This window comes from Mesonia phycicola, assembly GCF_900141885.1.
GTDB lineage: Bacteria > Bacteroidota > Bacteroidia > Flavobacteriales > Flavobacteriaceae > Mesonia > Mesonia phycicola.
In genome coordinates, this window is the sequence record NZ_FQYY01000003.1 from 230,686 (window position 1) to 288,356 (window position 57,671).

Genomic DNA, 57,671 nt, shown 5'->3' on the forward strand with positions numbered 1-57,671 from the left:
AAAGATTGGGATGGTGGTTATGCTATGGCCGGTTTAATTGGTCACGGTGACTCTTTTGTACTAAGAGACCCTGCAGGTATTAGACCTGTGTATTATTATATGGATGATGAAGTAGTAGTTACCGCTTCAGAAAGACCTGTAATACAAACCGCATTTAATGTAAATTTTGAAGATGTAAAAGAATTAGAGCCTGGTCACGCTTTAATTACCAAAAAGAACGGAGAAACTTCTGTAGAAAAAATTATAGAACCTTTAGAACGCAAAGCTTGTTCTTTTGAGCGTATTTATTTTTCTAGAGGTAGTGATGCAGAAATTTATAAAGAGCGTAAAAATCTAGGGCGTTTTATTATGCCTGAAGTTTTAAAGGCTATAGATTATGATACCATAAACTCTGTTTTCTCTTTTATACCAAATACAGCAGAAACTTCTTTTTACGGAATGGTTGAAGCTGCTCAAGATGAATTAAACCGTCAGAAAAACGAAGCTATTCTTAAAGAAAAAGATACGTTAACAGATGAGCGTTTAAAGCAAATTCTTTCTTACCGTTTACGTACCGAAAAAATTGCTATTAAAGATGCTAAATTAAGAACATTTATTACAGAAGACAGTAGTAGAGATGATTTAGTTGCTCACGTTTACGATGTAACTTATGGTGTTGTAAAGCCAGAAGATAACCTTGTTATTATAGACGATAGTATTGTGCGCGGTACTACTTTAAAAAAGAGTATTATTAAAATGATGGATCGTCTAGGGCCTAAGAAAATTATTGTAGTTTCTTCTGCTCCGCAAATTAGATATCCAGATTGTTACGGTATAGATATGGCTAGATTAGAAGATTTTGTAGCATTTAAAGCTGCACTTGCTCTTTTAAAAGAAACCAATCAATATGATATTATTGAAAAAGTATACAATAAATGTCTAGCGCAAGTTAACTTAGAAGATAATGAGGTAAAAAACTTTGTAAAAGAAGTTTATGAGCCTTTTACTTATGAAGAAATTTCTAATAAAATAGCAGAATTACTTTGTGACGAAACTATTGAAGCTGAGGTAGAAGTAATTTATCAAAAAGTAGATAAACTTCATGAAGCTTGCCCTAAAAACTTAGGAGACTGGTATTTTACTGGAGATTACCCAACCTTTGGAGGTAACAGAGTAGTTAACCGTGCTTTTATTAATTTCTTTGAAGGCAATAAAGAAAGAGCATATTAATAATATATTAACCCTTATTTGTAAAAATCATTAAAAATATCCTTATTTTTTTCATAAATACATGAAAATATAATATATTTATTATTCCATAAGTAAGTAGGTTAAGTTATGGTAAAATTTGGGGCAAAAAAAGGTGGTTTAAAAACCACCTTTTTTATTACTCAATATGTAAATTAAATACTATTTAGATTTTGCATATTTAGAAGCAACCTCTTCCCAATCTACTACATTAAAAAATGCATCAATATATTCTGGACGCTTATTTTGGTACTTTAAGTAATATGCGTGCTCCCAAACATCTAAACCTAAAATAGGGGTTCCTCCACAACCAATACCTGGCATTAATGGATTGTCTTGATTTGGAGTTGAGCAAATTTCTACTTTACCACCTTCGTGCACACAAAGCCAAGCCCAACCAGAACCAAATTGTCCTGCTGCAGCTTTAGAAAAAGCTTCTTTAAAAGCATCAAAAGATCCGTAAGCATCTTCAATTGCTTGTTCTAAATCTCCAGATGGTTTTCCGCCTCCGTTTGGTGATAAACTTTCCCAAAATAAGTTGTGATTAAAAAAACCACCTCCGTTATTTCTAACAGCAGCATTAGTTTTATCAAGATTCATTAATATATTTTCTATATTTTTTCCTTCTAAATCTGTTCCTTCAATTGCTGCGTTTAATTTACTAGTGTAACCTGCGTGATGCTTACCGTAGTGTATTTCCATAGTTTCTTTGTCAATACTTGGTTCAAGTGCATCAAAAGCATATTGTAATTTTGGTTGTTCAAAAGCCATAATTGTTATCTTTAGTTGTTAATGTTTCTATTAGCTATCAAAAATAATTATTAAGCGCTTGAATAAAAATAAAAATATGTTATAAATTACTTAAAGCTTTTGTTTTTGATAGAAAGTCATTATACCTTATCATTTTTCATTATATTTCTGCTATAAAAAGTTAGTTACATTGAGCAACACTTCTACGCCTTTCCAAGTTTATAATGCCTCTGCAGGATCTGGAAAAACATTTACTATTGTAAAAAAATATCTTTCTATTCTTTTAAAAGCAAAACGTAAAGATTATTACAAAAATATTCTTGCTATTACATTTACCAACAAAGCGGTTGGCGAGATGAAAACAAGAATTGTAGATAGTCTTAGAGATTTTGCAGAACAAGAAACTCCGCCAAACTCTCAACCTCTTTTAGAAGAAGTAAAAAAAGAAACCAACCTCTCTACAGAAGAAATTAAAGGTGGAGCAAGGCTAATTTTAAAAAGTATATTGCACAACTATGCTGCTTTTGATGTTTCTACCATTGACGGTTTTACCCACCGGGTTTTAAGAACGTTTGCTAAAGATTTGGGGCTACCTATGAATTTTGAAGTAGAACTTAACACTTTAGACATTTTAACAGAAGCGGTAGACAAACTAATTTCTAAAGCAGGGACAGATAAAAAACTTACCAAAGTACTTATAGACTTTGCCATCTCTAAAGCAGATGACGATAAAAGTTGGGATATAGCTAAAGATCTTTATGATATTGCAAAACTTTTGGTGAATGAAAATAACATTATACCGCTTAATGAATTACAACATAAAGAAATAGAAGATTTTCAGGCTTTTGATAAAGAGCTTCGAGCGAAAATTCAATCTTCAGAAGAGGTATTAAAACAAACTGCAGATACATTTTTTAATTTACTCCAACAAAACGGGTTAGAAGATAAAGATTACAACAGAGCTTCTATCCCTAAATACTTTCGTAAAATAGAAATTTTAAATTACGACGTAAAAAAGGATAGTAAAAAAGCTAAATGGGAATTAGAAATTGATTCTGCCTCTCATTACGCCAAAAAACAAACAGACGATAAAAAGTCTGCCATGGATGCTATACAACCACAAGTTGCCAATCTTTATTTTACTTCAGAAGAAACAATTAATAAAATTGCGTTTTATAACAGTATTCTTAAAAAACTAACTTCTTTATCTCTTTTAAACCTTATAAATAAAGAGGTAGAAGTAATTAAAACAGAAAAAAATCTACTACTAATTTCTGAATTTAACAGAAAAATAAGCGAAAGCATTAAAGAACAACCAGCTCCTTTTATTTATGAAAGATTAGGAGAGCGCTACCAAGATTTTTTTATTGATGAGTTTCAAGATACCTCTGAGTTGCAGTGGAATAATTTAATTCCGTTAATAGAAAATAATTTATCTACACAAGATTTTTCTGGCAACCATAAAGGGCAGTTATTTGTGGTAGGTGATGCCAAACAATCTATTTACAGATGGCGCGGTGGTAAATCAGAACAGTTTATAGATTTAAGCGAAACACACAATCCGTTTAACGTTGAGAAGCAAACCATTAATTTGCCTAAAAATTTTAGAAGTAAGCAAGAGATTGTAAACTTTAATAATGGCTTATTTAATTATTGTGCAGAAAAATTAACATGGGATAAGTACCAAACACTTTTTAAAAATGCATACCAAGAGCCTCACCATGAAAAAGGTGGCTTTGTAAATATTAGCTTTGTAGAAGCTATAAATAATGAAGAACGAGAAGAAGCATATCCAGAAAAAGTACTAGAAACCATAAAACACGTAACTAGTAACGGATATACTAAAAAAGACATCTGTATTTTAGTTAGAAAAAAAGCTCACGGGTACGCTGTGGCTAATTACCTAAATGAAAACGGAATACCTATTATCTCTACCGAAAGCCTGTTGGTTAAAAACTCTGAAGAGGTTAACTTTATTAATGCTATTTTCAGGTATTCTTTAAATCCTTCAGATAAAAACATAAAATTTGAAATATTAGACTATCTATTTAAAAATCAAATAGAGACACAACAATATTTCACAGAAATTCATCCTAGATTAACACTTATAGATAATGCTTTTTTTGAATCTCTACACGAGTACTACTATTTTTTTGACCTTAGTACTCTACAAAGATTACCACTATATGATGCAGCAGAATATATTATAAGAAGTTTTGCTTTAGACAAAAAAGCAGATGCATATTTACAGTTTTACTTAGATTTTCTATATGAATACACTCAAAAAAACACAGGAATTATAGCTGGTTTTATAGATTATTGGGAGCAAAAAAAAGACAATCTAAGTATTATAGCACCAGAGGGAGAAGATGCTGTACAAATCATGACCATACACACCTCAAAAGGTTTAGAGTTTCCTATAGTAATTTACCCTTATGTAAATGAGTCTTTAGAAGATACTCGTAATGATGATATTTGGGTACCGTTGCTAGAAGAGCCAAACCAGATACCTTATGCCTATTTAAGTGCTAGTAGCAATTTAGATAGTTATGGAGAAATCCCGTCTGCACTATACCAAAAACTACTAATAGAAAATGAATTTGATGCATTAAATATATTATATGTAGCTCTCACAAGACCAAAACAGCAACTATATATAATTTCTGAAGTAAACCCTAAAAAACCTGAAGAAGAAAAAAACGATTTTCCTGGCCTATTAAAAGGGTATTTAAAATCAATTAACAAATGGGAAAAAGAGATGTACTCTTATAACTTCGGAAATTTTGTAGTTAAAGAACAAAAAGAGGTGATAATTGAGGTAGAGCGCATGCAATTTACATCTTCTGCTCCTACAGATCATAACATTTCTCTAATTACCAAATCTGGATTAATGTGGGATTCTGAACAACAAGAAGCTATAGATATTGGTAATTTAATTCATAATTTATTAATGAATATTTATACCGAAAAAGATATTCAAAAAGCGTTAGACAAATCTATTAATAATGGAGAGTTAACCGCAGAAGATGCTGCAGAATATAAAGCCAAAGTAGAAGAAATAGTAAATCACTCCGCATTAAAACCCTATTTCTCATCAGCTTATCAAATCTATAACGAAAAAGAAATTATTACCCCAAACGGTTTTAAAAGAATTGATAGGCTTTGCTTAAAAGACAACACCGCAATAATTATAGATTACAAAACAGGAAGTGAGTCTACCTCCCACCATCAACAATTAAATGAATACGCCCAATACGTTACAGAAATAGGGTATCAAGTAAAACAAAAAATATTAGTGTATCTCTACCCATCAGTTACGGTTAAGATTCTCTAATTTTGCAAAAAATTGAATAAAACAATCACACTATGTATAGTTCTAGTTTACAAAAACACTTACAACAAGAAATAGAAGAAATTAAAGACAGTGGTCTTTTTAAAAAAGAAAGAATTATCACTACTCCGCAAGATGCTGTGATAAAAATAAATACAGGTCAAGAGGTAATTAATTTTTGTGCCAACAATTATTTAGGATTGTCTTCTCACCCAGAAGTAATACAAGCAGCAAAAGATACTTTAGACTCTCACGGGTTTGGTATGTCTAGCGTTAGGTTTATTTGTGGTACCCAAGACATTCATAAAGAATTAGAAGAAAAAATTGCATCTTATTACGGTACAGAAGACACTATTTTATACGCCGCTGCTTTTGATGCTAATGGAGGGGTTTTTGAACCACTTTTAACTAAAGAAGACGCAATTATCTCAGACTCTCTAAACCACGCTTCTATTATAGATGGAGTTAGACTTTGTAAAGCTGCCCGTTACCGTTACGAAAACAGTAACATGAAAGATTTAGAAAAGCAACTTATCGCTGCTAACGAAAACGGAGCAAGACACAAAATAATAGTAACAGATGGTGTTTTCTCTATGGACGGACTTTTAGCGCCTCTAGATAAAATCTGTGATTTAGCAGATAAATATGACGCTATGGTAATGATAGACGAGTGCCATGCTGCAGGATTTATTGGAGAAACAGGAAGAGGTACTTTAGAAGAAAAAGGCGTTTTAGGCAGAATAGATATTATCACAGGTACTTTAGGTAAAGCTCTTGGTGGTGCTATGGGAGGTTATACTACTGCTAAAAAAGAAGTAATAGAACTTTTAAGACAACGTTCTCGTCCATATTTATTCTCTAACTCACTAGCACCTGCTATTGTAGGAGCATCCATTAAAGTATTTGAGATGTTAGAAAGTGACACACAATTAAGAGATAAATTAGAGTGGAACACCAAGTACTTCAAAAAAGGAATGAAAGAAGCAGGTTTTGATATTGTAGATGGAGACTCTGCTATTGTACCAGTTATGTTGTATGACGCCAAACTATCACAAGAAATGGCAGATAAGCTTTTAGAAGAGGGTATTTATGTAATAGGTTTCTTTTATCCTGTTGTACCTAAAGAAAAAGCAAGAATTCGTGTTCAACTTTCTGCTGCACATGAGCAAGAACATCTAGATAAAGCTATAGCAGCATTTATTAAAATAGGACAAGAACTTGAGGTAATTTAAGCCTTCAACTACTGTCTGTCTGAAAGTTGTTAAGAAAATTTTATTATATTTATTTTTGGGAATACCCCATAACCACTTACATTTGCCTTAATTAACATTTAAAAATTAAACACTTTTTATATGAAACATCTTAGCAGATTTTTATTAGTTACTATGGTTGTTTTAGGTTGCAAAACAATGCAAGCTCAATCAAAAGACAACCCTTGGGCAATTGGTATTGGTGTCAATGCCGTTGACTTTTATCCAGTTGGAGAAGACGCTCCACAAGGAGGTATGTTTGAAAATTATTTTGGTGTAGATGAGCACTGGAACATTTTACCTTCTGTTTCTAAATTAACAGTAGGAAGATACATTGGAGCAGGTTTTTCTGGAGAAATTGCTGGTTCTATCAACAGAATTGACAAGTTTGGAGATATCTCTGCAGACGATTTAACTTACTATGGTTTAGATGCTGCTGCAACTTATAGCTTTAGAGATTTAATCAACGAAAGCGGTTGGTTTGATCCTTATTTATCTGTAGGTGGTGGTTATACTTGGTTAGATGATGAAGGTTTTGGTACTGGTAATGCTGGTCTTGGTTTCAACTTCTGGTTTACAGATAACATTGCTTTTACTGTTGAGTCTAAATACAAGTATGCATTTGACGAAGGTTATAACAAACACTTCCAACATTCTGCAGGTATTAAAATTGCATTTGGAGGAACTGATACTGATGGTGACGGAATCTACGATGACGAAGACGAATGTCCTGAAGTTGCTGGTTTAAAAGAATTTAACGGTTGTCCTGATTCTGATGGTGATGGTATTGCTGATAAAGATGATGCTTGTCCAGATGTAGCTGGTTCTGCTGAATTTAATGGTTGTGCTGATACTGATGGTGACGGTGTTGCAGATCCTCAAGATGAGTGTCCAAACGTTGCTGGTTTAAAAGCATTAAACGGATGTCCAGATGCTGATAACGATGGTGTTAAAGATAGCGAAGATAAATGTCCTCAAGAAGCTGGTCCTGCTGCTAACAACGGATGTCCTTACTTAGATGCTGATAACGATGGTGTTTTAGATAAAGATGACCAATGTCCTGAAGTTGCTGGAACTAAAGCTAACAACGGATGTCCTGAAGTAACTGTTGAAATTATCAACGAACTAAACGAATACTCTAAAACTATCTTATTTGATTTAGGAAAATCTTCAATCAGAAAAGAATCTTACGAAGCTTTAGATGCTATTTCTGAAATTATGAATGAGTACCCTTCTACTGTATTCCATATTGAAGGTCACACAGATAGTCAAGGTAGTGATGCATTCAACTTAAAACTTTCTCAAAGCAGAGCTGCTTCTGTAAGAAAATACTTAGTTGAAGAAGATGGTATCGATGCTAGTAGAGTAACTTCTGAAGGATACGGAGAGTCTCGTCCAATTGCAACTAACAAAACTGCTGCAGGAAGACAACAAAACAGACGTGTAGAAGTATCATTAGAAAAGAACAGAGAGAAATAAGAAATTTTTTCTTAGAAATAAATTTAAACGCCTCAGTTATCTGAGGCGTTTTTTTATTTTTAGACTATGAAAACCTTTATAGAAGAAACAGTAGAAAAACTACTAGAAAGAAAGAATTTTGATTTAACTAAAACCACCTTTATACTTCCTAGTAAAAGAGCAGGTAGTTATTTAAAAAACGTTTTAAAAAGCAATGTCAAAAAATCTATATTTTCTCCAGAAGTTTTAAGTACAGAAGAATTTATTGAAAAAATATCTTCTCTAAAACCTATAGATAATACACAGAGTCTTTTTAAGTTTTATAACACTTATAAAAAACTGACTCCCAAAAAAGATCAAGAAGAGTTTGATATTTTTTACGGATGGGCACAAACTTTAGTTTATGATTTTAATGAGATAGACCGTTATCTTATTGATGTAAATCATTTTTTCTCTTACCTCTCTAGAATACAAGATATAAATCACTGGGCATTAAGTAACCCACAGACAGATTTAATCAAAAATTATCTTGCTTTTTGGAACAATATTCCTAATTACTATAGAGATTTTAAAGAACAACTTATAGAAGATCAAGAAGCCTATCAGGGTTTAATGTATAGAGTTGCTTCAGAAAAAATTGAAGAATACATCCAAAAAAATAATCATCAGTTTATTTTAATAGGGTTTAACGCTCTTAATAATGCAGAACAACAAATATTTCAGTATATTTTAGAAAAAGGTAAAGGGGAAATATTTTGGGATACTGATGCTTACTTTTACAATGATAAGCAACATGAAGCTTCTTTATTTTTAAGAAACTACGCCGATAATTGGAGTTATTACAAACAACAAAATGGTTTTAAAAACCTACCCACATATTATACCGAAGACAAAAATGTACAAATTTATGGTATCCCAAAAAATATAGGACAAGCAAAACAAACCGCTCAAATTTTGAGTACAATACCAGTAGAGCAATTAAGTAAAACAGCTATTATATTAAATGATGAAGGTTTACTAAACCCACTACTTAACTCTTTACCACAAACCATAGAGAAAGTAAATATTACCATGGGGTTACCTTTAAAAGACACTCCACTTGCCGCCCTTTTTGAAATAATATTTGAGTTACAACAGCTTCCTACAGAGCAATACTACTACAAACCTATTATAGAAATACTAAATCACCCTTTTGTATTAAATAAATTAGGAGAAGTATCTAAAGAGCTTCAGCTGCAAATTCATCAAGAAAACTTGGTTTACCTTACTAAAGAGCAAATATTAAGCCTCTCTACTCAAGAAACTAAAAAACTGCTTTCTCCAATTTTAATAAAACACGAGCAACCCGTTGCTTTACTAAAAGCATTGGTTGTATTTACACAATCTTTAAGGTACCAAAACAGTACAGAAAAGCCTTTAGAAACAGAGTATTTATACCACTTTCATAAACTATTTATCAAAATTCTGAACTTGGTAGAAACTAATAGCCCAATTACAACGATAAAATCATTACATAGAATTTACAAAGATTCTTTAGCTACAGAATCTCTAGATTTTAGTGGTTCACCTTTTGACGGACTTCAATTAATGGGGATGTTAGAAACTAGGGTTTTAGATTTTGAAAATATAATTATTTCTTCTGTGAATGAAGGAGTTCTTCCTGCAGGAAAAAGTAGTAATTCTTTTATTCCATTTGATTTAAAAAAAGAATACGGTTTACCTACTTATAAAGAAAAAGATGCCATTTACACCTATCACTTTTATAGGTTATTACAACGTGCTAAAAATATTCATATACTATATAACACGGAGCCTAGCGGACTTAATAGCGGTGAAAAAAGTAGATTTATTACTCAATTAGAAATCGAGTCACCAAAAAACAATAGGCCAAACACGCAGTTTTTAAATCCATTTGTTCCACCAAGAAAAAGAGAGCTTAAAAAAATACAAAAATCTCCTGAGGTTATTGAGAAGCTAAAAAAATTAGCTCAACACGGTTTTTCTCCATCTGCGTTAACAAGCTACATTAGAAATCCGTTAGATTTTTATAAAAACTACGTACTTAATATAAAAGATACAGAAGAGGTTGAAGAAACGGTAGCAGCAAACACATTAGGTACTGTAGTACACGATACTTTAGAGAAGTTTTACAAACCTTTTGAAAATAAAGAGATTACCAAAAACGATCTCTTAATTATGAAAAAGAATATAGTATCTCAAGTACAATTAGAATTTAAAAATACTTACAAACAAGCACCTATAAATAAAGGAAAAAACCTTATTATTTATGAAATTGCTAAACGCTATATCAGTAATTTTCTAAACAAAGAGTTGGCAGAGTTAGAGCAACACACCATTAGCATAAAAGAAGTAGAAAATAAACTGAAATGCAAAATAGATATTTCAGAATTAGATTTTGATGTTTTTATAGGCGGTAAAGTAGACCGTGTAGATTATATAGATGAAAAACTTAGAATAATAGACTATAAAACAGGAAAAGTAGAAAAATCAGACCTAAAAATAAATGATTGGAACCTGTTAACCACAGACTATAAGTATGCCAAAGCTTTTCAAGTACTTTGTTATGCTAAAATGATTTTTACAAGCAATAATTTTACAGATGCAGAAGCTGGTATTATATCATTTAAAAACTTAAACGCAGGATTTTTACCTTTTATAAATGAAAAATCTAATAATATAAACAATGAAGTATTAGAGAAGTTTGAAAAAGAACTAATAAAATTAATTTTAGAGATTTTTAATCCTGAAATTCCATTTGAAGAAAAAGAAGTATAAAATGATAAGAGAAAAAAATTTTTTGCTAAAAGGCAAGCATCAAAAACCAATAGTTACAGATGTTTTCTTTAAACCTACACAAACCCCAAAACCAATAGTTATATTTTGCCATGGTTACAAAGGGTTTAAAGACTGGGGTGCTTGGGATTTAGTTGCAGAAAAATTTGCAGAGGAAGGCTTTTTCTTTATCAAATTTAATTTTTCTCATAACGGAGGCACACCAGAAAACCCAATAGATTTTACAGATCTAGAAGCTTTTGCTCAAGATAATTTCACTAAACAGTTAGATGACTTGCAAACTGTAATTGATTGGATTACTATTACCAAAGAATTTCATGCAAACGCAGATGTTAGAAACTTAAATTTAATAGGTCACAGTCGTGGTGGTGGCGTTACAGCCATAAAAGCTGCAGAAGAAAAATATGTGAAAAAATTAATTACCTGGAATAGCGTTTCAGATTTTGGTTCTAGATTTCCGCAAGATGAACAATTAAAAGAATGGAAAAAAAACAAGTTTATCTATGTAGAAAATGGTAGAACTAAGCAGCAAATGCCTCATCACATTCAGTTTTTTGAAGATTTTGAAGCAAATAAAGAACGCTTCTCTATACAAAAAGCCGTCAAAAAATTAACAATTCCATATTTAATAATTCATGCAGAAAACGATTCTACAGTAAACTTTTCTGAAGCTGAAAAATTAAACTCTATTAATAAAAAAAGCCGCTTAGTAACTATTGAAGATAGTGATCATGTTTTTAATACCAAACACCCTTGGCACGAAGCAAATTTATCTACAGATTTAAGTAAAGTAGTTTTTAAAACCATAGAATTTATAAAACCATAAATGGCTATATCACACATTATATTAGTTGGCTCATTGCTATTACTTATTAGTATTTTAGCAGGTAAAACCTCTTATCGCTTTGGCGTGCCTACCCTAATTTTATTTTTAGCAGTAGGGATGTTAGCTGGCTCTGAGGGCTTATTAAAAATAAATTTTGATAGTCCTATAATTGCTCAATTTATTGGGATTGTTGCTTTAAATGTAATTCTATTTTCTGGGGGACTAGACACTCGCTGGGATGCTGTTAAACCAATTATGTATAAAGGAGGTATTCTTGCCTCTTTAGGGGTTTTTATAACTGCAGGCTCTGTGGGTTTATTTACCTATTACTTATTAGATTTTACGTTAATTGAAGCTCTTTTATTAGGCGCCATAGTATCTTCTACAGATGCTGCTGCTGTATTCTCTATTCTGCGCTCTAACAACGTTAATTTAAAACATGGCATAAGACCTATGCTTGAGCTAGAAAGTGGAAGTAATGACCCTATGGCGTATTTCTTAACCACTTTGTTTACCGGTATAGTAGTAGCACAAGATTTTGATGCAGCTTCTTCTATATTGCAATTAATTATGCAAATAAGTATTGGTGCTATTGCTGGTTTTGTATTGGGTAAATTAAGCAAGTCTTTAATTAACAGAATAGAGTTAGATTTTGAAGGTTTATACCCTGTGTTAGGTATTGCTCTCAGTTTTATTATCTATTCACTTACAGAAGTTCTTTACGGTAATGGTTTTTTAGCGGTATATATCTCTTCTGTAATTTTAGGAAATAGCAAATTGATAAGAAAAAATTCTCTACGTCAATTTTTTGACGGGTTTGCGTGGTTAATGCAAATTATCTTGTTTTTAACGCTCGGGTTGCTAGTTTTCCCTTCTCATATAGTACCAAATATAATAACTGGTTTAGCAGTTGCTTTATTCTTAATTTTTGTAGCTAGGCCTTTAAGTGTTTTTATAAGCTTAATGTTTTTTAAAGTGCCTTTTAAAAGTAAAGTTTTTATCTCTTGGGTAGGTTTAAGAGGTGCTGTACCAATTGTTTTTGCCACTTTCCCTATTGTAGCTGGACTAGAAAAAGCAGAATTAATTTTTAATATAGTTTTTATAGTTACACTAGTTTCTATTATGCTACAAGGCACTACTATAGTAAAAATGGCTAAATGGCTAAGTGTTGAAGATACTAGCGTTAAAATGCTTAAAAAAGCACGTGCTTTTGAATTTTCTGATGAATCTAAAACCGAATCTGCTGAGGTTATTCTAAAAAAGAACAGCCCAGGAGTTGGACAAAAATTATATGAATTAAAACTACCTAAAAACACATTGGTAGTAATGATTATAAGAAACGACAATTATTTTGTACCAGAAGGTAGTACACAACTGGAAGCAAATGATACTTTACAGCTTATTTCTGCTAAAAAAGAAGATTTAGATTGGGTGGTAGAAAATATAGGCTAAATCTATATTGTAATTATTGTTCTATTGAGTTACAGAATTTGTTTACATTAACAACATTAATTCAGTTAACAAAAGGGAAAGCCACTTCTTGTAATTTATAATAGAACCTATAAAAAAGTCCGAAGGAGATTTTCCTTCGGACTTTTTTATGTACATAATAACTTTTTCTACATTTTATAAATCCAATGTGCTGGATTAAGTGCTTGAGTGTTTTTATAAATTAAAAAACTTAATGTAGGTCTTCCTGTAGCGGTACCCTTTCCTACTCTTCCTATCACCTGGTTTGTAGTGAGTTTATCCCCTACTTCTACATTAATTTCTGAAAGATTATTGTAAACGCTCAAATAGTCTCCGTGAATAACAAAAATTGCTTTATTCGCTCCTTTTATAGCCTGTATCTTAAAAACTTCTCCATTAAAAACAACTCTTACTGGCTCATCTTCATTAGTTTCTATTCTAACACCATCACTTTTTACTTGCACAGATTTAACTATAGGGTGAGGGTGTGTACCAAACTTCATAGAAACTACTCCAGATTTTACTGGCCAAGGTAATTTACCTTTATTAGCCGTAAAATTGGCTGCAAGTACTTTTGCTTCTGGTGTTAGCTTAAACTCACTTGTAGATGTAGAACCTTTCTTTTTATTTTCTGCAGCAATCGCTTCTTTAATTAACCTATCTATTTCTCTATCTATTCTAGAAACCTCTTGTTGTTTCTTTTTTAATTCTAACTCAAAATCACCACTTTTCTTTCTAATAGAAGCCACTAACTCCTGCTGTTGCTTTTTATCTTCTTGAAGCTTACTTTGTGTAATTCTGTTTTGTGCTAATAATTCTTCTTTTGCTTTACGTTGCTCTACTAAATCTTTATTAAGTTTTTGTAGTAATTGCGTTTGTTCTTGAATTTGTATGCCTTGTTTCTTTCTATATGCTGTGTATTGCTTCATATACTGCAAACGCTTATAGGCTTGTAGAAAATTTTCTGAAGAAAAAAGAAACATAATTCTGCTTTGGTTAGATTTACTTTTATATGATTTCTGAATCATTTTAGCATAATCTTCTTTAAGCTTCTCTAAATCTTTACGTAGCTTCTCTATTTTATTAATATTGGTATTTATCTCTTTAGTTAATAGATTAGCTTCTTGATTGGTTACTCTTATTAAACTTTCTGTTGCTCTAATGCGTTTATCTAAATCTTCTACTTGAGTTAAAACAGATTGTTGTTTTTGCTTATTATTAGCTAATAAACTGCTTATTTGACTTATTTCTTTTCTTAAGGCCAAACGTTGTTTTTCTAACTTTGCTCTTGTACTAGTTTGAGAAAACCCTACGGATGAAACCCCTATAACTAATAGAAAGCAAATAATATATTTTAGTGAAAGTGATTTCATTCAATTACAATTTCTTCGTATCCAGATGGAATTTCAAACGGAAAAGTTACTGGTTCATTAAACTCTAACGAACGATAATCTATATTTATTTTAGTGGTACCACTGGCTTGGTTAGCTATAATAGTTATATTCTTTGGCATACCATAACTTTCTTCACCAAAATAATCATCATAAGTAATTGTTACTCCTTGGTTTTCTTCTGGTCTATTTAGTTGTTGAGCTTTGGTTTTAAAACTTAATAAATCTATTAAAAAAGATTTTGCAATAGTTGCTTTTTCTATAGAAGATAATTGGTAACCTCTTTGTGTAGAAGAAATTTCGTAGTCTTTTGCTTTTAACTCATAAATGGGTTGACCTATTAACAAATTCTGTACTTTATTAAAATCTAAATCTGTACCTAACCATTTACTTAACAAGCTAAAATCACCATCAAAATAAGAGCCGTTTATTTTCTCATAAAACTGAACTCGATTTGGGGTAACCAATACTTTTGCTAACGAGATAATACCTGCTAGTTTGGCGCTTAGCCATATACTTTTATCTTTTTCTATTCTTATACTAACAGAGATAGACTGACTGTCATCACCATCATCATAACTACCTTTTAACCTACCTTGTAGTGTTTTAAAACTTGGGGTTGTGGCAAGGTTTTGCTTTATTACATTTACTTTAGTTTCATCTGCCTTTTTTTCTGCTGCCGTTTTTTTTGGTCCGCAAGAAATAATTAAAAGACTAATTAGTAAAAAGGTTAACTTATGTATGTGTTGCATTAATTACGGTATTTTTTTAAGTTGGTCTAACTTTTTTATAAATTTTTCTGCTTCAGAAGCATTGCCTAACCCTTGATAAGCAACAGAGAGTTGTTTGTAAAAATCTGATTCCATTTGCGGATTATCAATTAAAAAATCTAAGCCCATCAGTAGCATTTCTTCTGCTTCTTTATAATTTTCTAATGTATTTTCTGCAACTCCTGTCACCAAATAAATTAATGGTTGTGAAGGGTAAATTGCCATAAATTCTTCTGCTAAATCAATAGTTTTTTGTGGCTGCTTTTCATCTAAATACAAAAGCATTAAATCTTTAGCTGCTGCAAAATCTGTAGGTTTTTCTTTTAATACCGCTTCTAGATTTGCAATAGCTTTGGTATTATCTTTCCCTTTATAAAAATTAGCTAGCTCACTATTATTTTTACCTTTTTCTAGTTGTTTATCTAAGGTTTTTATTAATTGCTCTTCGTAAGCTGGGTTTTTATTTACTAACCGTACAAAATCACTAATTACTTCTTTTTTTAAGCTTGTATTTATATCACTCTCTAAAGCTATTTGTATAGAGTTAACCGCAGCCTCAGTATTATTTTTTGCTAAATATTTTTTATAAAGTGCGTAATGAGCTTCTTTAGAGTTAGGATATACTTTTAATAAATCTTCTGTTACCTGATACATTTTTTTACTCTCATGCTGATTAGCGTAAAAATAAATAAGCGCTAAGTAACTATCTATTTCTGTTGGTGCTTGTGTTAGCTTATTTTCTAAATATTCTTCTTCTAAAGATTTATCTGGATTTTCATTAAAAATTTTGGCTCTTAAAGCATCCCTATAATCACTTTGCCCATCTTCTGCATCTATATAATCTAACGCTTGTAATGCTTTATTGTAATTTTGTGTACGCACGTAAAGGTTAGCCAAATCTTCATAATAATCTATGTTATATTTACTCAATTTAGCAGCTATCTCTATTGCTTTGGGATAGTTTTGAGTAAGATAATACACATCGTAAAGCTCTGTGAGAATATCTTTATTTTCTTTTTTATTAGAAAGAGCTTTTAGCAAATATTTTTCTGCGTTAGTAAATTCTTCTAAAGATTTATAGTTTTTACCTAACTCAAACAAAACTGCACTATTACTTGGTTGTAAGTCTTGACATTTTTGCAAGGCTAATACTGCTTTATCATAATTTTCTATTCCTCGTTGTGCTAAAGCTTGGAAGAAATTTTCTTGAAAAACATCATTTACATTACCTAAATTATCTCTGTTTACTTCTTGTTTTGCAATAGCTAGCGAATCTGTATTATTATTTTGAGCTATGGAACCAGCAACTGTTCCGAAAAAAAATCCGAAGAAAAGAAATAGGCTATGTAAATTTTTATTTACCAAAAAACAGGATTAAATTTTATAATTTAAATCAAAAATTATTCTAACACAGAGTAATCTCCTATACTAATTTGTGAATATTCACCATCGTATTTTGCGTGATTACCAATCATAGAATTATCTAAATTAGCATTTTTTATGCTGGAATTGGTTTGAATTAACGAGTTTTTAATCTCACTATCTTCTACCACACAGTTGTCTCCTATAGATACATTTGGGCCAATAGTTGAATTTTTTACTACCACATTCTCTCCAATATAGCAAGGCTCTATAATTTCTGAATTTTCTAGACTTGCAGAAGTAGATACTAACTCTTCTCCGTCTGCCTTTAAGAAATTCAGCATTTTTCCATTCGTTTCTACGGTAACATTTTTATTTCCGCAGTCCATCCACTCATCTACCGTTCCTGTTTTAAATATTTTACCATCTGCCATCATCTTTTTAATACCATCATTAATTTGGTATTCCCCACCGTGCATTAAGTTTTCTTCTAAAACTTCTTGTAATTTACTTTTTAATACGGCAATATCTTTAAAATAATAAATACCTATCACTGCTTGGTCACTTACAAAGCTTTCTGGCTTTTCTACCAATTCAATAATTTCTTCTTTTTCATTTAAATTTACCACTCCGTAAGCTTCTGGATTAGCCACTTTTTTGGTCCAAATAACCGCATCTGCTTTTTCATCTAACTCAAAATCAGCTTTAATCAACGTATCTGCATAAGCGACAACTGCTGGACCAGAAAGAGAATCTTTTGCACTCATAATAGCGTGACCTGTACCTAAAGGTTGATCTTGTCTATAAATAGAAGCTTTTGCTCCTAAATTTTGTGCTAATTTTTCTAAACTATCTACCACATCTTGTCCAAAAAATGCTGGGTCACCAAGTATAAAAGCAACCTCTTCTATTGGTTGTTTTAACACTTTTGCTATATCTTTTACTAAACGATGAACAATTGGCTCTCCTGCAACAGGAATTAATGGTTTTGGAACTGTTAAGGTATGTGGACGAAGACGAGAACCTCTACCCGCCATTGGAACTATTATTTTCATTTGTTAGATTTAAAAATTAAAAATTGTGATGGATGTTGAATTTACACACCAGTACTACCAAAACCACCTTCTCCTCTAGCAGTTTCTTCTAATACTTCTACTTGTTCAAACTCTACGCGCTCGTGTTTTGCAATTACTAGTTGAGCTATACGCTCTCCATCTTTAATTACAAACGCTTCTTTAGAAAGATTGACTAAAATTACTCCTATTTCTCCTCTATAATCTGCATCAATAGTTCCTGGAGCATTTAAAACAGTAATTCCTTTTTTAGCTGCTAAACCACTTCTTGGGCGCACTTGTGCTTCATAACCAACCGGAATCTCCATAAATAGACCCGTTTTTACAATAATTCGATCTAATGGACTTAAGATAACTTGATCTTCTAAATTAGCACGTAAATCCATTCCTGCAGATGCTATAGTTTCATAACTTGGCAAGTCGTGATTAGATTTATTGATGATTTTTATAGTCATAGTATTAAGATTGTAATAATTGAATAATTTCTTTTTTCTCTTTTACATAGATTATTCCCAAAAATAGGAAAAGTAATAAGGTTCCTATTAATTTATGGTTATCAAATACATAAAATGAAGTAAATGCAAATGATGTAGAAAGTATTAAATACATTAATATTCTACTTAAATCATAAGGTACTGCGTAATATTTTCTGCTTAATAAATATGAAATAACCACCATAGAGCTGTAAGCAATTAATGTTGTATAAGCAGATGCCATAAAACCTATTATAGGAATTAATAAATAGTTGAGTATTATAGTTATTAACGCTCCTATTAAAGAGAGATACATACCAAATCTAGTTTTATCTATAAGCTTGTACCAAATAGATAAATTAAAATAAATTCCTAAAAACAAATTAGCAAGCAATACCACAGGAACAATACTTATAGCAACCCAGTAAGAGCTATTAGCTACTAACATTTGTTTAAACCAATCTAAATAAACAGTAACAAATAAAAGCATTAAACTACCTAAAATCACAAAATACTTCATTACAAAAGCATAGGTTGTTTTGGCATTTTTTTCTTTTGCATGGCTAAAAAAGAAAGGCTCTGCACCTAGCCTAAAACCTTGTATAAAAATAGTCATAAAAACCGCTATTTTATAACAAGCACTGTAGGCTCCATTTACATCTTTACCTAATAATTGAGGCAGTAACCATTTGTCAAAATTTTCATTAATCACATAAGCCATTCCTGCAACCATGATAGGCCAACCATAAGACAGTAATTTTTTTAAAATAGAAGTGCTAAATTCTAGTTTTGTTCTAAAAAAATAAGGCAATAACAAAATAAAAGTAAATGCACTAGCTGCTAAATTGGAAATAAAAACATACTGTACAGGCTCACTTTTAAACGATTCCATAAAATGAATATTGTACTTAGGGATAGCCCACAAAAAGAAATAATTAAGTAATACGTAAATAAAAACATTACTTAATTTAATTAGGGAAAACTTAAAAGGTTTGCCTGAAGCTCTTAAATAAGCAAAAGGGACTACTACTAAAGTATCTAGAGCTAAAACACCAAGTAGAAAATTGAAATAGACTAAGTTGAGCTTAAAAAAATCTGCAATTTCTTTATTAAATAACAAGACTAAGGTAAATATAACGAGAGTTGTAACCGTAAGGCTTATTAATGCAGTAGAAAATATTTTTGATTTATTTTTTTTATCGTGAGTGAAAAACCTAAAAAAAGAGGTTTCCATTCCATAAGTAAGTAAAACATTAAAAAAAGCAGCATAAATATAGAACGTAGTATTATCTGAATAGCTAGCATTTTCTAGCGTATCTGTATGCAATCTTATCAATAAAAAATACATTAATCTTGGTAGCACAGTAGCTAAACCATAGATAAATGTATCTTGAAAAAATCTTTTTAATGTACCCAAATTAATACTGTTTGATAATATTTAAATGTATTGAAATTTAAAGGATTTCTGTATTATATATAAAAAGAAAACCCCGAAATATTTCGAGGTTTTACGTTTTATAATTTTGATTATCTAGTTATTTAAAGCCTCTGCTCCTCCAACAATTTCTAAAATCTCGTTAGTAATTGATGCTTGACGAGCTTTGTTGTAAGATAATTTTAATGAATCTCTTAACTCTGTTGCGTTATCTGTAGCTTTATGCATTGCTGTCATACGTGCACCGTGCTCTGATGCAAAAGAATCTCTTAAAGCTTTGTATAACTGAATTTTCAAAGATTTAGGGATTAACTCTTCCACAATCTTATCTTTTTCTGGCTCAAAGATATAATCTAATGTTACTTCTTCTTCGCTTTTTTCTATAGGTACAATTGGTAAAAATTGCTCTTTGGTAACAATTTGCGTAGCTGCATTTCTAAAGCTATTGTAAACAATCATTACTTTATCATAACTACCCTCAACAAAAGATTTCATGATATCTTCAGCAATTACTGCAACATCATCAAATTCTAAATGATCAAAAATATCTACGTTATGTGTACGAACTGTAAATAATTTTTTTAGTATATCATTTGCTTTCTTACCAATAGTATATAATTCTACCTCTTTTCCTTTTAATTCTTCTTCATATAAAGATTTTACTCCTTTTATGATATTGGTATTAAAAGCACCGGCTAAACCACGATTAGAAGAAATAGCTACTACTAAAACTTTTTTTACCTCGCGTTGCTCTGAGTATTTACTTTCGCTCCCTTTCTCTAAACTAGCACTAAGGCTTTGTAAAAGCTCAGTTAATTTATCTGAGTAAGGACGCATGGCAGTAATAGCATCTTGGGCTTTGCTCAACTTTGCAGCAGAAACCATTTTCATGGCACTGGTAATCTGCATGGTTGAAGAAACCGAGGTAATTCTACTACGTAATTCTTTTAAATTAGCCATATTATGAGTAATAAGTTATAGTAAATGAGTATTAGAAAAGTTTCTAATACCCATTTCTAAAATCTACTTTTTATATTTTGCTGAAATTTCTGATGCTGCGTTTCTTAATACTTCTAAAACTTCATCAGTTAATTTTCCTGCTTTAAGTGTATCTAAAGTATCTCTATGCTTCGCTTTAAGATATTCTAAATAATCTACTTCAAATTCTTTTACTTTCTCTACAGGTACATCTTTTAACAAGTTTTTAGAACCTGCATAAACGATAGCAATCTGATCTTCTACTGGGTAAGGGTCGTTTTGAGCTTGCTTTAAGATCTCTACGTTACGTTTACCTTTTTCTATAGTACTTAAAGTAGAAGCATCTAAATCTGAACCAAACTTAGCGAAAGCTTCTAGCTCACGGTATTGTGCTTGATCTAATTTTAAAGTACCTGCTACTTTCTTCATTGATTTAATCTGAGCAGAACCTCCTACACGAGATACAGAAATACCTACGTTAATTGCCGGACGTACACCAGAGTTAAATAAATCTGAAGTTAAGAATATCTGACCATCTGTAATAGAAATTACATTGGTAGGAATATATGCAGAAACGTCACCTGCTTGTGTTTCAATAATTGGTAATGCTGTAAGAGAACCACCACCTTTTACTTTATCTTTTAAAGAGTCTGGTAAATCGTTCATTCCTTTAGCGATGTCATTATCATTGATCACCTTAGCTGCACGCTCTAATAATCTTGAGTGAAGGTAGAAAACATCTCCAGGGTACGCCTCACGTCCTGGTGGACGACGTAATAATAAAGATACCTCACGGTAAGCAACTGCTTGCTTAGATAAATCATCATAAATGATTAATGCAGGACGACCAGTATCTCTAAAGTACTCTCCAATAGCTGCACCTGCAAAAGGAGCGTATACTTGCATTGGAGCAGGATCTGATGCGTTTGCTGCAACAATAGTTGTGTAAGCTAAAGCACCTCTATCTTCTAAAGTTTTTGCAATACCTGCAACAGTAGAAGCTTTTTGACCAATAGCTACATAAATACAGTAAACTGGTTTACCTGCATCGTAAAATTCTTTTTGGTTAAGAATGGTATCAATACAAACCGTAGTTTTACCTGTTTGACGGTCACCAATTACTAACTCACGCTGACCTCTACCTACAGGAACAAGAGCATCAATAGATTTAATACCTGTTTGCATTGGTTCTGTAACTGGCTCACGATATATTACACCAGGAGCTTTACGCTCTAATGGCATTTGAAAAGTTTCTCCTGTGATAGCACCTTTACCATCAATAGGACTTCCTAAAGTATCTACCACACGACCAACAATACCTTCTCCTACGTTAATAGAAGCAATACGTTGTGTACGTTTTACAGTATCACCTTCTTTAATTAGTTTTGAAGACCCTAAAAGTACCACCCCAACATTATCTTCTTCAAGGTTAAGTACCATTCCTTCTAAACCTCCTTCAAACTCAACAAGTTCTCCGTATTGAGCGTTTGCAAGACCGTAAATGTTAGCGATACCATCACCAACAGTCAATACTGTTCCTACCTCGTCTAAAGAAGCTTGTGCTTCAAATCCTGATAGTTGTTCTTTTAATATTGCTGATACTTCAGCAGGGTTCACTTCTGCCATAATTAATTATTATGAATAGTATAAATAAGTATACTGTTTATATTTAATTTTAAACGTGTGCTTTATTTTTAAATCTAGTTTTTAAAGCGTTTAATTTGCCTTTAATACTAGCGTCGTATTGTTGATCTCCAACTCTTAATACAAAACCTCCTAAAATTTCTTTATCAATTTTGTTTTTTAAAGTCACTTTACTATCTGTTAAGCTTTTCACTTTAGAAAGAATTTTAGCTTCCATTTCTGGAGTTAAAGGCTCTACTGTAGTAACAACAGCTACTTTAATATTATTTCTTTCATCGTAAAGCTCTATAAACTTAGTTGTCACTAAATTTAAATCTGCTATTCTGTTATTGTTGACTAAAACTTGAAATAAATTTTTAACTGTTACAGATACGTCTTTAAAAATAGCTTGTAATGATGCTACTTTAGAATCTGGTTTTATTACCGGACTCTTTAGCACATTACGCAATTCTTGGCTATTCAACAAAGTTTGATGAATATCACGAATATCTTGATTTACAGTTTGCTCATTTTTTTGCTCTTCTGCTAAATCTAACAAAGCTTTTGCGTAACGTTGTGCTGCTCTACTACTTGCCATAATCTTAGTTTAACTTAACTTCATCAAGCATACTATCTACCAAACTCATTTGATCTTCTTTGTTGGCTAATTCTCTTTTCACTACTTTTTCTGCAATTTCTATAGATAAGTTAGCTACTTGTGCTTTAATTTCTGATAATGCCGCTTGTTTTTCTGCAGCAATAGCTTCTTGTGCTTTTGATATAATACTGTCTGCTTTTTGTTCTGCATCTACAGATGCATCAGCAATCATTTTATCTTTAATTTCACGAGCTTCTTTAAGCATTGCATCACGCTCTTCACGAGCTTCTTTGATTAAACGCTCGTTGGTAGATTTAAGATTTTTCATCTCAATCTTTGCATTTTCAGCAGACTCTAATGCTTCATTAATAGAAGTTTCTCTTTCTTCTATTAAATTAAGTATTGGTCTCCAGGCAAATTTTGCTAATAACAATACAAGAATAACAAACACTACCGTTTGCCAAACTATTAAACCAATTTCAGGAGTAATTAATTCCATAATATTATTAAATAATAATTTTTAATACTTTAATTAATAAACTTATTCGTGACCAACCGTCACGAATAAGTTTAAAGAATTTTTACTTTAAAACACCTAGTAAGGCAGCAACTACTCCAAAAAGTGCAACACCTTCAATAAGTGCAGCAGCAATAATCATAGCTGTTTGGATTTTACTAGCCGCTTCTGGTTGACGAGCGATAGCCTCCATTGCAGAAGCACCGATTTTACCAACACCGAAACCGGCTCCAACAACTGCTAAACCAGCTCCTAAAGCTGCTAAACCAACATATAATAACTCCATAGTAAAAAAATTAAAAATTAAAAATTAATGATCTTCGTGTTCTGCAACTGAAATCCCTATAAATAAGGCTGACAGCATAGTAAATATAAATGCTTGTAAAAATGCTACAAGTAATTCTAAAACTGATATAAATAACGCAAAAGGCACAGAAACACCTGCAACTCCAGCGCTTTCTAAAATAAATATTAAACCTAGTAAACTTAAAATAATAATGTGTCCCGCAGTGATGTTAGCAAAAAGACGAATCATTAATGCAATAGGCTTTACAAACAAACCTAAAAGCTCTACAATAGCTAATATAGGTTTTACAAAACCAGGTACACCTGGCATCCATAAAGTATGTTGCCAAAATTCTTTATTACCATTTACAAGCATCAAGACTAAAGTAATTAACCCTAAAGAAACTGTAATAGAAATATTACCAGTTACATTGGCTGCTCCAGGAAAAAGACCTAACAAGTTAGTAATCCATATAAAAAAGAACACCGTTAATAAAAATGGCATAAATTTTTTATATTTTTTTTCTCCAATCTGAGGTCTAGCAATATCATCTCTAACAAATAAAACTAAAGCTTCTAATGCATTATTAAGACCTTTTGGAGCTTTTTTCGTTTTCTTCAGCTTTTTTGATAGGCTCAAGAAAACGATTAACATTATAATTACAGTTAAAAACATTGCCGCAACGTTTTTAGTAACTGAAAGATCTAAAGGCTTTACTGCATTAATTGGATGATGATCTTCATCAAATTTAACCGCATGCTCCCCTTCATTTAACATATAAATATCTTCGTGCAAATTCACAAAGTGCTTCCCGTCTTTTTCAACAACGTGATGCCCCGTAATATCATGATGAAATTCTGAAGACATAAAAGAAACTACACCAGAATCTGTATAAAGAATAACAGGTAAAGGCAATGTTACCGCTGCCTCATCTGCCCCAAAGAAATGCCACCCGTGTGAATCTCCAATATGATGCATTATCATATCTGTTGGATTAAATTCTTTTTCAGCCTCTTCTAAAGACTTTTCTGAAGCGTAACTTGAAACACCACCTAGAAAAACTACTAGAGTAAGCAAAACAAGGTTTCTAAATAAATTACTGGCTCTCATAAATACCTTTTATACTTAAATTAAGGGCTTAAAATTCGCTGCAAAGATAATTTTTTAATTTTTATCTGAAAGCCTGTACACGTATTTTTTACAAAGAATAAAAAACTATAATTAATTAACTGATAAACAAAGGTTTAGTTTTGGTTTAAAAGTTTATTAACATACAGTGTTTCAAATGTTAGGTATATTAGGTAAGGAATAAGAATTATCATTAAGTTAGAAAACATATCTAATTTAGAATGAAGCATCATAGGAAGAAGAAATACAACCATAGCTACCATTTTTAAAAAACTACAGACTATAAATACAATTCCAGATTTAGACTTATCTATAGACGCAAAGAATAGCAAGAGACTACAAGTCATAAATGCTAATACAAAATGGAATAGGTAAATTTGCCAAACGGCATAAAACAAAGTTACGGTTGTAAAGTATAAAATAGCATATTGTATTGCCACCAACATAAGCGTTAAAATCACTAAGTATGTGGTAAGTTTTAAAAAACTAGCTTTCATTTATTAAAAAAATTACATGGATTTGACTTCTTTATAAACCACATAAAGCGCTATAAATACACCAATTAAAGAACCAACGATTGTTGCAAATGGTGAAATAGACTCAAATTTACTATCTAACCAAACGCCTCCAAACGTCATTAACACTATAGCTAAGACCATTTGAATGCCTAAGCCTGCAAACTTAACGTATGAATTAAGCGGTTCTTCCTTCTTTTCGTTTTGCTCCTTTTCTTTCTTCATTAAGAGATTTTACTTCACCTTTCATAGAACAAGTTGCATTAAATGTTGCCCCTGGATCTACTTCTAATTTTCCAATAATTACATCTCCCTCTATATGTGCAGATGATTTTAAACTTAAGGTATCTTTTACTACTAATTTGCCTGTAAATTTTCCTTCAAAATCAGCGTTTTCACACTCTACTTCACCATCAATATATCCTGTTTTACCTACAACTATTTTTCCTGCTGTTACTAAAGTACCTTCTAACTTCCCTTCTATTCTAAAACTACCTTTTCCTTCAATATTACCTGTAATTGTTGTGCCTTGAGCAATTCTATTTTGTTCTTTCATAGCATCTGAAGAGTTACTTTTACTTTTTTTATTATCTGAAAACATAATTGAATAATTTATTTTGAACGCTCCGAAAGATAAGCATTCAGGTTTTTATGTATTTGAATTATTTTATAGTTAGCTGTAGATATACCAAAATTGTTATTTGTTATGTTATATGCTTTTTCTTTTGAAAGCAATTCTCCCAAACCTTCTGCTCCTAAATTACTTTTTAAATTATGCACTATTACAAATAATTGATTTTCTGTATAAAAATCTAAAGATGTATAATGTTGAGAGTAGCCTAATTCTTGTAATGCTAAGTCTATTGATTTTTGAAGTTCTAAAGCTAATTCTTTTTCGTTAGTAGAGAATGGATAAACTAATTTAAAATCTTCTTCTTGAGCATCTTTAGTAAATGTGGTTATTTTTAATTTAGGTAGTGATGTTTTTACTATTTGTTCTGCTTTTTTACCTTCTTCACTTTGTGGGTAAGTTAACGCAACATAATTTAGTCCGCTTTCATAAGCTTTAAAGCCGCTATATCTTCCACTGGCAGTTGCTTTTAGTAATTCAAATTTTGGTACAATGTCTTCTCCTGTAAAAAGTTCTATATACTTTTCTGAATCTGCTATCACCTCTTTATATTGCTCTGCCTGAAACTTTCTGTATACAGAAGTATAGACTGCTTCTGGACTACTCTCATCATCTCTTAAAGAGCGCGGATTACGTAAAATACTAGCATAACGAGAATCTGCATGTTGAGACAAAATGTTTTGCTTCCATTTTTCTGCAGAAGCCGTATCTCCCATTATTTCGTATATCTTGTACAGATTATATTTAGAAGGAAGAATTAATCTTTCTTGCGGATTATTTTGAAGTAAAGTTTCTAGCTTATTTGCTGCTAACTCATATTCTTTAAACTTTTCTTTATAAATTACCCCTAATTGATAATAGGCAAAGTTTCTGTCTCTTTTTAAACTATCTATTACTTTCTCTTCAGAAGGGATAGTAGCTATATAAGTTTGCGGGTTAAAAGCGGGATCATTCTCTATAGCTGCAAGATAATCTTCTTCCTCTTCTTCTAATTCTTCTTCTTTTCCTTTAGCGCCAGAGCCGGCTTCATATCTCCAATTATCTTTTAACTCTCTATCTCCCCAGGTTTTATTAAACTTTTTTAACCCTCTGGTAACTTGATTTTCATTGTAAAAATAAAAAGTAGATTTACCACTACCTCCTGCTGTACTTTGGGTAGAGCCAAAAGGGTTAGATACTAATTGATCTTCTCCTTCTCTTTTTAAACGTTCTGCTTCTTCAATAGCTTTTTGCTTCATTTCTGAAGTTACTTTTTCAAAATAAGCTAAGCGTTCTTCACTAGACATTGCTACCAAACCTAGAATACTATCATTTTTATCTGCTATATCTTCATAAAGAATAACATCGTCTAAATTTTCTCTTTTCTTTTTAATAGCTCTGTACTCTCTGGTATTATCTGGCAGATTGATTAAAGTACTATCGTAATAAGCACCTGCTATTTTATACTCGGTATAATCAAAATTAATATCCCCTAAGGTTAGGTAATTTCTAGAACGTAAGTATTGATCTTGCAGATCTGTTCTTAAAGATTTATTATAATATTCTACAGAACCTTCTATGGAATCTGTAGCTTTATAAAACTGACCTATTTGGTAATATATTTTATCTAAAAAAGGTCTGTTTTCTCTATTTAGCTGCATTTCTTCTAATAACTCTCTAAAAGCTAATTGATCTTCTGTATCGTAATCAAAATTTTTAGCTTTTTCTATATATGCATTAATCATATATACTCTTGGAGTCTTCCTTTTTAAAGCAATAACCTCATCAAATACTTTATTAGCGCTATCTATCTCTCCTAATCTATCATAGATTTGACCTTTGATAAATAAAAATCTTCCTTTTTCTTCGTTAGAGTTTGTAAACTCAATGGCGTTATTTAACGGCGTAATAGCTTTTTCTTTCTCGTCTAAATTTAAATATGCTTGTGCTATTGCGGCAGAAGCACTAACTAAATCTTCGTCTTCAAACTCTACTTCTTCTTCAAATAATTTTCTTAAGTTTTGTAACGCCAGCTCATTATTACCCATACGCATATAGGTTTTTTCTCGCCATACTCTAGCGGTAATTAACCTATCACTCTCTGGGTAATCTGTAATTATATAATTAAATGCTTCTAAAGCTGGGAAGAAACGCTGATCAAAGTAACGGGCTTTTCCTAAAAGAAGAAAAGCTTCATCCATCTGCGGATTGTATTCTTCTCCCGCAATACGCATGTTATGTTTTTGAATAGCTTTTGTAGCTTTTTCTTCTGCTTTTTCGAAATTAGGATTTTTTGTTTGGCCTGGTTTATTGGTTTCTTCTTCTACCTGCATACGCTCTATAGGTAGAATTTCCCAATAATTATCTGTATAAGTTTGCGCTAATTCTTGCTGACCAAGATCTAGCGCTAGATTACCATTGTAGATAATATTGTAGTAAGCCCCCATAGCATGGAAGTTACGGTTAAGCCATTTATTTTTTTTTCTTGAGCAAGAAGCTACCAGTAGCAATGCTAATATTGCTAACAAGGTAGGTTTATTTATAGAAAAATTGTTTTTCTTCAAATTCATTAAGTATTAGCTATTTGGATAACTAAGTTTTACCACTTTTAGTATGATAGTGCGTAAAAATACGTTTCTTTATAAGAATTTAAAGAATATTAATTATTAATTTCTTTAATTAAGCTTTTGTTCAAACGAGAGTTTAAAATTTAAAACCACAAAATATCAAAAATTTGAATTAAACATACTATTTATTAAAATACGCTTCTAATTCTTCTAAAGTTGCTTGGCTAGTTTGTATGTCTTTTACTTTTTCTCCTTTATCTAAAACTACAATACGCTTACAAACTTCGGTTACGTGAATAAGATCGTGACTAGAAATAAGTACTGTTGTTTCTGTATTTTCATCTAAATCTTTAATGATTTTTTTTAATCGAATTTGTGTGGTTGGATCTAAATTGGCAAAAGGTTCATCTAGAATAACCATTTCTGGCTTCCCTATAAGTGCTGCTATTATTCCTGCTTTTTTCTGATTTCCTTTAGAAAGATTTCTTAGGTATTTTTTCTTCTGAAGTATTTCATCATTAAAAAAATCTGCGTATTGCTTTAAAAATTCATCTACATCGGCTTTGGTTTGCCCGCGTAAATCGCCAATAAAATAGAAATATTCTTCTGCAGTTAGGTAACCTATTAAAAAACTTTCATCTATAAAAGAAGAGGTAAATGGTTTCCACTCTTCACTTTCACTAACAATTATATTTTTATTTTTAATATATCCGCTTGAGGGCTGAATTAGATCTAGCAGTAAACTAAAAAAGGTAGTTTTTCCCGCTCCGTTATTACCCACCAATCCAAAACATTCTCCTGCTGGAATATCTAAATTTTCTATATTTAAAACGCTAACACCGTTATAACTTTTACTTAAATTACTTACACTAATCATAGTTGTTTATTTTTTTTCGCTAAAAGCTGCGATGGTTTTATATTTATTTTTTTGGTAAACTTTTTCTATTTTATTCAAGAAAAAATTAGTAAACACCAGTCCTAAAATTCCTGAAATTGCTAAAGCTATAATACCTGCTTCAAAATTTATAAACTTGTACGGAAGATAAAAAATAAGCATTGGTCCAAATATTTTTGGTAAAGCAATAAGTAATTGCGTAGGATTAAATCCTTGTGTATTGCTAAAAGCTTTTGCTTTCACATTTAATTCCATTGGCACACGGTTTAAAACGCCTCCATACAAGGTGATAAATGAGTTTAATCCCATATTAAACAAAGCTCCGGCAGCAATCATCCCATAAATATCCCATCCAAAATAAATATAAGGGGTACTCAAAATAAAAGAAATAACTACTGCTACCGCCATTAACAACCATTTAGATTTTAAATATTCTCTGTACGGAATGTTTTGACTCATTAACAGCTTATAATATTCGCTATCCCAAGACGGCACCAATTGCCCAAAAGACATCAAAAAACCACCTGTAATAAACATAGAAGCAAATGCTAAAAAGGCAGGCATATCTTGATAGGTTTCTTGCGTGTAAAAAATAAGTCCGTAGAAAAGAAATATAACTGACATAAACAATACTTGCTTTGGTCGTTTGTTTCTAATAATCATTCGTACATCATTTTTTAAAAACGGAGCTACCTTCCCAAAACGGTTTAACCAGGTTAACTCTTGCGTATGTACTTCTTTTGTTTCTTTAGAAATAGCGCCATCGAGGTAAAAATCTTTTCGAATAAATTTAAAATTGAAACGGTACAAGATGATCATTAATAGCAACGGAATTATTACAGCATAAGGCTTATTATAAATTGTATTGAAAAAATAACCTGCGGGCTCTGTAATAGAGTATACACCATAATACTCTAACAATATTGCTGCAATAAGCAAGGTTAAAATAAGGTAGAAAGCCTTGTTATTTTTATTCAGTAAAAAATTAAGGTAATTGATAGAGAGTGTAAAAAATATCATAGAAAAAAACCAAGCAATCACTTGAAGCGCAGCAAAATCGTTAATTATTAAAAGTACCGAAAATGGTAAAAAGAAAAATAGCGGTAAAAAATTAAAAAACGATATGGTTGTTTTACCCAAGAGAAAATGAATTACAGTACTCCGTTTTATTGGAATTACCATATAAGGTTTTATGTTTAAAACTGGTAATTGCTGCAAGAAATACCTAAAAGCAACATCTGCTAAAAACCAGTAAATTACAAAATTGTTTACCACTGTAATAGGGTCTTTATCTGGCATTACTTTTTGAATACCAAAAAACGCAGCAACACCCAAAACTAAAGCGGAAGCAATCATCCATAAAGCAGCTAGCCCTAAAAGAATTTTTATAGCAATTCCTTTTTGAAAATACGAAGAGCGCGAAAACTGCTTCCATTCTAAAGAGACAAATCGTTTAAACATATAGATTGGTTTTATTTATAGATGAGTATACAGGTAGATATAATTGTTACACTTTTTCTAATTTCATTTCTGGGTAAGCTTTTAACAAAATCTCTTCTTTTTTTGCTGGCAAAATTTTAAAGACAATATAATGTAAAATGAAGCTGAAGGTGATGAGTAACGCAAAAACAACTGCAAAATATTGGTATGGCAGCGTTTTTTCTGCCACCCAATACCATTGCCAAGGTGAAATAACAAAACCTCCAACACCTCTTCCCATATTCATAAACATTTTTTCTAAAAGATACGTTTTACCTCCTCTTTCTTTCTTCTTGTGTGCTGAAGCTTTATGAAATTTAATAAGTGAATAAAAAACATAGATTATTTCTAGCACAAGAATACTACCTACAATAACAAACCCTATTTCTTTTTGAAGCAGTAAAAAAGAAAACAACCAAACTAGAAAAGCTACGATAAATACCTTCGGAAGTTTTAAAAACTCCAACGCTTCTTTTTTTACCAGTTGAAAATAGCGCTTTTGCATGGCTTGTTCGCGCTCTGCTACCACATCTGTAAATCCAAAAATTCCGAATTTCTTGAATTCTTTTTGTAACAATGTTTCAAAATCTTGATCAGGATCTTCTTGCCAATGTTTTTCAATAGCAGAAGCTAAATGATCTACCAATTCGGTTTGCACGTCGTAATATTCAACATAATGTTGGCGCGTAAACTCGTATAAACGCTCTATTTGTTCAACTGAAAGATTTTTCATGAAAGTTGAAATTTATTCTTATACAACTTTACGTATTCTACTTGGGTATAAACAAAACTGATGTTAACCCAACTTATTAGTAAAATAAAAATAGAGTAATAAATAAAATTGGTATCTACTAATGTCGCAATCAGTCTAAATAATACATAGTTGATAAAGTAACATACAACAGCAGCAAGTTTCATGACAGATATTTGCTGATTTCTAAACCAAATTAAAGGAAACAAAGTGCTTAAAAAAATACTTGATCCCAAAATAAAAATAAAATACAGTTTTAAATCTTCAATTGAAATGGCTATTATACTATTTAAAACTAACCCCTTTATAATTAACAATGTAAAGCAGATTAAAACTGTATTCTCAAATAAATTTTTAATAAACTGTTTCAAAATTTTACTGCAAAGAGTAAATCGATACTTATTTATATTTTTCAGTAAAGATTTTTTATGCTGAATCATATACAGTTTAAATTCATCGTAAAAACTTGAAGTAGAATTCTCTTCTAGTCTATTTTCTATTTCAGAAGCTACGTGATCTATCATCTCAATTCTGACATCAATAAATTCAACTCCAGATTTTTTCAAATAAGTATCTATAAATTGTATCTCTTCTTTGGTTAATTGCTGTTTCATCCTAAACTTGGTTTTGGGTTCACAATACCTTGTATGGTTTCAATAAAACGTTCTAACTCTTCAATTCGGCTTACTTTTTCTTTGGTTCCGGCTTGTGTGAGTTTATAGTATTTTCTTAATCGGTTATCTACGCGTTGCATTTCTACCTCTAAAAATCCTTCGGCTTCTAACTTATGTAGTGCAGGGTAAAGTGCGCCTTCGGTAATATTTAATTCACCTTGCGTAAGCTCTTTTACTTTTTGGGTAATCTCATAACCATACATTTTGTTATTTTCTGCTAACAGCTTCAAAATAATGGTAGAAAGGCTTCCTTTATATAATTTAGAATTAGACATCTTTTCAATTTAAATTCAACTCAAACATACATAATTTTCTTATGCATAAAAAACTTAGGTATTATATTTTTCTTTAAATTGTTTATAAAAGCGAGTGACTTTGTATTTTTGCTGAAAATTTTTTTAAATGAAGAACTTTCATTCCTTAAGCATAAAAGAAATTATTAGAGAAACACCAAAAGCAGTAAGTATTGTTTTTGATGTTCCTAACGATTTAAAGCCTGTTTTTAAGTTTACGGCAGGTCAATATATTACCATAAAAAAAGAACTAAACGGAGAAGAGTTAAGACGTTCTTACTCTTTATGTTCTACCCCACAAAGTGAAGAATTAAAAGTTACTGTTAAAGAGGTTGAAGGAGGTAGATTTTCTGCCTTTGCCAATAACCAATTGCAAGTAGGAGAAAGTTTAGATGTTTTTCCGCCAGAGGGCAAGTTTGTATTTGAAGCCAACCCAAGTAAAACCCATCATACATATGCTGCTTTTGCTGCTGGTAGTGGTATTACCCCAATTATGTCTATTATAAAAACTGCTTTAACTAACGATGAGCACAGTAAATTTGTATTAGTTTACGGTAACAGAACTCCAGAAGAAACTATCTTTTTTAAAGAGCTTTTAGAGTTACAAGCTACTTATGCTAATCGTTTTTTTGTAGAGTTTGTGTATAGTCGTGCAAAAGACGAAAATTCTTTCTTCGGAAGAATTGAAAAAAGCACCGTAAACTTTGTAATGAAAAATAAGTTTAAAGGGCATCAATTTAACGACGTTTACTTATGCGGACCAGAAGAGATGATTAATTTAGTTTCTGAGGTTTTAGCTGAAAATAATTTTGCTAAAGAAAATATTCATTTTGAATTGTTTAGCTCTAGTGATGAAGGTGAAGTTGAAGCTAACCTAGACGGAAAAACGCAAATTACCGTAATTGTAGATGATGAAGAAAAAACCTTTATCATGGACCAAAAGAAGAATATTCTAGATGCAGTTTTAGACGAAGATTTAGACGCTCCGTATTCTTGCCAAGGTGGTATTTGTAGTTCTTGTATTGCCAGAATTACAGAAGGAAAAGCAGAGATGGCAAAAAATCAAATCTTGACAGACGATGAGATTGAAGAAGGTTTAACTCTAACTTGCCAAGCTTACGCCACTACTCCAACTATTAAAATAGATTTTGATGATGTGTAAAACTCATTATAATTACTAAATAAAAAACCCTCTTTCAATTTTTTAAAAGAGGGTTTTTTATTTACAAATATCGATTCATTCACTAAAGCAAAATTGAGCACACTGCTGCAATAGCTAAAAGAATAACTCTTAATATATTACGATTGCTAATATTTTTAAAATCTTTACGGTTAGATTCTTTATAAATTTTTCTGTTGTCATAAATAGAACTAACAACTATAGCGATAGCTGCTAACAAAATTATTACTTTTTCAATCATTTTATGGTAAGGATTTTTTTATACCGTTTGAATTATTGCGTGAAGTATTTGCTCTACAGAGATAGAATGCATCACCTCATCATAACCTTCTATTTGTTTATTCCCGTAAATAGAAGTTGGTAATAACGGATATTTTTTTAAATCTGGTAAAATTTGTTGTTCAGCTTTTTGCTGAAATGGTGCAAAACCAGCAAACGGATGCGTTGCTCCCCAAATAGTAATTACAGGTATATTAAACAAAGCTGCTAAATGTCCGTTACCGCTATCCATCGAAAGCATAAGGTCTAGATTAGAAACGGTTTGTAGCTCTTCTTTAAAGCTGAGTTTTCCAACCACACTAAAAACATTTTTATAACTAGCAGCTAACTTTTCTAGTTGTTGTTTTTCTTTTTTGCCGCCACCAAAAAGTAAAATATCGTATAGATTCGTTTCATCTAACGCTGCAATCACCTTTTCCATTTGGTCAAGCGGATACATTTTTGGCTCGTGCGCAGCAAAAGGCGCAATACCAATCCATTTTCTGGGTTGCTTAAGCTTTTCTTTAATTACCTGCGGAAGCGGATGTTTATTAATTACAACAGATTGGTTTAAATCTACCGGGAAATTTAACTCTGCAAAAACATCGGCGTAACGTTGGTGTGTACTTTTAAGTGGCTTAATGGTTTTTGGTTCAAGCCTGGTAAGCTCTTTCTTCTCTGCTCTACCTTTATTAATCACAGCAGATTTTATTCCGAAGAAAAAAAAGAAAAAACGCAAAATTTTAGTTCGCAGTACATTGTGCAAATCGGCAACGGCATCTATTTGAAGATTTTTTAACTCTTTTGCCAATTCAAATAAACCAAAAATGCCTTTATACTTTTGGTTTACATCTGCAGTAACAATATTAACGCCAGGTATTTCTTCAAAAATTGGTTGAAAAAAGGGTTTGGTAAGTACGGTAACTTTTAAATTGGGATAAGTTTTTACCAAACGTTGCAACACAGGCACCGTCATGGCAACATCACCCATTGCAGAAAACCGAATAACTAATAAATGAAAAGAAGCTTCTTCTTTACTGTCTTGCAAAGAAGAAGCGACTCTATTTTTTGAAATATCTCCCATTTTCAACTTAACTTTTTCAAAACAAAATGAGATTCTGTGTCAAACACAGAATGACGAAAATTATTTTTTCCCTCTTAATACCGGGTTTAGCTCATCATCATTATACATTTTCATCTGCTTATAGACTTTCATGTATTTGTCGCCATTTTCAATATCTTGCAATAACTGATTAATAGCGGTAGATAAATCTACACGTTGCTCTAACAACACCTCTAACTTTGCTTTACAAGCCATTTGGTGCTCTTGTGAGGCATCTTCTCGTGTTGCCTCTTCATTCATATGGTAAATTTTTAACGCAAGAATAGAAAGTCTATCTACACCCCAAGCAGGGCTTTCGGTATTAATAGTTGCTGTTTCTTTTGGCGTGACTTCTTTATATTTTTCAAGAAAATAGCTATCGATATATTCTACCATATCGGTACGATCTTGGTTAGAAGCATCGATTTGACGTTTTAATTTTAAAGCCGAAACAGGATCAATTTCTGGATCGCGAATAATATCTTCATAATGCCATTGTACCGTATCTATCCAGCATTTTCTGTAAAGTAAATGTTCTAAAAGATCCGTTTCTTTTGAGTATGGATTTTCAAACGGTTGATCTACCGTATTAACTACGTGGTATTTTTCTATTACTTCTTGAAATATTTTGTTCGCTTTATCTGAAAACATATTATTTATTTTTCTAAAATGTGTAAATATTCTATAGTTTGGTTGGCTTTATGGTTACGGTTTTCTGTTTTATCGGCCTTAAAACGTTGGTAGTTTTTGGTAGCCAAACTATACTTACCGTACTTACTCATAATTGCCTTTATTTGTTCTGGTGGCATTAAACCTTCATTATTGTAACTCAAAAAGATATAAGAAAATTTTGCCTGCTTAATTAAATCTTCAAACTCGGCAGCTACTTCTCTCTTTTTGCAATAGTTAGAGCGGTAATACTCGCGCAATCCGGTTTTACCCTTGGGTGCAAAGGTATCATATTTTGCGATAGTGGTAAGCAAATGATAATTTGCTCCGTATTGGCGCGCATTATATGGGGGGTCTAAATATAAAATATCTCCTTCTATTTGCTGAATAAGTTGATTGGCGTCTTCTTGAAAAACCTGATTTTGCTGACTCGTCTTTATAAATTCTGCCGGCTGAATAACCAATGGTTTTGCTGCAGAAGTTTTTATTTTCTTTAGAAATGCTCCGTAAACTGAAGCGGTATTGGCTACTTTATCTGCACTTTCTAGTAGAGAAGCTAGTAAGAAATAATACAGCTCTTCTGAAATTTCTTCAGAAGTCTTCCAACATTCTATTTGTTGGCGACAAGCATCTATTTTTTTGGCATTTTCTTCTGAAAAAAATAAGCGTTCAGCTTTACCGTTTTCGCCATATTCTTCAGCAATAAATCCTTTTTTTCCTGCTAGGTTATTTAATGCGGTAATATACTTTTCTACGGAAGAAATTTCTTGATGATTTTCAATGTAATTCTTCAATAAAACAAAACTGTAAAACTCTACATCGTTAGCAAAAACTTTTTTTACCAATGGTTTAAATGTTCTGCCTACAATGCCTGTTCCTGCAAATAGATCACAAAAAGTAAGTTGAAAAAGTGGTGTTGCAACTGCATTTTCTACCTCTTCTACAATCCAAGAAGAAAGTTTGTTTTTAGAGCCTATGTAATTCATTTAACCACCCAAATTATATCTGAAAAAGCTTCTTTTTCTTTAAATTGAAGCTTTATTAATTTTGAAGCGTCAAAGGTAGAAACATATTTTTGAATGCATTGTTTTAAAAGGCTAATTTCTGCCTTTAATTTCCAATGTTCGCCATCTTCAGCATAGGTTACCACAAATAGTCTATTTTCAAAATGTTGTCGTTGTTGTTGGCTTTGGTATTTGTAAAACCAATATAATAATTCTTCGTGATGCTTTTTTGAGTAGTACAGGGTTTGTTTAAAACCTTTAGGAAAAACCGAAGTTTTATGGTCAAAATCTATTCCGCGTAAATTAAAATCTACCAACCGGTCTTTGTGGTTTAGAGATGGTGTTACGCCTTCTATTTCTGTAAAAATTTGCTCTACCGCCATGGCACTCCAAAAGTTAAACCAGCGATTAGCAGCATAATTGAAAAGTTCTCTTTTACCTAGATTATAAGCATCTACGGTAGCTTTCATTGCTACAACCACGGCTTCCCAATCTGAAAACCTATAAATAAAATTGGTGTAAGCATCCCACTCATCATTTTGCTTTTTGCCCCATTGATATGGGTAAGCTAAACGTTGTTGTAATTGATATTCAATATAATTTAGATCTAAACTCACTAAGCTATAAACGGAACGATAAAGGTTAATACCAATAAAGATATTAATAAAATTTCTTTAAAGATATCTTTACCATTCTGCTCAAAATAATTAGCGCCAATAATACATACGGGAAGAATAAAAAATAATAGCTCTGCTCCATTTTTATTTGGATCAAAAATCACCACAAAGATGGAGATAATAAGTGTTACCAAAACAATGTATAAAGTAGATTTTATTGCTCTACTTACTTTTGGAATAGTTTTGAAATAAACAAACAATACCCAAACTGCAAATACTATTAACACACTTAACGGAAATAAAATAGAAAATTCTCTATAAGCATTTAAGTCTAAAGAAGGTGTTACAAGGTATGCAAAGGGATTAAAGAATTGATTATAAAAAAGAAGGTTAAAAGCAGTTTTAAATGCAAAAACACTAATAATTGCAAAAAAGGGAATTAACCAATTTTTAAAATCATCTCTTGCATACATAAGCACGCCTATAAATGGCAATAAAACAAATAAAACACTTTCTGGGTAGCATAAAAAAGCAACTGCTACCCAAAATGAAGTGTCAAAAATTTTTCTTTTTATAAAAATTTCAGATCGTAAACTCACTAATCTTCTTAAAGCCAACAATACACATAAGCTAGAAATAATAACTTCATCTGCTTGTAAAACAGGAAAAAAAAGTACTGTAAAAACAGCAAATAAAAATATGGTAAAAGTGTTGCGCTTAGTAACCTCATTGCGTTTAACAATAAAATTGATAAGCATCATTAAAAAAAGATAAGCCAATAAAAGCCCTATTTTTGACAAGAAATAAAAAAGTGAAAACTCAACTTTTTCTACAAAAATATTAGCTGCAAGAAAAAATAAAGACATAAAAAGCCCTACCAAAACAAAATTGATAGGTTTAGATTTCTTAAAAAAGCTTGCTAGCATTGACTAATTTTTTACTTTTGTAATCTAAATATATTAAAGTTCACTCTAATGAAAGACTTTTTAGAACTTATACAATCTCTCTTTGAAGATGTTTTATTCATACCTCTTAATGCTTTAAGAAGCTTAGAGTTAGAAAATTGGTTTGCTGCTAATGCCTTAAACTGGGTATTTATGTTAATTGCTTCTGTTGCATTTATCTATTGGATGATACAACTAAAGAAATTTAACGAAGAAGGCACAGAAAACAGAGATGCGAAAGCACACGGATTTTTAGGAAAAAACCCTGAAATTTAATTCAGGTCTTTTCCTAAGTCTTTACGATAATACATCTTATCAAAATGTAATTTTTCTACATTTTGATAAGATTTTTTTAGTGCTTCATTAAAATCTTCTCCAAAAGAGGTAATAGCTATAACACGACCACCATTAGTAACAACTTTGTTGTTTTCTAATTTTGTTCCTGCGTGAAATACAATAGAATCTTCAATAGTTTCTATTCCTGTAATTTCCTTTCCTTTTTCATAAGCTTCAGGGTAACCTCCAGAAACTGTCATTACGGTAGTTGCAGAGCGTTTATCTATTTCTAGGTTTATTTCATTTAATTTTCCTTCAGCAACTTTATCGAAAACTTCTACTAAATCAGAGGTTATTCTTGGTAAAACTACTTCTGTTTCTGGATCTCCCATTCTTACATTATATTCTATAACATAAGGCTCGTCACCTACTTTAATTAAACCTATAAATACAAAACCTTTATAATCTATTTCTTCTTTTTGTAAACCTTCTACCGTAGGTTTTACAATACGCTCTTCTATTTTTTGCATTAATACCTCATCTGCAAAAGGTACAGGAGAAATAGCTCCCATTCCGCCAGTATTTAATCCTGTATCTCCTTCTCCAATACGTTTGTAATCTTTTGCGGTAGGTAATACTTTGTAGTTTTTACCATCTGTAAGCACAAAAACACTTAACTCAATTCCGTCTAAAAATTCTTCAATCACTACGGTTTCACTAGCAGCTCCAAATTTTTGATTACTAAGCATATTTTCTAGTTCTGCTTTAGCTTCGTCTAAGTTTTCTAAAATTAAAACTCCTTTACCGGCAGCTAACCCGTCTGCTTTTAATACATAAGGTGCTTTTAAAGTTTCTAAAAACTTTTTACCAGCTTCTAGACTTTCTACCGTAAAACTCTCATAAGCAGCAGTTGGTATTTTATGCATTGCCATAAACTCTTTAGCACGCTCTTTACTACCCTCTAATAAAGCACCTCTTTTTGAAGGACCTATAAGTTTTACAGATTGTAATTCTTGATCTGCCTGAAAATAATCGTAAATACCTTCTACCAATGGGTCTTCAGGACCTACAATTACCATTTCTATGTCTTTTGCTAATACTGTTTTCTTTATAGCTTCAAAGTCTGTTACTTTTAAATCTATATTTTCAGCAATTTGAGAGGTCCCTGCATTACCAGGAGCAACATAAAGCTTATTACATTTTTTACTTTGAGCTAATTTATAAGCGAAAGTATGTTCTCTACCACCAGAGCCTAAGACAAGAATATTCATTTTTTAAATTTTTATTAGGAGCTCCAAAAATAAATGTTTGTAAATTGACGCCCTAATATTTTTATAAAAATTACACGGTTGAATTGGTTTGATCTTACATTAAAACTAAAAGGCTTCCCTATTGAGGGTGCTAAATCTGAATTGCAAAAAATTCAGGACATTCCAGAAGCTGAATATGCCAACTATATTGAATTAAAAAAGAAAGAAATTGTAAGCTATCACCTGCAACACAATTCTTTTTATAAAAATCTTCTAGGAAATAAACCTATAGATAAATGGGAAGATTTACCAATATTAACTAAAAAAGATCTTCAGCAACCGTTAAAAGACAGATTAAGTGAAGGCTTTACTCTTAAAAATGTATATATAAATAAAACCTCTGGTTCTAGCGGTCATCCTTTTGTTTTTGCTAAAGATAAATTTTCTCATGCGCTTACTTGGAGTGTTATTTTTAATAGGTTTGGTTGGTTTGGTCTAGATTTTAACTCTTCTTACCAGGCTAGATTTTACGGTATACCACTAGATAAAATAGGCTATTATAAAGAACGCCTTAAAGATAAACTCGCTACTAGGTATAGGTTCCCTATATTTAATTTAAGTGATGATAAATTAGAAACTTTTTTGGCAGAATTTTACACTAAAAAGTTTGATTATATAAATGGCTACACTAGCTCTATTGAATTATTTGCTAAATACTTACAAAATAAAAATATAGTTTTAAAAGAAGTTTGCTCCACTTTAAAAGTATGCATTGTTACAAGTGAAATGCTTTTTCCTGAGACTAAAAAGTTATTAGAAAAACAATTAGGTGTGCCTGTGGTAAATGAATATGGTGCAAGTGAGTTAGATTTAATTGCTTTTCAAAATAAACAAGATAAATGGGTACTTAATAGCGAGACTTTATTTGTAGAAGTAGTAGATGAAAATAATAAAGTATTGCCATACGGAAGAGAAGGAAAGTTAATAGTTACTTCGTTATTTAATAAAGCACACCCTTTTATACGTTATGAGTTAGGAGACGTTGGAGTGATTAGCGAAAAAAGCTCTGCTAAACACCAAATACTTCAAAAATTAACAGGGAGAACCAATGATGTTGCCACACTACCTAGCGGAAAAGTTGTACCTGGACTTACCTTTTACTATGTTACAAAAAGTATTATAGAAGACAGCGGAGATGTAAAAGAGTTTGTAATTAAACAAACAAAACCCAATACATTTGTGGTGACTTATGTTTCTTCAGAAAAAATAAGCGACCTTAAAAAAAGAGATATGATAAACGCTATAGAGAAATATCTTGAAAAAGGACTTGAGCTTCAACTAAACCGAGTTGATGTATTAGAACGCAAAAAAAGTGGAAAATTAAAGCAGTTTGAATCTTTAGTATGAAAAAAATAACCATTATTTCTAATTATTTCCCACCAGAAACGGGAGCCGCTTCTAACAGAATATCAAAATTAGTTTTAGGATTAAAAGAAAGAGGCTTTGAGGTATCTGTTATTTGCCCATTACCTAATTACCCAAAAGGTAAAATTTTTGAAGGTTACCAAGGAAAAATTTCTGTTACTGAAAATTATTATGGGATTAATGTGCGAAGATTATGGGTATATGCTAATAATTCTGCTAATAAGTTTAAGCGTTTATTAGGTATGGTTTCTTTTTCGCTAAGTTTTGTGTGCTTAGCATTATTTAAACCTTCTAAAATAGCTAAAACAGTTATAATTCAAAGTCCACCATTAATTATAGCTCACGCAGTATTAAGAATACTTTCTAGTAAAAAAAGAACCTTAATTTTAAACGTTTCAGATTTGTGGCCTTCTGCTGGTTATGAGTTAGGAGCTATACAAAAAGGTAGAGCTTATGATTTATTAGAAAAAATTGAAAAATATAATTATAAAAAGCCCTCTTTAGTTTTAGGCCAATCAAAAGAAATACTAGAGCGCGTCACCACTATTATACCTCAACAACGTACTTTTTTGTATCGTAATTTTCCGCAACCGCCTATACAACAAAAAGAACCTTATTACTCAAATGAAGATTCTATAAAAATAATTTATGCAGGTTTATTAGGTATTGCACAAGGCATTGTTAAGCTTTGTAAAGAAATAGAGTTAAATAAAGCAGAATTACATATTTATGGAGCTGGAGCAGAAAAGGAAGAGCTAGAAACCTATTTAAAATCTTCTGATAAACAAATAATTTATCACGGTGAAGTGCAACGCGAAGAGCTATTAAAACTTTTAAATAGCTTTGACTTAGCCATTGTGCCTCTTGTAAGAAGTATTTATGGCTCTACCCCTTCTAAAATTTATGAAATGGCACATAACCATTTACCTATACTTTATTTTGCTGGTGGAGAAGGAGAAAATGTTATAAAAACAAATAACTTGGGTTACGTAGTTGCGCCAGGAGATTTTGAAGCTTTAAATGAATTGATAAAAAAATTAGATTTAACTGAAATAAATAATCTGAAAAAAGATATTAGCACAACAGCTTTAAAAAACTTTAATATTGATAAACAGTTAGATGACTTAAAAAAGGTACTTTTAGAATATTAGTAAGCTTTTTCTTCTCCTTTAATTGCATTAAAAACTGTTTGAAATATAATTTTAATATCTAGCAAAATAGACCAGTTTTCTAAATAAAAAATATCATATTTTACTCTATTAATAATATCATTTTCTGTTTCTATTTCACCTCTATAACCACTAGTTTGGGCTAAACCAGTTATACCTGGTTTTACAAAGTGTCTCACCATAAATTTATCTATACGCTCTGCATACATATGAGTATGGCTTACCATATGCGGCCTAGGCCCTACAACAGACATATCCCCTAGTAATACATTGATAAATTGTGGTAATTCATCTATACTTGTTTTTCTTAAAAATTTTCCTATTTTGGTTATTCTCACATCATTTTTTGTTGCTTGGTGCAAGTTAGCCTGAGGGTTTACCTTCATAGACCTATACTTATAACAGTAAAATTCTTTGTAATCTAAACCATTTCTTTTTTGACGAAAAAAAACAGGCCCTTTAGATTCTGAAAGTATAAAAAATGCTAAGATTGGTGACAACCAAGATAGAATACCTACAATAACAATTAATGATAATACAACATCAAAAACTCTTTTTATAAATTGGTTTAAAGGATCTTCAATAGGAATATTTCTTAAAGATAGAATAGGCAAATACCCATAATACTCCATTTTCATTCTACGAGTATAAATCTCTTTATTATCTGGTAAAAACTTTAAAACCTTCAAGTTATTATCTGCAAAATCTTTTAAAATTTCTATCTGCTCATCAGTAAGAGAGGTAATAGAGCAGTAAATCTCATCTATATTCTCTTTTTGTATAAATTCAAAACAGTCTTCTAAAGATTCATCTTCTTTTAAATCAAAAACAGATTTACATTGATAACCATACTCTTCATTATTTTCAAAAAACTCTTTAAGTTTTTCTGTTCTTTGAGTTTTACCTATAATTATGGTTTTTCTATAATTACCTCCTAAATTTTTTCTGTATTTTTTTAGTAAGTAAAATATAGAAAGTTTAAATACCATAATAATGGTAACAACTTTTATACAGTATTTAATAATTTTAAAAGAAGACCTACTTAAATCTTCAAAAAAACCGAAAAAAGCGAATACTAATAACGTAAATAGAATAGCTTGTAAAAAGCTTAAAGAAAAGATTCTGATGACTTTGGTAAATCTATATATCTCATAAAATTGAGATTTAATAGATAACAGTAACCACCCTATAGAAATAAATATTGCATAATTAAAATAGTCTAGTGCTTCAAAATTAAATTGAAAAGCAAATAGCAAGATAATAGCTAGATCTATAAGATAAGCTAGAGGTCTAAGATAACCAGAATACCTACCTTGATTTACAATCATAAATTATTTTCTAATATGGTTAGAAAAATCTTTATGCTCCTTTTTTTCAAGTTCTTGTGGAGATAAAGCTTTAAAATACTCATAGGTTTTTTTCATACCCTCTTCTCTAGAAACCTTAGGCTCCCAATTTAATATGTTTTTTGCTTTAGTAATATCTGGTTTTCTTTGTTTAGGGTCATCTTGAGGAAGCTCTTTAAAAATCATTTTCTGATTTGTTCCCGTTAAATTTACAATTTCTTGCGCAAATTCTTTAATTGTAATTTCATGAGGGTTACCAATATTTATTGGGTTAGTATAATCACTAAACAGTAATTTATAAATCCCGTCTATTTGATCATCTACATAACAAAAAGATCTTGTTTGAGAACCGTCTCCAAATATAGTTAGGTTTTCACCTCTAAGTGCTTGACCAATAAAAGCTGGTATTACTCTTCCGTCATTTAAACGCATTCTAGGACCATAAGTATTAAATATTCTTACAATTCTAGTCTCTAAACGATGAAAGCGATGATACGCCATGGTAATAGATTCTTGAAAGCGTTTAGCCTCATCATAAACACCTCTTGGGCTAATAGTGTTTACATTGCCAAAATATTCTTCGCTTTGAGGGTGTACTAAAGGGTCGCCATAAACTTCAGAAGTACTTGCAATAAGTATTCTTGCATCTTTTTCTTTAGCTAAGCCTAATAAATTATGAGTACCTAATGAGCCTACTTTAAGGGTTTGAATAGGTATTTTTAAATAATCTATAGGACTTGCAGGAGATGCAAAGTGTAATATATAATCTAAATCACCACCAATATGTACAAATTTAGTAACATCGTGATGGTGAAATTCAAAATTCTCTAAGCCAAAAAGATGTTCTATATTTTTTAGATCTCCTGTAATAAGATTATCCATCCCTATTACGTAGAAACCATTTGCAATAAACTTGTCACAGAGGTGAGAACCTAAAAACCCTGCAGCACCTGTGATTAAAACTCTTTTAGCCATTTATTATTAATTACATTCCTTTACCAATGGTATAGCAAACAAATCCTATTTCTTCTAGTTTTTTAGTATCTAAAACATCTCTACCATCAAACAAAAATGCTGGTTTTTGCATACCATCATAAATTTTTTGCCAATCGTATGTGGTAAACTCATCCCACTCTGTTAATACTGCAATTGCGTGCGCATCTTTACAAGCATCATAAGCATTATCAAAAGCGGTTAAACCATTTCTATTTTCTTCTGAAGAGCGTGTATTTAAGTAATCTAGATCTGCATACATTTGCTCTGCCTGCACTTTTGGATCGTAAGCAGAAATGTTAGATTGCTCGTTTAATAGCTCATCTGCCACATAAATAGCTGCAGATTCTCTAGTGTCGTTAGTATCTTTCTTAAACGCCCAACCTAAAAATGCTATTTTCTTACCAGAAACAGTATTAAAAAGAGTGCTTATTATATTATGGGCAAACCTTCTTTTTTGGTGATCGTTCATAATAATTACTTGCTCCCAATAGTCTGCTACTTCTACTAAACCATAAGATTTAGCAATGTATACTAAGTTTAAAATATCTTTTTGAAAACAAGAACCTCCAAAACCTACAGATGATTTTAAAAATTTAGGGCCTATACGTGAGTCCATCCCAATGGCGCGAGCCACTTCATCTACATCTGCTTCTGTTTTTTCACATAATTCTGAAAGCGAGTTAATAGAAGAAACTCTTTGTGCTAAAAATGCATTTGCGGTTAATTTAGATAGCTCTGAAGACCAAACATTAGTAGTTAATATTTGATTTTGTGGTACCCAATTAGCATAAACGCTTACCAAAGCTTGTATTGCTTCTTTCCCTTCTTCTGTAGAAGTGTCTCCACCAATTAAAACTCTATCTGGATCTAATAAATCTGTTACTGCAGTACCTTCTGCTAAAAACTCTGGATTAGAAAGAATTTGAAATTTTGCATTGCTACCATTTCCTGTATTGTCTAAAATACTCTTAATGGCAGAGGCAGTTCTTACGGGTAATGTAGATTTTTCTACAACAATTTTATCTGTAGTTGCCACACGAGCAATTTGCCTTGCACAAAGTTCTATATACTTTAAATCTGCAGCCATCCCCTTACCTTTACCATAGGTTTTGGTTGGAGTATTTACAGAAATAAAAACCATGTCTGCTTTATCTATTGCTTTATCTACTTCTGTAGAAAAAAATAAGTTTCTCCCTCTAGCATCTGCAACTACTTTATCTAAACCTGGCTCATAAACTGGTAATTTAGATAGATCTTCATCATTCCAAGCTGCAATACGTTTTTCGTTAATATCTACTACAGTTACATTTATAGATGGGCATTTTTGAGCTATTATAGCCATAGTTGGCCCTCCTACGTAACCTGCACCAATACAGCAAATATTTTTTATTTCCATTATTATTTTTTTCTATTAGTGAAATATATTTCTTCTAGATGTTGAATTGTATTATCAATATTAAAATTTTTATCAAACTTTGCTATTGAATTGTTTTCAAAAGTTTTTAATAAATCAGGGTTTTCTAATAAACTTAGAATCTTGTTTTTAAAACTCTCTACATTTTGGTCAAAAATAACAAAACCATTTTGATTGTTCTCTATTAAATCCCTATTTCCGTCTGCATCTGTTACTACACTTGCCTTTGCTAATGCTAAGCTCTCTATAATAGAATATGGTAAGCCTTCATACCTAGCAGTAGATATATAAAGTTTTGATTTCTTTATTATATTAAAAATATCGTCTCTATGTGTCCACTCTAAAAGAGTTATATTTTTTTCTAAGTTATACTCTTTAATTTGTTGTTTTACAGCTTCTAAGTTTGGTGCATGAAAGCCAACTCCCATTAAAACTAAGTGTATTTGAGGCATTTCTTCTTTTAATTTTGAAATAACCTCTACCATCAATTCTATATTTTTTTGATATGATGGTCTTCCTACAGAACAAATATAATTATCTGGCCAAGACTGCTGGAACGATAATTTTTTTATTTGATCTATTGGTTTTATAGAGTTATTGTAAACGCACACTCTGTCTTCTGGATACCCTACATCTTTTATTGCTCTATTTTTTTCTGAAACAGAACAAGCTAAAATTTTATTATTTAAAGGAACAAACAGTTTTTCTATAAAAAGATATATAGATTTTTTTAAACTACTCTCTGCACTCAAATATGAATAAGCATGTGGAGTATGTAAAGTTGGTATTTTTAATTTGGCACCTATTATTTTAGAGAAAATGCCTCCTTTAGCACTGTGACCGTGAATTAAATCTGGTTGCTCTGCTTTTACAATAGAGTTTATTTTTATTAAAGTATTACTATCTTTTATCGGATTTATATTTCTAACAATAGAGGTTGTATAAGTTTTAACAACATCACCATTTTTGTCTACAAAAGGGTCGGTGTTTTCTTTTTCTTCATGAATAATAACAAATTCAAACTTATTGGGATTCAAGTTTTGCAAAAGCAACCTTAGATGTACCTCTACCCCTCCAACAGCTTGTAATATGTGTAAAATCTTAAGCTTTTTCATTTATCTCTTTTGATGATGTGTAAAGAACTGCAAAAATACCGAAAAGATAACAGCCTAGTTGACGGTATAACACGTTTTCTACTAAAAAAAATGCTAAGAATAAAAGAAACACAATTTTCATTTCAAAATTTGATTTTGAAATGAAAACAGTAACAAAAACAGCTAACAATAATATAAACGGTATAAAACCAGCAACTAATAAAAAATCTAGAAACTGATTATGAGTATTAAATTTTTTAGTTAAAAAGAATTGTTTTTTATCGGGATTAACAATCGTTTTTTTATAACAATCAATTAATTTATTTTCTAAATACTGATAGTTTTTTAGACCTGTTACTAAAGAATAGTCTTGAGAAGAAATAATGCTTACTGCACACGGCCAAATAACGTACCTAGGCTCATAATCTTTCATAATTTTTACTGAAGAAGAAAAATCATTAGTAAACCTCATTCTCTCAATTAAATTATTAGATAGACCTAATAGAATAGAAAATAGTAACCCTAAAACGAGTATAAACAATATTTTATTTCTTTTTCTATTAGTTATATTTTTAATGAAAAATATAACTAATAAAGCTACACTTAACACAAAACCTAACCTAGCTGATATATATAAATTAAAAGCTGTAAATAAAAAGTATAATAAATAATAATCGTAAGCAGCACTTGTTTTTTGGTGTGCTCTTTTTAAAAAAATAAAATTAGCTAGAGTTACCACTAGTCCAAAATATGGTCTTTCTAGCACTAGTAACTCACTTACTATGCTTCCGTTAGATAAAATAAAATCTTCGTGATCATAAGAATATAAAAATATTTTAAGGCAAGATATTATTACAATAATAGCAGTTATAATAATAAAAGCATTCTCTATTTTTTTTCTATTAGAAGTTAAAGAGGTTAAAAACATAACACTTAATACCAAAACTAGTTTTAGTATATTATCATAATTATCTACCATACTATTGTAGTAGAAACTATTTAGTATAATTACTAAAGTTGCTGCTACAAAAAAGAGAAAGAAGTTTGATTTAAAGATATATTGCTGTTTAGGAAGAATACAAACAAAAACCCCTAAAATTAGAGCAAATAGATTTGGTAAAAAGAAAGAGAAAAAGAGAGAAAAAATTAAAAGCATAAAAAATAAATCGTATAATTTATTTTTATTTTTTAGCTCTTCTGCTAGGTTATACATAGCTCTTCTTTTTATCTGGATAACACAATAAACTTAAACAAATCCCTATTAAATACACCCCAATTTGCCTAAAAAATGGGTTTTCTATAAACAAGAAACTAATAACGATTATGCTAAAAAAAGTAACTGATGAAGATTTGTTAATAAATGGTGCTACTAATAGGAATAGTATAAAAAGTATTAAAGCAATAGCACCGTGTAATAAATAAATGTAAAAAAACTGATTGTGGCTATTGTATTTATTTTTTACAAACCATTCTCTTTTATCTTTTATGTAAATCGTTTCAGAATAACATTTAATTAAATCATTCTCAATCTGCAGATCTGTTTTATACCCTATAAGTGAATTAAATTCTTCTTTATTTTTAAGATTTGCTACACAGCGCCATATAGCAAACCTAGGTTCTTTAATTTTTACTTCTTCAATAAATTCATCAAGATTACTAACATTTAAAAAAAGTCGCTCTTTTATTCCTTTATTTTTTGAGATAAAGAAAAATCCTATTACCAATATCCCTATAAATGCAAGTATATTTTTGTAAGAGAGTTTTAAATTAAAGTTTTTAAAACACTGTATAAAAATTAAAAAGATTAGAAACAGTGTAGATAACCTAGAAGAAATAAGAAAATTCGCTAAAAAAACTAAGGATAGTAAAACATACTTAATTTTTATTTTTTCTTTAAATACATCAATAATAAATACACCAGCTATCATACTAGAAAGTCCAAAATAAAGTCTTTCTATGTATAGAAAGTTCTTTATATTTTTTCCTGTGGTATAAAAATTGAATTCTTGAAAATTGATATAATTAAGTATTACCCCATAAAATATTACCACTAAAAAAACACTGTAAGCTATTAAATAACATTTCTTAAATGAGCTCAAAAAGTGTTTATCTGCATAAAATAATAGAGGAAAAACAGCTAGTAATAAGTACCTTAATATTATTTGAGAATCTTCTGTAAAATCACCAAACAGAACAATTTCTAAGATTAAGTACAGAAATACAAATACTAAAAAAAAGTAAAGTTTATTAAATTCTATTTTTTTCTTCTTTGCTATTTCAAAAATTGAAATCCCTAAAAGAATAAAAAAGCTAATATTATTTATTGCATTAGAAAAAAAAATACTTAGTATAAATATTACTACTAAAGCATTTTTAATATTGAATAATGTAAATAGTTTTTTTACTGCCATTTTATATTAATAATATTCATTTTTAATTCTATTTTGTATGTATAAATAGAATGATAAAAACACCCAAAAACCTAATACTCTAAAAGTATCAAACTGCATCCAGGTTAATGAGTAACCTATTAAAGAAAGAATTATTATTAAATTATCCTTTTTAAATTGTAAGTTACCATTATAGTATTGTAGCATGCTTTTGTAAAACAAAAACGTGATAAATAATATAAAAACAAAAAAACCGATAAAACCTGATTCTACTAAAACTCTTAAATAGATATTAAACATAGGAGGAAACCTTTCTCCAGATCTATATCTCTCTATCTCTCTATTATCATTATAAGACCAAAACGGATAATCATCTAAAATATAAAACCCTGCTTGGCCATAACCAACCCCTAAAGTTGGCTGATTTTTTATAGTTTCTAAAGAAGCTACATAAGTACCTAGTCTTGTTTTATTAGAAGTATTTTGTTTATAATTCTCTACAAAACTGAAACTTTGTATTTTATCTTGTATAACCTCACTATCTTTTAATTTAAATAAACCTACCGGTATTATTAATATAACTATTACAGATACTTGTAATAGCCTTTTAAATTTTGTTATTGAGATTTTATTGGTATTTACAAGAATAAAATATGCTATTAATTGCAGAAAGATGATAAAAATACCAGATCTAGACCCCGAATAAAAAGATAAAAAAAGTATAAAAACCAACGGTAAAAAATATAGCCATATTTTATTTCGTTTAGGTTTATATACCAATAACCAAGGTAATATGGTAATTAAAAACATACCTAAAGAAGGCGGCTCTCTAGTGATAGAAGAAATTCTTTTGTCCCAAGGGGTTAGGTTTAATTTAATAAGGGGTATTTCATCTACAATATTTAAAATATCTTTTGTTCCAGGTACTCTATAAAATATGTACAAAACTTCTAAAAAACCTACTGCAAAAACTACATACAGAGTTACCACAAATACTTTTCTTATAGAAAATATTAATTTATGTTGGTGTTCTAAAAATAGATTGTAGAAAAAAATTAATACCGGAAAGACAAAAAACAGTAAAACTAAAAACTGGGTTGCTAATTTATAAAAACCTGTTTTTGGGCCTACTTTACTATGATATATATAAGGTAAATTAATTAAAGAGCTAATTATTAATACAATAATAAACAGTATTAATAATTGAAACTCTGTAGATTTAAAGGGAATAGATATTGGTTTTAAAAAAAACTTTAAAGTATATAATCCTAAAAATATTAAAAGAAAAAGAATGTAAGCTTCAGATGAAAACTCACCCAAAGCTATTATACCTTCTCCATCAAACGGAATAAAAAATAAACATAATAGGAAGAAGTATTTTAATATTTTAGAGATTTTAATATCCAAACTTATACCATTTGTTTTTTAGGTTTAAAAAATAAACCTTTAAATGAAGAACTAAGTACTAAATACAAAGCTCTGAATTTATTGTTTTTTCTCTTTAAAGACCTATAAATGTTTAATAGAAAATATAGCACGATATATTTATAATCTTTAAAACTTTTATACATAAAAGTTCTGTTTCTTATACCATATTCAATCTTCCAAAATTCAGTTTTTTTACAATATTGAATATTTGCACTATAGTTTTCTGCAGTTTTATGAATTACTAAAGATTTTTCACAAAACAAACCTTTATAGCCGTGTTTAATTATTCTTTTACTGTACTCTAAGTCATCTCCCCAAATAAAGAAGTCTTTATAAGGCAAGCCTACATTTTTTATAGTTTCTCTGTGAATAAGCATAGAGACAAAAGAGCAAGAATTAACGTTAATAAAGCCCTTGTCTTCAAAAAAAGCTACTCCATTATCGTTTTTACTAGAAACCTCAGGAATATTCATTACGTGAGGTTTATTGTCTGTCCATACTACTTTACTACAACTATAACCTACGTTATCTACTTTCTCAAAAGCTTCTTTTAAATAATCTAGACTAGATGGAGTGACTATAGAGTCATCATCCATCAGCCACATATAATCGTAACCTTGCTCAAAAGCATATTTTAGTCCTGTATAAAAACCACCTGCACCTCCTAGGTTTTCAGACATTAAATATTGTTCTACTTTTGAGTTAGATACGGATATGTTATTAAGGTAATTTTCTGTATCGTCTGTACTTGCATTATTGATAACAATAATTTTATCTAAATTGTCATCTACTTTTAATAAAGCTTCTACTACTTCTTTTAAAAGTACTAACCTATTGTAGGTTACAACAATTGCACAAGTTTTTGTTTTAATCATTAAATTCCTTTTTTACTCTAGATAAAGCACTCGCTATAACTTGATGCATATCATAATATTTATACTCTGCTAACCTACCACCAAAAATAACTTTTTCTTCGTTGTTAGATTCTGCCTTATAACTATTGTAAACTTCTTTGTTTTTATCATTATTAATAGGGTAATAAGGCTCTTTCCCTAAGCTCCACTCTTGAGGATACTCTTTGGTAATCACGGTGTGTGATTGCTTACCAAACTCAAAATGCTTGTGTTCTATTATTCTTGTGTAAGGTATTTCTCTCTCTGTGTAATTTACAACTGCGTTACCTTGATAGTTTTCTTGTTCTAACCTAGAATGCTCAAACTTTAAACTTCTATATTCTAATTTACCGTATTTATAATCGTAGAATTCATCTATTTTCCCTGTAAAAACTACTTTTTCAGCTAATGAATTCCATTTTTCTTGATCTTTAAAATAATCTATGTCAGTTTTAATTTCAATGCCTTCAAGTAATTTATCAATTAGTGTATTATAACCACCTATTGGTATACCTTGGTATTTATCATTAAAGTAATTATTATCAAAAGTGAATCTTACAGGTAATCTATTGATAATAAATGCAGGAAGCTCTGTTGCTTTTCTACCCCACTGTTTTTCTGTATACCCTTTAATTAATTTATTATAAATATCTTCCCCTACTAAAGAAATAGCCTGCTCTTCTAAATTTTTAGGTTTATTAATATTTAATTTTTTTACCTGCTCTTGTATTTTTTGCTTTGCCTCTTCAGGAGTTTTTACACCCCATAATTGGTAAAACGTATTCATATTAAAAGGTAGGTTATACAACTCTCCCTTGTAGTTTGCAATAGGTGAATTTGTGTATCTATTAAACTCTACAAAAGAGTTTACATAGTCCCATATTTTTTTGTCATTGGTATGAAAAATATGAGCTCCATATTTGTGTACATTAATCCCATCTACGTTTTCACAGTATACATTCCCCCCTACGTGGTTTCGTTTTTCTATCACCAAACACGTTTTTCCTCTTTTTTTGGCTTCGTGGGCAAATACAGAACCAAATAAGCCTGATCCCACAATTAAATAATCGTACTTCAAATAATTTTAATTTAACCAGTTAGACAAGTCTCTATTTAAGAGTTTTTCTATTTTTTGTATTTCATCCTTGTAGTACAAAGAAAGAGTTTTTCTATCATTATCTGATAGTTTCACTTTCTTTAAATTTTTGGATTTAAGTTTATCTTTTATTGCAGAAGGAATTAGTTTACCCAATTTTCTTTTTGAAGGCGACCTAGAGGCTAAAATTTTTTGTAAAAATTTATTCTTAATTGCTCCAGAACTATTAAAGTTTTGCTCTAAATTAAATTCAAAATCTTTATCTATTTCTAAAAAATTACATATTTGTTCTAATTCTTGCTCTGGCTCTTTCTTTAAATCATCATTTAAAATAACTTTTACATTTTTAAATGCTTTTTGGTAATTAATGATATCTTGAGAATATAAGCCCGCCTTTTTGTAGTGCCAAATAAATTCATAATTATTAGCTATTCTTTCTTGCTCTAAGGCTAAAGCAGCTTGAAAATTTTCTTCTTCTTCTCTTAAATCCCTTTTTAAATGCATATAAGCTGAGTAAGCTCTTTGTATGGGGTTACGTAGAAGAATTATAATTTTAATATCGTCTCCCAATTTTTCTTTAATAAGAGGAATTACTTGAGAAGAATAGTATAAATTATCTGCAGAAGACTCTCCAATAATTTTTTCATCTTTACTATCACTAAAAAGCACTTTATAATCTGAAAAGTTTTTATATAATTCACTTTCTACCAAATCGTCTCCCAACCCTTTAAAAGGAAACTCTACTACTTGTGATGAAAAATATTTTGGCTCTTTTACCTTAGACATAAAAACTTGAGGATGCTGCATAAGGTAATTATGCAGCGAAGTTGTACCGCATTTTGCTGCCCCTACAATTAAAAAGTTTGGAAGTTTATTAGGCATAATGATGATTCTTATTAAAGAAGGTGGGTTTAATATATATTGATATTAAATCAATAAAAAAACTTATTTATATTGATAATAGGTAACTAAATTAAGCTTTCTTTTTAAATAGACAGAGCCAATTATATTCCACATTGCCATGCTTATAACTGTGGCAATTGCGACCCCTACTGCTTTAAAGTAAGGGGTTAATATTAGGTTTAGTAGTATATTTAAGATTAGGGATAAAAAAACAATATTTCTGAAAAATTTTTGGTTTCCTGTCATTTGTAAAATAATGCCTACAGAACCAGAAAAAGAATTAATAAATTGACCTACACATAGTATTATTAATAATACAGAGCCTTCTTTAAATTCTTCTCCAAATAAACCTAAGGCAAATTCACTAAACATAATTATGCCTGTCACGATAATAAGGGTGATAAAGAAATTAAGTTTAGTAGAAAATTTAACCAAACTTTTAAAAAGATCTAAATCTTGCTCATCGTAAGCTTTTGCTATTTTTGGTGCTAAAATTGAATTAATAGCTTGTAAAGAAAAGCTAGTTAAAGTTGCTATTTTAAGTGCTATAGTATAAATACCTACTACCGCTTCATCTTCAAAAATACCAAGTATAAAAGTATCTATCCAGCCTAATAAAATAATTATTGTAGAAGAAAGCATCATAGGGAAAGATGCTCTTAAAAAACTCCACGAGTTATTCGTGGTTTTAAAATTGATTTTTTTTATGCTTGTTACTACAGAAATTAAGCTAAAAATAGCTAAGACTAATAAAGCATAAAAATGTGCTTGAATGGTTATTATATCGTTACTAGAATAGAGGGATAATATCTCGAAAAAGATAAGTGTAAGAAGAAAACGCCCGCTTGCATTTAAAAAACTAAATATATTGTTTTGTTTTCTTGCTCTAAAATAGCTAGCACATATTAGTATAATTACCCACAAAGGGATGGCTAAACACGTCCAGAAAATATACGGAACAAGATTAGGCTTCTCTAGTAAGTTTATGCACAGTTCTTCTCTAAATGTATAAACTAGAAAAGATATAAACACAGAAAAAATAGAAGCTTTTAATAGAGATATGTAAAATATACCTGTGTCATTTTTAACATTATCACTATTAGAATAGTATTTTACTATATTTAAATCTAGGCCCAGCTTCCCAAAGATGGAACAAATCATAAAAATAGAAAAACTTAGCCCTATTAATCCATTTACGGTTGCTCCAAATTTTTGAGCAATAAAAAAAGTATAAAAATAACCTGCTACTAAACCTGTAAAACTGAATGTAAAAAAGGAGAAACCTTTTTTAATAATTTCTCCTTTATCTTTATCTAGTAAGCTTTTTTTAAACTTATTTAACATCAATTATCTCTTTACTAAGAAATGTGGATTTAATAAATTCTCTTTATTGTAACGCAATGGTTTATCGTCTTCCATATTAATTACTTCTATTTCTAAGCCTCTTAAAACAGCGTGTGCAGCAGCAGTATCCCACTCCATAGTTGGCGCAAAACGAGGGTAAATATCTGCTTCACTATCTGCTATTAGCATAAATTTAAGTGAGCTTCCCATAGAAACGGTTTCTGCATTATTAAACTGAGCAATATAATTAGCTGTATCTTCATTTAAATGAGATCTAGAAGCAACTATCTTTACTTTACCTGTTTCATTCTTAATTAGCTCTAATTTGTGCTGAGGATCCATGTTTTCTCCCATAAAGGCACCTATACCTTCTCCTCCAAAATAAAGTTTATCTAATACTGGTGCATAAACAACCCCTAAAACAGGTTTATTATTGTGTATTAAAGCTATGTTTACCGTAAATTCTCCGTTTTGTTTGATAAACTCTTTGGTACCATCTAACGGATCTACCATCCAGAAGTATTCCCAATTTTTTCTTTCTTCAAAAGCTATATTTGCTCCTTCTTCAGATAAAATAGGAAATTCTGTTTCTTCTGTAAGTTTTTTTTCAATTACATCATGTGCTAATTTATCTGCTTTGGTAAGAGGACTGTCGTCTCCTTTTTTTTCTACATCAAAATCGTCTGAATTATAAACTTCTAAGATTTTGATTCCTGCATCTCTAGCAGCATCTATAATGGTAGGTAAATATTTTTTTAATTCCATAAGTTTTTACTTCTTAAATAATCATTCCGGCTGCAACCGTTTCATTAGTACTTTCGTCAATTAAAATAATACTTCCTGTAATTCTATTTTCACGGTAATCATCTGTCATTAATGGTTTGGTAGTTCTTAATTTAACTCTACCAATATCATTCATTTTTAACGATTTGTCTTCTTTATTTCTATCGTAAGTATTAATATCTATTTTATATACTACTTCTTTTATAATGGCTTTTTGCTCATTAGAAGTATGCATAATAGTATATTTTGCTCTTGGTTTTGCTTCGTCTGTATTTAACCAACATAGCATTGCTTCTACATCTTGTTTAGCTTCTGGCTGATTGTTTGTTTTTACAATCATATCACCTCTACTAACATCAATATCATCTTGTAGGGTAATAGCTACAGACATTGGTGCAAATGCTTCTTCTAGATCTCCATCTAAGGTATGAATTCCTTTTACTTTTGAAGTAAAGCCTGATGGTAAAATTGTAACCTCATCATTAGGTCTAAATATACCACTTGCTACTCTTCCTGCATATCCTCTAAAATCTATAAAACCTTCTCTTTGCGGTCTTAATACGGTTTGTACAGGGAAGCGTGCATCTATTTTATTAAGATCACTACTAATGTGTAATGTCTCTAATTCATGTAATAATGGAGAACCTTTGTACCAGTCCATATTTTCTGAACGGTTTACTACATTATCACCTAGCAATGCACTAATAGGTATATATCTAACGTCTTTTATTAATAATTTAGAAGAAAACTCTTCAAACTGACTAACGATATTGTTGTAGTTTTCTTCTGAAAAATCTACCAAATCCATTTTGTTAATACAAACAATAATGTGTGGTATTTGTAGTAAAGATGCTATAAAAGTGTGTCGTTTTGTTTGCTCTATAACACCGTGACGTGCATCTATTAAAATAATTGCTGCGTTTGCTGTTGAAGCTCCCGTAACCATATTTCTGGTGTATTGAATATGCCCTGGAGTATCTGCGATAATAAATTTACGCTTTGGGGTAGTAAAGTAACGGTAAGCAACATCTATAGTAATACCTTGCTCACGTTCATCTTTTAAACCATCTGTAAACATGGCTAAGTCTACACCTTCGTGTCCTTTTTTCTTGCTTGAAGTTTCTACAGCTTCAATTTGATCTTCAAAGATTGATTTAGAATCATATAAAAGTCTTCCTATTAGAGTACTTTTTCCGTCATCTACACTACCTGCTGTTGTAAATCTTAGTAGTTGGTTGTTATCTATTTGCATCTTTATAAATCGTTAGTTTTTTTAGTAGTTGAAAATTTTAAACTTTAGAGGAGGTAAATTCTAGAAATAACCTTCTCTTTTTCTGTCTTCCATTGCGGTTTCAGATCTTTTATCATCTGAACGGTTACCTCTTTCTGTTTGACGCATAGATGATACTTCTACAGCTACTTTTGCAACTGTATCTGCATCACTTTCTATACCACCTGTAATGGTGATATCTCCTAAAGTTCTAAATCTAATTTTCTTAGTTACTACTTCTTCGTTTTCTTCTAATTTTAAAAACTCTGAGTTTGG

Annotated in this window: 54 protein-coding genes (2 of these 54 only partly in view); 11 read left to right on the plus strand and 43 right to left on the minus strand. The window is 30.7% G+C overall.

The genetic code is table 11. The annotated features are described in order from the left end of the window. Positions 1 to 1,209 carry the 3' portion of an amidophosphoribosyltransferase gene (locus BUC03_RS05655; protein WP_073149144.1) on the plus strand. 690 nt of this gene lie to the left of the window's left edge, so only the last 1,209 of its 1,899 coding nucleotides appear in the window; its start codon lies off the left edge, out of view; it ends in the stop codon at positions 1,207 to 1,209. A 180-nt stretch (positions 1,210 to 1,389) separates the two neighbouring features. Here the strand turns inward: BUC03_RS05655 and BUC03_RS05660 are convergent, their stop codons facing one another. Then, the gene (locus BUC03_RS05660; RefSeq protein ID WP_073149145.1) at positions 1,390 to 1,998 is read right to left on the minus strand and encodes a superoxide dismutase; all 609 of its coding nucleotides are present in this window, start codon (positions 1,996 to 1,998) and stop codon (positions 1,390 to 1,392) included. 169 nt (positions 1,999 to 2,167) lie between these two features. Here BUC03_RS05660 and BUC03_RS05665 point away from each other — a divergent pair, with 169 nt between their 5' ends. From BUC03_RS05665 to BUC03_RS05690, 6 genes are all read left to right on the plus strand, one after another. Then, positions 2,168 to 5,311, plus strand: a complete 3,144-nt coding sequence (locus BUC03_RS05665; protein WP_073149147.1) for a UvrD-helicase domain-containing protein — start codon at positions 2,168 to 2,170, stop codon at positions 5,309 to 5,311. 32 nt (positions 5,312 to 5,343) lie between these two features. Next, entirely contained in the window at positions 5,344 to 6,540 is a 1,197-nt protein-coding gene (kbl, locus tag BUC03_RS05670) for a glycine C-acetyltransferase (protein WP_073149149.1), read from the plus strand. A 120-nt stretch (positions 6,541 to 6,660) separates the two neighbouring features. Continuing rightward, positions 6,661 to 8,037, plus strand: coding sequence for an OmpA family protein (locus BUC03_RS05675; protein WP_073149151.1), 1,377 nt, complete (start codon positions 6,661 to 6,663; stop codon positions 8,035 to 8,037). A gap of 66 nt (positions 8,038 to 8,103) precedes the next feature. Continuing rightward, positions 8,104 to 10,812, plus strand: a complete 2,709-nt coding sequence (locus BUC03_RS05680) for a PD-(D/E)XK nuclease family protein (RefSeq protein ID WP_073149153.1) — start codon at positions 8,104 to 8,106, stop codon at positions 10,810 to 10,812. A 1-nt stretch (position 10,813) separates the two neighbouring features. Further along, entirely contained in the window at positions 10,814 to 11,656 is an 843-nt protein-coding gene (locus tag BUC03_RS05685; protein WP_073149155.1) for an alpha/beta hydrolase family protein, read from the plus strand. Next, positions 11,657 to 13,108, plus strand: a complete 1,452-nt coding sequence (locus BUC03_RS05690; protein ID WP_073149157.1) for a potassium/proton antiporter — start codon at positions 11,657 to 11,659, stop codon at positions 13,106 to 13,108. It begins immediately after the preceding gene. A 167-nt stretch (positions 13,109 to 13,275) separates the two neighbouring features. Here BUC03_RS05690 and BUC03_RS05695 read toward each other — a convergent pair whose 3' ends face one another. The 21 genes from BUC03_RS05695 to BUC03_RS05795 form a co-directional block, all read right to left on the minus strand. Beyond that, positions 13,276 to 14,499 carry a murein hydrolase activator EnvC family protein gene (locus tag BUC03_RS05695; protein ID WP_073149158.1) on the minus strand — a complete coding sequence of 408 codons (1,224 nt, stop codon included), beginning with the start codon at positions 14,497 to 14,499 and terminating at the stop codon, positions 13,276 to 13,278. Further along, complete coding sequence (locus tag BUC03_RS05700) at positions 14,496 to 15,269, minus strand: lipoprotein insertase outer membrane protein LolB1 (RefSeq protein ID WP_073149160.1); 774 nt, start codon at positions 15,267 to 15,269, stop codon at positions 14,496 to 14,498. Before BUC03_RS05700 ends, BUC03_RS05695 begins: the two co-directional genes overlap by 4 nt. A 3-nt stretch (positions 15,270 to 15,272) precedes the next feature. Further along, positions 15,273 to 16,652, minus strand: a complete 1,380-nt coding sequence (locus BUC03_RS05705; RefSeq protein ID WP_084112820.1) for a tetratricopeptide repeat protein — start codon at positions 16,650 to 16,652, stop codon at positions 15,273 to 15,275. 35 nt (positions 16,653 to 16,687) lie between these two features. Further along, positions 16,688 to 17,704 (minus strand): sugar nucleotidyltransferase, encoded by a 1,017-nt coding sequence (locus BUC03_RS05710; RefSeq protein WP_073149162.1) that lies wholly within the window; start codon positions 17,702 to 17,704, stop codon positions 16,688 to 16,690. Positions 17,705 to 17,745: 41 nt separating this feature from the next. Beyond that, positions 17,746 to 18,177, minus strand: coding sequence for a dUTP diphosphatase (gene dut, locus BUC03_RS05715; protein ID WP_073149165.1), 432 nt, complete (start codon positions 18,175 to 18,177; stop codon positions 17,746 to 17,748). A 4-nt stretch (positions 18,178 to 18,181) separates the two neighbouring features. After that, positions 18,182 to 19,612: a lipopolysaccharide biosynthesis protein gene (locus BUC03_RS05720; RefSeq protein WP_073149167.1), complete on the minus strand. Its 1,431-nt coding sequence runs from the start codon at positions 19,610 to 19,612 to the stop codon at positions 18,182 to 18,184. 114 nt (positions 19,613 to 19,726) lie between these two features. Further along, the gene (gene atpG / locus BUC03_RS05725; RefSeq protein WP_073149168.1) at positions 19,727 to 20,590 is read right to left on the minus strand and encodes an ATP synthase F1 subunit gamma; all 864 of its coding nucleotides are present in this window, start codon (positions 20,588 to 20,590) and stop codon (positions 19,727 to 19,729) included. Positions 20,591 to 20,653: 63 nt separating this feature from the next. Next, positions 20,654 to 22,234: a F0F1 ATP synthase subunit alpha gene (gene atpA, locus BUC03_RS05730; RefSeq protein WP_073149170.1), complete on the minus strand. Its 1,581-nt coding sequence runs from the start codon at positions 22,232 to 22,234 to the stop codon at positions 20,654 to 20,656. 49 nt (positions 22,235 to 22,283) lie between these two features. Continuing rightward, on the minus strand, positions 22,284 to 22,829 hold the full coding sequence (gene atpH, locus BUC03_RS05735) for an ATP synthase F1 subunit delta (protein ID WP_073149172.1): 546 nt from the start codon (positions 22,827 to 22,829) through the stop codon (positions 22,284 to 22,286). Between the two features lie 4 nt (positions 22,830 to 22,833). After that, positions 22,834 to 23,328: a F0F1 ATP synthase subunit B gene (locus BUC03_RS05740; RefSeq protein ID WP_073149174.1), complete on the minus strand. Its 495-nt coding sequence runs from the start codon at positions 23,326 to 23,328 to the stop codon at positions 22,834 to 22,836. 82 nt (positions 23,329 to 23,410) lie between these two features. After that, positions 23,411 to 23,632 carry an ATP synthase F0 subunit C gene (atpE, locus tag BUC03_RS05745; RefSeq protein WP_073149176.1) on the minus strand — a complete coding sequence of 74 codons (222 nt, stop codon included), beginning with the start codon at positions 23,630 to 23,632 and terminating at the stop codon, positions 23,411 to 23,413. Positions 23,633 to 23,656: 24 nt separating this feature from the next. After that, on the minus strand, positions 23,657 to 24,742 hold the full coding sequence (atpB, locus tag BUC03_RS05750; protein ID WP_073149178.1) for a F0F1 ATP synthase subunit A: 1,086 nt from the start codon (positions 24,740 to 24,742) through the stop codon (positions 23,657 to 23,659). Positions 24,743 to 24,876: 134 nt separating this feature from the next. Continuing rightward, positions 24,877 to 25,257 carry a DUF6168 family protein gene (locus BUC03_RS05755; protein WP_073149180.1) on the minus strand — a complete coding sequence of 127 codons (381 nt, stop codon included), beginning with the start codon at positions 25,255 to 25,257 and terminating at the stop codon, positions 24,877 to 24,879. 12 nt (positions 25,258 to 25,269) lie between these two features. Then, positions 25,270 to 25,500 carry an AtpZ/AtpI family protein gene (locus BUC03_RS05760; RefSeq protein WP_073149182.1) on the minus strand — a complete coding sequence of 77 codons (231 nt, stop codon included), beginning with the start codon at positions 25,498 to 25,500 and terminating at the stop codon, positions 25,270 to 25,272. Further along, positions 25,454 to 25,876 carry a bactofilin family protein gene (locus BUC03_RS05765; protein ID WP_073149184.1) on the minus strand — a complete coding sequence of 141 codons (423 nt, stop codon included), beginning with the start codon at positions 25,874 to 25,876 and terminating at the stop codon, positions 25,454 to 25,456. Before BUC03_RS05765 ends, BUC03_RS05760 begins: the two co-directional genes overlap by 47 nt. Positions 25,877 to 25,887: 11 nt before the next feature. Then, on the minus strand, positions 25,888 to 28,455 hold the full coding sequence (gene porW / locus BUC03_RS05770; protein WP_073149187.1) for a type IX secretion system periplasmic lipoprotein PorW/SprE: 2,568 nt from the start codon (positions 28,453 to 28,455) through the stop codon (positions 25,888 to 25,890). A gap of 178 nt (positions 28,456 to 28,633) precedes the next feature. Continuing rightward, entirely contained in the window at positions 28,634 to 29,329 is a 696-nt protein-coding gene (locus tag BUC03_RS05775; protein WP_073149189.1) for an ABC transporter ATP-binding protein, read from the minus strand. Between the two features lie 6 nt (positions 29,330 to 29,335). Continuing rightward, positions 29,336 to 30,808 carry a DUF5687 family protein gene (locus BUC03_RS05780; protein WP_073149191.1) on the minus strand — a complete coding sequence of 491 codons (1,473 nt, stop codon included), beginning with the start codon at positions 30,806 to 30,808 and terminating at the stop codon, positions 29,336 to 29,338. 46 nt (positions 30,809 to 30,854) lie between these two features. Then, positions 30,855 to 31,559, minus strand: a complete 705-nt coding sequence (locus BUC03_RS05785) for a hypothetical protein (RefSeq protein WP_073149193.1) — start codon at positions 31,557 to 31,559, stop codon at positions 30,855 to 30,857. Beyond that, complete coding sequence (locus BUC03_RS05790) at positions 31,556 to 32,191, minus strand: hypothetical protein (protein ID WP_073149195.1); 636 nt, start codon at positions 32,189 to 32,191, stop codon at positions 31,556 to 31,558. The genes BUC03_RS05785 and BUC03_RS05790 overlap by 4 nt, the downstream gene beginning before the upstream one ends. Further along, on the minus strand, positions 32,188 to 32,526 hold the full coding sequence (locus tag BUC03_RS05795) for a PadR family transcriptional regulator (RefSeq protein ID WP_073149197.1): 339 nt from the start codon (positions 32,524 to 32,526) through the stop codon (positions 32,188 to 32,190). The genes BUC03_RS05790 and BUC03_RS05795 overlap by 4 nt, the downstream gene beginning before the upstream one ends. Positions 32,527 to 32,653: 127 nt before the next feature. Between BUC03_RS05795 and BUC03_RS05800 the strand changes: the two genes are divergently transcribed. Beyond that, a complete protein-coding gene (locus BUC03_RS05800; RefSeq protein WP_073149199.1) occupies positions 32,654 to 33,706 on the plus strand; it encodes a ferredoxin--NADP reductase in 1,053 nt (350 codons plus the stop codon). Between the two features lie 82 nt (positions 33,707 to 33,788). On the opposite strand, the gene BUC03_RS15165 is transcribed toward BUC03_RS05800, so the two are convergent. The 6 genes from BUC03_RS15165 to BUC03_RS05825 are packed head-to-tail and all read right to left on the minus strand — an operon-like array spanning position 33,789 to position 38,300. Further along, the gene (locus BUC03_RS15165; protein WP_159432700.1) at positions 33,789 to 33,965 is read right to left on the minus strand and encodes a hypothetical protein; all 177 of its coding nucleotides are present in this window, start codon (positions 33,963 to 33,965) and stop codon (positions 33,789 to 33,791) included. An 18-nt stretch (positions 33,966 to 33,983) separates the two neighbouring features. Further along, positions 33,984 to 35,066, minus strand: a complete 1,083-nt coding sequence (locus BUC03_RS05805) for a glycosyltransferase family 9 protein (protein WP_084112822.1) — start codon at positions 35,064 to 35,066, stop codon at positions 33,984 to 33,986. 60 nt (positions 35,067 to 35,126) lie between these two features. Continuing rightward, positions 35,127 to 35,735, minus strand: a complete 609-nt coding sequence (locus BUC03_RS05810) for a DUF4254 domain-containing protein (protein WP_073149201.1) — start codon at positions 35,733 to 35,735, stop codon at positions 35,127 to 35,129. A gap of 5 nt (positions 35,736 to 35,740) precedes the next feature. Further along, entirely contained in the window at positions 35,741 to 36,739 is a 999-nt protein-coding gene (locus BUC03_RS05815) for a DNA adenine methylase (RefSeq protein ID WP_073149203.1), read from the minus strand. Further along, the gene (locus BUC03_RS05820) at positions 36,736 to 37,374 is read right to left on the minus strand and encodes a hypothetical protein (protein WP_234971602.1); all 639 of its coding nucleotides are present in this window, start codon (positions 37,372 to 37,374) and stop codon (positions 36,736 to 36,738) included. The genes BUC03_RS05815 and BUC03_RS05820 overlap by 4 nt, the downstream gene beginning before the upstream one ends. Beyond that, positions 37,374 to 38,300 carry a DUF6427 family protein gene (locus BUC03_RS05825; protein WP_073149207.1) on the minus strand — a complete coding sequence of 309 codons (927 nt, stop codon included), beginning with the start codon at positions 38,298 to 38,300 and terminating at the stop codon, positions 37,374 to 37,376. Before BUC03_RS05825 ends, BUC03_RS05820 begins: the two co-directional genes overlap by 1 nt. 48 nt (positions 38,301 to 38,348) lie before the next feature. Here BUC03_RS05825 and BUC03_RS05830 point away from each other — a divergent pair, with 48 nt between their 5' ends. After that, positions 38,349 to 38,594 (plus strand): DUF6341 family protein, encoded by a 246-nt coding sequence (locus tag BUC03_RS05830; protein ID WP_073149209.1) that lies wholly within the window; start codon positions 38,349 to 38,351, stop codon positions 38,592 to 38,594. Here the strand turns inward: BUC03_RS05830 and purD are convergent. Continuing rightward, on the minus strand, positions 38,591 to 39,865 hold the full coding sequence (gene purD / locus BUC03_RS05835; protein ID WP_073149211.1) for a phosphoribosylamine--glycine ligase: 1,275 nt from the start codon (positions 39,863 to 39,865) through the stop codon (positions 38,591 to 38,593). The two genes, BUC03_RS05830 and purD, sit on opposite strands and share 4 nt — an antisense overlap. A gap of 78 nt (positions 39,866 to 39,943) precedes the next feature. Here purD and BUC03_RS05840 point away from each other — a divergent pair, with 78 nt between their 5' ends. Together BUC03_RS05840 and BUC03_RS05845 are read left to right on the plus strand one after the other, a co-directional pair. Further along, positions 39,944 to 41,251, plus strand: a complete 1,308-nt coding sequence (locus BUC03_RS05840; RefSeq protein ID WP_073149213.1) for a phenylacetate--CoA ligase family protein — start codon at positions 39,944 to 39,946, stop codon at positions 41,249 to 41,251. Next, positions 41,248 to 42,420 carry a glycosyltransferase family 4 protein gene (locus BUC03_RS05845; RefSeq protein WP_073149215.1) on the plus strand — a complete coding sequence of 391 codons (1,173 nt, stop codon included), beginning with the start codon at positions 41,248 to 41,250 and terminating at the stop codon, positions 42,418 to 42,420. The genes BUC03_RS05840 and BUC03_RS05845 overlap by 4 nt, the downstream gene beginning before the upstream one ends. Here the strand turns inward: BUC03_RS05845 and BUC03_RS05850 are convergent. The 14 genes from BUC03_RS05850 to cysD all read right to left on the minus strand — a co-directional run. After that, on the minus strand, positions 42,417 to 43,766 hold the full coding sequence (locus BUC03_RS05850) for an undecaprenyl-phosphate glucose phosphotransferase (protein ID WP_073149217.1): 1,350 nt from the start codon (positions 43,764 to 43,766) through the stop codon (positions 42,417 to 42,419). The genes BUC03_RS05845 and BUC03_RS05850 overlap by 4 nt on opposite strands. 3 nt (positions 43,767 to 43,769) lie before the next feature. Next, positions 43,770 to 44,759: a UDP-glucuronic acid decarboxylase family protein gene (locus BUC03_RS05855; protein ID WP_073149219.1), complete on the minus strand. Its 990-nt coding sequence runs from the start codon at positions 44,757 to 44,759 to the stop codon at positions 43,770 to 43,772. Between the two features lie 10 nt (positions 44,760 to 44,769). Beyond that, complete coding sequence (locus BUC03_RS05860) at positions 44,770 to 46,176, minus strand: UDP-glucose 6-dehydrogenase (RefSeq protein WP_073149221.1); 1,407 nt, start codon at positions 46,174 to 46,176, stop codon at positions 44,770 to 44,772. Positions 46,177 to 46,178: 2 nt separating this feature from the next. Continuing rightward, positions 46,179 to 47,309 (minus strand): glycosyltransferase, encoded by a 1,131-nt coding sequence (locus BUC03_RS05865; protein WP_073149223.1) that lies wholly within the window; start codon positions 47,307 to 47,309, stop codon positions 46,179 to 46,181. Then, positions 47,296 to 48,501, minus strand: a complete 1,206-nt coding sequence (locus tag BUC03_RS05870) for an O-antigen ligase family protein (RefSeq protein ID WP_073149225.1) — start codon at positions 48,499 to 48,501, stop codon at positions 47,296 to 47,298. Before BUC03_RS05870 ends, BUC03_RS05865 begins: the two co-directional genes overlap by 14 nt. Then, a complete protein-coding gene (locus tag BUC03_RS05875; protein ID WP_073149227.1) occupies positions 48,494 to 49,699 on the minus strand; it encodes a hypothetical protein in 1,206 nt (401 codons plus the stop codon). The genes BUC03_RS05870 and BUC03_RS05875 overlap by 8 nt, the downstream gene beginning before the upstream one ends. Positions 49,700 to 49,705: 6 nt before the next feature. Continuing rightward, on the minus strand, positions 49,706 to 51,085 hold the full coding sequence (locus BUC03_RS05880) for an O-antigen ligase family protein (RefSeq protein ID WP_073149229.1): 1,380 nt from the start codon (positions 51,083 to 51,085) through the stop codon (positions 49,706 to 49,708). Positions 51,086 to 51,087: 2 nt separating this feature from the next. Next, complete coding sequence (locus tag BUC03_RS05885) at positions 51,088 to 51,981, minus strand: glycosyltransferase family 2 protein (protein ID WP_073149231.1); 894 nt, start codon at positions 51,979 to 51,981, stop codon at positions 51,088 to 51,090. After that, the gene (gene glf / locus BUC03_RS05890) at positions 51,974 to 53,077 is read right to left on the minus strand and encodes a UDP-galactopyranose mutase (protein WP_073149233.1); all 1,104 of its coding nucleotides are present in this window, start codon (positions 53,075 to 53,077) and stop codon (positions 51,974 to 51,976) included. The genes BUC03_RS05885 and glf overlap by 8 nt, the downstream gene beginning before the upstream one ends. Before the next feature lie 6 nt (positions 53,078 to 53,083). Next, positions 53,084 to 53,977 (minus strand): sulfotransferase family protein, encoded by an 894-nt coding sequence (locus BUC03_RS05895; RefSeq protein WP_073149235.1) that lies wholly within the window; start codon positions 53,975 to 53,977, stop codon positions 53,084 to 53,086. 63 nt (positions 53,978 to 54,040) lie between these two features. Then, positions 54,041 to 55,342, minus strand: coding sequence for an oligosaccharide flippase family protein (locus tag BUC03_RS05900; RefSeq protein ID WP_073149237.1), 1,302 nt, complete (start codon positions 55,340 to 55,342; stop codon positions 54,041 to 54,043). 3 nt (positions 55,343 to 55,345) lie between these two features. Then, positions 55,346 to 56,107, minus strand: a complete 762-nt coding sequence (gene cysQ, locus BUC03_RS05905; protein WP_073149239.1) for a 3'(2'),5'-bisphosphate nucleotidase CysQ — start codon at positions 56,105 to 56,107, stop codon at positions 55,346 to 55,348. A gap of 13 nt (positions 56,108 to 56,120) precedes the next feature. Beyond that, the gene (locus BUC03_RS05910) at positions 56,121 to 57,377 is read right to left on the minus strand and encodes a sulfate adenylyltransferase subunit 1 (protein ID WP_073149241.1); all 1,257 of its coding nucleotides are present in this window, start codon (positions 57,375 to 57,377) and stop codon (positions 56,121 to 56,123) included. Positions 57,378 to 57,437: 60 nt separating this feature from the next. Further along, positions 57,438 to 57,671 carry the 3' portion of a sulfate adenylyltransferase subunit CysD gene (gene cysD, locus BUC03_RS05915; RefSeq protein ID WP_073149243.1) on the minus strand. It continues 672 nt past the right edge of the window, so only the last 234 of its 906 coding nucleotides appear in the window; its start codon lies beyond the right edge, outside the window — the gene reads right to left on this strand; it ends in the stop codon at positions 57,438 to 57,440.

Excerpts from the sequence above, each read along its gene's own strand:
- BUC03_RS05660 (WP_073149145.1), bottom strand. The coding sequence starts at position 1,998 with ATGGCTTTTGAACAACCAAAATTACAATATGCTTTTGATGCACTTGAA.
- kbl (WP_073149149.1), top strand. The coding sequence starts at position 5,344 with ATGTATAGTTCTAGTTTACAAAAACACTTACAACAAGAAATAGAAGAA.
- BUC03_RS05675 (WP_073149151.1), top strand. The coding sequence starts at position 6,661 with ATGAAACATCTTAGCAGATTTTTATTAGTTACTATGGTTGTTTTAGGT.
- BUC03_RS05680 (WP_073149153.1), top strand. The coding sequence starts at position 8,104 with ATGAAAACCTTTATAGAAGAAACAGTAGAAAAACTACTAGAAAGAAAG.
- BUC03_RS05685 (WP_073149155.1), top strand. The coding sequence starts at position 10,814 with ATGATAAGAGAAAAAAATTTTTTGCTAAAAGGCAAGCATCAAAAACCA.
- BUC03_RS05690 (WP_073149157.1), top strand. The coding sequence starts at position 11,657 with ATGGCTATATCACACATTATATTAGTTGGCTCATTGCTATTACTTATT.
- BUC03_RS05695 (WP_073149158.1), bottom strand. The coding sequence starts at position 14,499 with ATGAAATCACTTTCACTAAAATATATTATTTGCTTTCTATTAGTTATA.
- BUC03_RS05700 (WP_073149160.1), bottom strand. The coding sequence starts at position 15,269 with ATGCAACACATACATAAGTTAACCTTTTTACTAATTAGTCTTTTAATT.
- BUC03_RS05710 (WP_073149162.1), bottom strand. The coding sequence starts at position 17,704 with ATGAAAATAATAGTTCCAATGGCGGGTAGAGGTTCTCGTCTTCGTCCA.
- dut (WP_073149165.1), bottom strand. The coding sequence starts at position 18,177 with ATGACTATAAAAATCATCAATAAATCTAATCACGACTTGCCAAGTTAT.
- atpG (WP_073149168.1), bottom strand. The coding sequence starts at position 20,590 with ATGGCTAATTTAAAAGAATTACGTAGTAGAATTACCTCGGTTTCTTCA.
- atpA (WP_073149170.1), bottom strand. The coding sequence starts at position 22,234 with ATGGCAGAAGTGAACCCTGCTGAAGTATCAGCAATATTAAAAGAACAA.
- atpH (WP_073149172.1), bottom strand. The coding sequence starts at position 22,829 with ATGGCAAGTAGTAGAGCAGCACAACGTTACGCAAAAGCTTTGTTAGAT.
- BUC03_RS05740 (WP_073149174.1), bottom strand. The coding sequence starts at position 23,328 with ATGGAATTAATTACTCCTGAAATTGGTTTAATAGTTTGGCAAACGGTA.
- atpE (WP_073149176.1), bottom strand. The coding sequence starts at position 23,632 with ATGGAGTTATTATATGTTGGTTTAGCAGCTTTAGGAGCTGGTTTAGCA.
- atpB (WP_073149178.1), bottom strand. The coding sequence starts at position 24,742 with ATGAGAGCCAGTAATTTATTTAGAAACCTTGTTTTGCTTACTCTAGTA.
- BUC03_RS05755 (WP_073149180.1), bottom strand. The coding sequence starts at position 25,257 with ATGAAAGCTAGTTTTTTAAAACTTACCACATACTTAGTGATTTTAACG.
- BUC03_RS05760 (WP_073149182.1), bottom strand. The coding sequence starts at position 25,500 with ATGAAGAAAGAAAAGGAGCAAAACGAAAAGAAGGAAGAACCGCTTAAT.
- BUC03_RS05765 (WP_073149184.1), bottom strand. The coding sequence starts at position 25,876 with ATGTTTTCAGATAATAAAAAAAGTAAAAGTAACTCTTCAGATGCTATG.
- porW (WP_073149187.1), bottom strand. The coding sequence starts at position 28,455 with ATGAATTTGAAGAAAAACAATTTTTCTATAAATAAACCTACCTTGTTA.
- BUC03_RS05775 (WP_073149189.1), bottom strand. The coding sequence starts at position 29,329 with ATGATTAGTGTAAGTAATTTAAGTAAAAGTTATAACGGTGTTAGCGTT.
- BUC03_RS05780 (WP_073149191.1), bottom strand. The coding sequence starts at position 30,808 with ATGTTTAAACGATTTGTCTCTTTAGAATGGAAGCAGTTTTCGCGCTCT.
- BUC03_RS05785 (WP_073149193.1), bottom strand. The coding sequence starts at position 31,559 with ATGAAAAATCTTTCAGTTGAACAAATAGAGCGTTTATACGAGTTTACG.
- BUC03_RS05790 (WP_073149195.1), bottom strand. The coding sequence starts at position 32,191 with ATGAAACAGCAATTAACCAAAGAAGAGATACAATTTATAGATACTTAT.
- BUC03_RS05795 (WP_073149197.1), bottom strand. The coding sequence starts at position 32,526 with ATGTCTAATTCTAAATTATATAAAGGAAGCCTTTCTACCATTATTTTG.
- BUC03_RS05800 (WP_073149199.1), top strand. The coding sequence starts at position 32,654 with ATGAAGAACTTTCATTCCTTAAGCATAAAAGAAATTATTAGAGAAACA.
- BUC03_RS15165 (WP_159432700.1), bottom strand. The coding sequence starts at position 33,965 with ATGATTGAAAAAGTAATAATTTTGTTAGCAGCTATCGCTATAGTTGTT.
- BUC03_RS05805 (WP_084112822.1), bottom strand. The coding sequence starts at position 35,066 with ATGGGAGATATTTCAAAAAATAGAGTCGCTTCTTCTTTGCAAGACAGT.
- BUC03_RS05810 (WP_073149201.1), bottom strand. The coding sequence starts at position 35,735 with ATGTTTTCAGATAAAGCGAACAAAATATTTCAAGAAGTAATAGAAAAA.
- BUC03_RS05815 (WP_073149203.1), bottom strand. The coding sequence starts at position 36,739 with ATGAATTACATAGGCTCTAAAAACAAACTTTCTTCTTGGATTGTAGAA.
- BUC03_RS05825 (WP_073149207.1), bottom strand. The coding sequence starts at position 38,300 with ATGCTAGCAAGCTTTTTTAAGAAATCTAAACCTATCAATTTTGTTTTG.
- BUC03_RS05830 (WP_073149209.1), top strand. The coding sequence starts at position 38,349 with ATGAAAGACTTTTTAGAACTTATACAATCTCTCTTTGAAGATGTTTTA.
- purD (WP_073149211.1), bottom strand. The coding sequence starts at position 39,865 with ATGAATATTCTTGTCTTAGGCTCTGGTGGTAGAGAACATACTTTCGCT.
- BUC03_RS05845 (WP_073149215.1), top strand. The coding sequence starts at position 41,248 with ATGAAAAAAATAACCATTATTTCTAATTATTTCCCACCAGAAACGGGA.
- BUC03_RS05850 (WP_073149217.1), bottom strand. The coding sequence starts at position 43,766 with ATGATTGTAAATCAAGGTAGGTATTCTGGTTATCTTAGACCTCTAGCT.
- BUC03_RS05855 (WP_073149219.1), bottom strand. The coding sequence starts at position 44,759 with ATGGCTAAAAGAGTTTTAATCACAGGTGCTGCAGGGTTTTTAGGTTCT.
- BUC03_RS05860 (WP_073149221.1), bottom strand. The coding sequence starts at position 46,176 with ATGGAAATAAAAAATATTTGCTGTATTGGTGCAGGTTACGTAGGAGGG.
- BUC03_RS05865 (WP_073149223.1), bottom strand. The coding sequence starts at position 47,309 with ATGAAAAAGCTTAAGATTTTACACATATTACAAGCTGTTGGAGGGGTA.
- BUC03_RS05870 (WP_073149225.1), bottom strand. The coding sequence starts at position 48,501 with ATGTATAACCTAGCAGAAGAGCTAAAAAATAAAAATAAATTATACGAT.
- BUC03_RS05875 (WP_073149227.1), bottom strand. The coding sequence starts at position 49,699 with ATGGCAGTAAAAAAACTATTTACATTATTCAATATTAAAAATGCTTTA.
- BUC03_RS05885 (WP_073149231.1), bottom strand. The coding sequence starts at position 51,981 with ATGATTAAAACAAAAACTTGTGCAATTGTTGTAACCTACAATAGGTTA.
- BUC03_RS05895 (WP_073149235.1), bottom strand. The coding sequence starts at position 53,977 with ATGCCTAATAAACTTCCAAACTTTTTAATTGTAGGGGCAGCAAAATGC.
- BUC03_RS05900 (WP_073149237.1), bottom strand. The coding sequence starts at position 55,342 with ATGTTAAATAAGTTTAAAAAAAGCTTACTAGATAAAGATAAAGGAGAA.
- cysQ (WP_073149239.1), bottom strand. The coding sequence starts at position 56,107 with ATGGAATTAAAAAAATATTTACCTACCATTATAGATGCTGCTAGAGAT.
- BUC03_RS05910 (WP_073149241.1), bottom strand. The coding sequence starts at position 57,377 with ATGCAAATAGATAACAACCAACTACTAAGATTTACAACAGCAGGTAGT.